The 57,671-nt window shown below is 63.6% G+C and carries 45 protein-coding genes and 1 riboswitch (2 of these 46 only partly in view); of the genes, 29 read left to right on the top strand and 16 right to left on the bottom strand.

Annotation, left to right across the window (positions count from 1 at the left end; translation table 11 throughout):
* Positions 1–1,805, top strand: partial view of an asparagine synthase (glutamine-hydrolyzing) gene (gene asnB, locus JI743_RS05235; protein WP_201926595.1) — the 3' portion only. The gene continues 139 nt to the left of window position 1, outside the view; the window shows 1,805 of its 1,944 coding nt (coding positions 140–1,944); its start codon lies beyond the left edge, outside the window; it ends in the stop codon at positions 1,803–1,805.
* 34 nt (positions 1,806–1,839) lie between these two features.
* Here asnB and JI743_RS05230 read toward each other — a convergent pair whose 3' ends face one another.
* The 4 genes from JI743_RS05230 to JI743_RS05215 form a co-directional block, all read right to left on the bottom strand.
* Complete coding sequence (locus tag JI743_RS05230) at positions 1,840–2,982, bottom strand: glycosyltransferase family 4 protein (protein ID WP_201926593.1); 1,143 nt, start codon at positions 2,980–2,982, stop codon at positions 1,840–1,842.
* A gap of 9 nt (positions 2,983–2,991) precedes the next feature.
* A complete protein-coding gene (locus JI743_RS05225) occupies positions 2,992–4,236 on the bottom strand; it encodes a sugar transferase (protein ID WP_201926591.1) in 1,245 nt (414 codons plus the stop codon).
* A 108-nt stretch (positions 4,237–4,344) separates the two neighbouring features.
* The gene (locus JI743_RS05220) at positions 4,345–6,300 is read right to left on the bottom strand and encodes a polysaccharide biosynthesis protein (protein WP_201926589.1); all 1,956 of its coding nucleotides are present in this window, start codon (positions 6,298–6,300) and stop codon (positions 4,345–4,347) included.
* Between the two features lie 174 nt (positions 6,301–6,474).
* Positions 6,475–7,980 carry a hypothetical protein gene (locus JI743_RS05215; protein ID WP_236659692.1) on the bottom strand — a complete coding sequence of 502 codons (1,506 nt, stop codon included), beginning with the start codon at positions 7,978–7,980 and terminating at the stop codon, positions 6,475–6,477.
* A gap of 796 nt (positions 7,981–8,776) precedes the next feature.
* Here JI743_RS05215 and JI743_RS05210 point away from each other — a divergent pair.
* Positions 8,777–9,634, top strand: a complete 858-nt coding sequence (locus JI743_RS05210) for a class I SAM-dependent methyltransferase (protein WP_201926585.1) — start codon at positions 8,777–8,779, stop codon at positions 9,632–9,634.
* 278 nt (positions 9,635–9,912) lie between these two features.
* Here JI743_RS05210 and JI743_RS05205 read toward each other — a convergent pair whose 3' ends face one another.
* The 5 genes from JI743_RS05205 to JI743_RS05185 form a co-directional block, all read right to left on the bottom strand.
* Entirely contained in the window at positions 9,913–10,692 is a 780-nt protein-coding gene (locus JI743_RS05205; protein WP_201926583.1) for an ABC transporter ATP-binding protein, read from the bottom strand.
* On the bottom strand, positions 10,685–11,674 hold the full coding sequence (locus tag JI743_RS05200; protein ID WP_201926581.1) for a FecCD family ABC transporter permease: 990 nt from the start codon (positions 11,672–11,674) through the stop codon (positions 10,685–10,687). Before JI743_RS05200 ends, JI743_RS05205 begins: the two co-directional genes overlap by 8 nt.
* Positions 11,671–12,489, bottom strand: a complete 819-nt coding sequence (locus tag JI743_RS05195; RefSeq protein ID WP_201926579.1) for an ABC transporter substrate-binding protein — start codon at positions 12,487–12,489, stop codon at positions 11,671–11,673. Before JI743_RS05195 ends, JI743_RS05200 begins: the two co-directional genes overlap by 4 nt.
* A gap of 5 nt (positions 12,490–12,494) precedes the next feature.
* Positions 12,495–14,459, bottom strand: a complete 1,965-nt coding sequence (locus JI743_RS05190) for a TonB-dependent receptor plug domain-containing protein (protein ID WP_201926577.1) — start codon at positions 14,457–14,459, stop codon at positions 12,495–12,497.
* A 77-nt stretch (positions 14,460–14,536) separates the two neighbouring features.
* Positions 14,537–14,724: riboswitch (cobalamin riboswitch) on the bottom strand.
* Positions 14,725–14,762: 38 nt separating this feature from the next.
* Positions 14,763–15,470: a winged helix-turn-helix transcriptional regulator gene (locus tag JI743_RS05185; protein WP_201926575.1), complete on the bottom strand. Its 708-nt coding sequence runs from the start codon at positions 15,468–15,470 to the stop codon at positions 14,763–14,765.
* Between the two features lie 152 nt (positions 15,471–15,622).
* Between JI743_RS05185 and JI743_RS05180 the strand changes: the two genes are divergently transcribed.
* The 7 genes from JI743_RS05180 (at position 15,623) to JI743_RS05150 (ending at position 27,820) form a co-directional block, all read left to right on the top strand.
* Complete coding sequence (locus tag JI743_RS05180) at positions 15,623–16,759, top strand: acyl-CoA dehydrogenase family protein (RefSeq protein ID WP_201926573.1); 1,137 nt, start codon at positions 15,623–15,625, stop codon at positions 16,757–16,759.
* Between the two features lie 116 nt (positions 16,760–16,875).
* Positions 16,876–18,339 (top strand): protein adenylyltransferase SelO, encoded by a 1,464-nt coding sequence (locus JI743_RS05175; protein WP_201926571.1) that lies wholly within the window; start codon positions 16,876–16,878, stop codon positions 18,337–18,339.
* A gap of 73 nt (positions 18,340–18,412) precedes the next feature.
* A complete protein-coding gene (locus JI743_RS05170; RefSeq protein ID WP_201926569.1) occupies positions 18,413–19,627 on the top strand; it encodes a nucleotide sugar dehydrogenase in 1,215 nt (404 codons plus the stop codon).
* A gap of 169 nt (positions 19,628–19,796) precedes the next feature.
* Positions 19,797–22,073, top strand: a complete 2,277-nt coding sequence (locus JI743_RS05165) for an autotransporter assembly complex protein TamA (protein ID WP_227339882.1) — start codon at positions 19,797–19,799, stop codon at positions 22,071–22,073.
* Positions 22,073–26,290, top strand: a complete 4,218-nt coding sequence (locus tag JI743_RS05160) for a translocation/assembly module TamB domain-containing protein (protein WP_201926566.1) — start codon at positions 22,073–22,075, stop codon at positions 26,288–26,290. Before JI743_RS05165 ends, JI743_RS05160 begins: the two co-directional genes overlap by 1 nt.
* Positions 26,290–26,505: a hypothetical protein gene (locus tag JI743_RS05155; RefSeq protein ID WP_201926565.1), complete on the top strand. Its 216-nt coding sequence runs from the start codon at positions 26,290–26,292 to the stop codon at positions 26,503–26,505. The genes JI743_RS05160 and JI743_RS05155 overlap by 1 nt, the downstream gene beginning before the upstream one ends.
* Positions 26,506–26,596: 91 nt before the next feature.
* Positions 26,597–27,820, top strand: coding sequence for an NAD(P)/FAD-dependent oxidoreductase (locus JI743_RS05150; RefSeq protein WP_201926563.1), 1,224 nt, complete (start codon positions 26,597–26,599; stop codon positions 27,818–27,820).
* Here JI743_RS05150 and JI743_RS05145 read toward each other — a convergent pair.
* A complete protein-coding gene (locus JI743_RS05145; protein WP_201926561.1) occupies positions 27,817–28,455 on the bottom strand; it encodes a DUF4126 domain-containing protein in 639 nt (212 codons plus the stop codon). The two genes, JI743_RS05150 and JI743_RS05145, sit on opposite strands and share 4 nt — an antisense overlap.
* 114 nt (positions 28,456–28,569) lie before the next feature.
* Here JI743_RS05145 and JI743_RS05140 point away from each other — a divergent pair, with 114 nt between their 5' ends.
* On the top strand, positions 28,570–29,355 hold the full coding sequence (locus JI743_RS05140; RefSeq protein ID WP_201926559.1) for an NUDIX hydrolase: 786 nt from the start codon (positions 28,570–28,572) through the stop codon (positions 29,353–29,355).
* A 178-nt stretch (positions 29,356–29,533) separates the two neighbouring features.
* Positions 29,534–29,770 carry a hypothetical protein gene (locus tag JI743_RS05135; RefSeq protein ID WP_201926557.1) on the top strand — a complete coding sequence of 79 codons (237 nt, stop codon included), beginning with the start codon at positions 29,534–29,536 and terminating at the stop codon, positions 29,768–29,770.
* A 133-nt stretch (positions 29,771–29,903) separates the two neighbouring features.
* Here JI743_RS05135 and JI743_RS05130 read toward each other — a convergent pair whose 3' ends face one another.
* Entirely contained in the window at positions 29,904–30,776 is an 873-nt protein-coding gene (locus tag JI743_RS05130; protein WP_201926555.1) for a carbon-nitrogen hydrolase family protein, read from the bottom strand.
* Between the two features lie 166 nt (positions 30,777–30,942).
* Between JI743_RS05130 and JI743_RS05125 the strand changes: the two genes are divergently transcribed.
* Entirely contained in the window at positions 30,943–33,795 is a 2,853-nt protein-coding gene (locus tag JI743_RS05125; protein ID WP_227339879.1) for a M16 family metallopeptidase, read from the top strand.
* 39 nt (positions 33,796–33,834) lie between these two features.
* Here JI743_RS05125 and JI743_RS05120 read toward each other — a convergent pair whose 3' ends face one another.
* Both JI743_RS05120 and JI743_RS05115 read right to left on the bottom strand, forming a co-directional pair.
* The gene (locus JI743_RS05120; RefSeq protein ID WP_201926551.1) at positions 33,835–35,625 is read right to left on the bottom strand and encodes a cation:proton antiporter domain-containing protein; all 1,791 of its coding nucleotides are present in this window, start codon (positions 35,623–35,625) and stop codon (positions 33,835–33,837) included.
* A 101-nt stretch (positions 35,626–35,726) separates the two neighbouring features.
* Positions 35,727–36,941, bottom strand: a complete 1,215-nt coding sequence (locus JI743_RS05115) for an NADP-dependent isocitrate dehydrogenase (protein ID WP_201926549.1) — start codon at positions 36,939–36,941, stop codon at positions 35,727–35,729.
* Positions 36,942–37,061: 120 nt separating this feature from the next.
* Here JI743_RS05115 and JI743_RS05110 point away from each other — a divergent pair, with 120 nt between their 5' ends.
* Both JI743_RS05110 and JI743_RS05105 read left to right on the top strand, forming a co-directional pair.
* Entirely contained in the window at positions 37,062–37,796 is a 735-nt protein-coding gene (locus JI743_RS05110; RefSeq protein WP_201926546.1) for a phosphatidylserine decarboxylase, read from the top strand.
* Between the two features lie 3 nt (positions 37,797–37,799).
* Positions 37,800–38,573 carry a CDP-alcohol phosphatidyltransferase family protein gene (locus JI743_RS05105; protein WP_201926544.1) on the top strand — a complete coding sequence of 258 codons (774 nt, stop codon included), beginning with the start codon at positions 37,800–37,802 and terminating at the stop codon, positions 38,571–38,573.
* On the opposite strand, the gene JI743_RS05100 is transcribed toward JI743_RS05105, so the two are convergent.
* Positions 38,557–38,817 carry a hypothetical protein gene (locus JI743_RS05100; protein ID WP_201927355.1) on the bottom strand — a complete coding sequence of 87 codons (261 nt, stop codon included), beginning with the start codon at positions 38,815–38,817 and terminating at the stop codon, positions 38,557–38,559. The two genes, JI743_RS05105 and JI743_RS05100, sit on opposite strands and share 17 nt — an antisense overlap.
* Before the next feature lie 320 nt (positions 38,818–39,137).
* On the opposite strand from JI743_RS05100, the gene rpsB reads away from it, so the two are divergent.
* The 12 genes from rpsB to rpmE all read left to right on the top strand — a co-directional run bounded on the left by rpsB (position 39,138) and on the right by rpmE (position 50,932).
* A complete protein-coding gene (rpsB, locus tag JI743_RS05095; protein ID WP_201926542.1) occupies positions 39,138–39,983 on the top strand; it encodes a 30S ribosomal protein S2 in 846 nt (281 codons plus the stop codon).
* Positions 39,984–40,116: 133 nt separating this feature from the next.
* A complete protein-coding gene (gene tsf, locus JI743_RS05090; protein ID WP_201926540.1) occupies positions 40,117–41,043 on the top strand; it encodes a translation elongation factor Ts in 927 nt (308 codons plus the stop codon).
* Between the two features lie 235 nt (positions 41,044–41,278).
* The gene (pyrH, locus tag JI743_RS05085; protein ID WP_201926538.1) at positions 41,279–42,010 is read left to right on the top strand and encodes a UMP kinase; all 732 of its coding nucleotides are present in this window, start codon (positions 41,279–41,281) and stop codon (positions 42,008–42,010) included.
* A 14-nt stretch (positions 42,011–42,024) separates the two neighbouring features.
* On the top strand, positions 42,025–42,579 hold the full coding sequence (gene frr, locus JI743_RS05080; RefSeq protein ID WP_201926537.1) for a ribosome recycling factor: 555 nt from the start codon (positions 42,025–42,027) through the stop codon (positions 42,577–42,579).
* Between the two features lie 114 nt (positions 42,580–42,693).
* The gene (uppS, locus tag JI743_RS05075; RefSeq protein WP_261312206.1) at positions 42,694–43,386 is read left to right on the top strand and encodes a polyprenyl diphosphate synthase; all 693 of its coding nucleotides are present in this window, start codon (positions 42,694–42,696) and stop codon (positions 43,384–43,386) included.
* On the top strand, positions 43,386–44,063 hold the full coding sequence (locus JI743_RS05070) for a phosphatidate cytidylyltransferase (protein WP_201926533.1): 678 nt from the start codon (positions 43,386–43,388) through the stop codon (positions 44,061–44,063). The genes uppS and JI743_RS05070 overlap by 1 nt, the downstream gene beginning before the upstream one ends.
* Before the next feature lies 1 nt (position 44,064).
* On the top strand, positions 44,065–45,228 hold the full coding sequence (locus tag JI743_RS05065) for a 1-deoxy-D-xylulose-5-phosphate reductoisomerase (RefSeq protein ID WP_201926532.1): 1,164 nt from the start codon (positions 44,065–44,067) through the stop codon (positions 45,226–45,228).
* The gene (gene rseP / locus JI743_RS05060) at positions 45,221–46,354 is read left to right on the top strand and encodes an RIP metalloprotease RseP (RefSeq protein ID WP_201926531.1); all 1,134 of its coding nucleotides are present in this window, start codon (positions 45,221–45,223) and stop codon (positions 46,352–46,354) included. The genes JI743_RS05065 and rseP overlap by 8 nt, the downstream gene beginning before the upstream one ends.
* Positions 46,355–46,425: 71 nt before the next feature.
* Positions 46,426–49,101 (top strand): outer membrane protein assembly factor BamA, encoded by a 2,676-nt coding sequence (bamA, locus tag JI743_RS05055; protein ID WP_201926529.1) that lies wholly within the window; start codon positions 46,426–46,428, stop codon positions 49,099–49,101.
* Entirely contained in the window at positions 49,101–49,784 is a 684-nt protein-coding gene (locus tag JI743_RS05050) for an OmpH family outer membrane protein (RefSeq protein WP_201926527.1), read from the top strand. The genes bamA and JI743_RS05050 overlap by 1 nt, the downstream gene beginning before the upstream one ends.
* Before the next feature lie 36 nt (positions 49,785–49,820).
* Positions 49,821–50,270 (top strand): 3-hydroxyacyl-ACP dehydratase FabZ, encoded by a 450-nt coding sequence (gene fabZ / locus JI743_RS05045; RefSeq protein WP_227339878.1) that lies wholly within the window; start codon positions 49,821–49,823, stop codon positions 50,268–50,270.
* A 434-nt stretch (positions 50,271–50,704) separates the two neighbouring features.
* Positions 50,705–50,932, top strand: a complete 228-nt coding sequence (gene rpmE / locus JI743_RS05040; protein WP_095383345.1) for a 50S ribosomal protein L31 — start codon at positions 50,705–50,707, stop codon at positions 50,930–50,932.
* Between the two features lie 12 nt (positions 50,933–50,944).
* Here rpmE and JI743_RS05035 read toward each other — a convergent pair whose 3' ends face one another.
* A complete protein-coding gene (locus JI743_RS05035; RefSeq protein WP_201926523.1) occupies positions 50,945–52,417 on the bottom strand; it encodes a glycerol kinase in 1,473 nt (490 codons plus the stop codon).
* Between the two features lie 355 nt (positions 52,418–52,772).
* Here JI743_RS05035 and JI743_RS05030 point away from each other — a divergent pair, with 355 nt between their 5' ends.
* The 3 genes from JI743_RS05030 to JI743_RS05020 all read left to right on the top strand — a co-directional run bounded on the left by JI743_RS05030 (position 52,773) and on the right by JI743_RS05020 (position 57,021).
* Positions 52,773–54,149 (top strand): DEAD/DEAH box helicase, encoded by a 1,377-nt coding sequence (locus JI743_RS05030; RefSeq protein WP_201926521.1) that lies wholly within the window; start codon positions 52,773–52,775, stop codon positions 54,147–54,149.
* Between the two features lie 117 nt (positions 54,150–54,266).
* Complete coding sequence (locus tag JI743_RS05025) at positions 54,267–55,895, top strand: MFS transporter (protein ID WP_201926519.1); 1,629 nt, start codon at positions 54,267–54,269, stop codon at positions 55,893–55,895.
* A 76-nt stretch (positions 55,896–55,971) separates the two neighbouring features.
* A complete protein-coding gene (locus tag JI743_RS05020; RefSeq protein WP_236659691.1) occupies positions 55,972–57,021 on the top strand; it encodes an alpha/beta fold hydrolase in 1,050 nt (349 codons plus the stop codon).
* Here the strand turns inward: JI743_RS05020 and JI743_RS05015 are convergent.
* Positions 56,972–57,671, bottom strand: the 3' portion of a protein-coding gene (locus JI743_RS05015) for an alpha/beta fold hydrolase (protein WP_201926515.1). Its footprint extends 56 nt past the window's final position; only the last 700 of its 756 coding nucleotides appear in the window; the start codon falls outside the window, past its right edge; it ends in the stop codon at positions 56,972–56,974. The two genes, JI743_RS05020 and JI743_RS05015, sit on opposite strands and share 50 nt — an antisense overlap.

The raw sequence follows: 57,671 nt of genomic DNA, 5'->3' as shown, positions 1-57,671 counted from the left end.
TGGCGCATCGCAGGCTGGCGATTATGGACCTGTCCCCTGCCGGACATCAGCCGATGGCAAGCCACGACGGCCGATTTGTCCTGAGCTACAACGGCGAAATCTATAATCACCTCGATCTGCGGCGCGAACTCGAAGCGAACGGCCAAATCGGATGGCGGGGCCATTCGGATACCGAAACGCTGCTTCAGGGCTTTTCGGCTTGGGGCGTGCCGGGGACGCTCGATCGCGTGAACGGCATGTTCGCACTGGCACTCTGGGACAAGGGGGAGCGAAAGCTGTTCTTGGCACGCGACCGGATGGGCGAAAAGCCGCTTTATTACGGCCTGCAGGGCAATACATTGCTCTTCGGGTCGGAACTCAAGGCGCTTCGCCAGCATCCGGCGTGGCGTGCAGGCGTGAACCGCGACGCGCTGGCGTTGTTTCTGCGCCACAATTATGTCCCCGGACCCGGCTCGATCTTCGAAGGCATTCAGAAGCTACCACCTGCGCATTATCTTGAGATCGGCGTCAACGATGTGGCACTTCCTGCATCTGTCGCCTACTGGGACATCGCAGCGAAAGCGAAAGCGGGGCGCGACACCCCCTTTTCGGGATCGGCCCAGGAATCGGTCGACGCTCTCGAGACACTGCTGCTCGATGCGGTCGGGATTCGGATGGCGGCCGACGTTCCGCTCGGGGCTTTCTTGTCCGGCGGCTATGATTCCAGCACAATCGTCGCGCTGATGCAGCATCGATCGGCGCGCCCGGTCAAAACCTTCTCGATCGGCTTTTCCGAAGCCGAATATGACGAGGCGCATCATGCAAAGCGGGTCGCGACGCACCTCGGTACCGACCACACCGAACTCTATGTCACACCGCAGGATGCGCTCGATCAGATCCCGATCCTGCCGCATCACTGGGACGAACCCTTCGCTGATTCCTCGCAAATTCCGACGCTATTGGTCAGCCGCCTTGCTCGATCGGAAGTGACCGTCAGCCTGTCGGGCGACGGCGGCGACGAACTGTTCTGCGGATACACCCGTTACGCCCAAGGCTATGATATCTGGCGTCGTCTCGGCAGGATGCCGCGCGGTGCCCGCACGCTGGCCGCGGCTATGCTTCGCATGACGCCCGCGAACCTTATCGACGGGGCGATGAAGTTTGCACCCGAACGGCTTCGTAAGATGGCGGTTGGCGATCGGATGCTCAAGCTTGCCGATGTGCTGAACGTCGAGCGTGCTGACGATTTCTACCGCTCGCTGGTGTCACATGCCAAGAACCCGTCAGCGCTCGTGCCTGGCGCGCACGAGCCGGTGACGATCTTGACCGAGTCCGATCCGGACTGGCCCACGGACGGCGATTTCCGGGATCGGATGATGTATCTCGATATGCGCAGCTACCTGCCCGACGATATATTGGTGAAGGTTGATCGGGCCAGCATGGCCGTCAGTCTGGAATCGCGCGTGCCGTTGCTCGACCACCGCGTCGTCGAATTCGCGCTCGCGCTTCCGCTGTCGTACAAGCTCCGCGGCGACGAGGCGAAATGGCCGCTGCGTCAACTTCTTTATCGGTACGTACCGCGCGAGATGATGGAGCGACCCAAGATGGGTTTCGGCGTGCCGATCGAGCATTGGCTCCGCGGGCCGCTTCGGTCGTGGGCGGATGATCTGCTCGCACCCGACCGTTTGCGGCGCGACGGCTATTTCGATGCCGAAGCCGTCGCCCGGCTGTGGTCCGACACACGCAGCGGTCGTCGGCGACTGCACTATCACGTTTGGGACGTGCTGATGTTCCAGGCTTGGCTTGACGCTCAAGCAACGAGGTGAGGCGGGGGCGGCGAGGCGTTCTCGGCCGCCGCTATCAGGGTCGGTGGCCGCGCATTTCGCTGTGTCGATAAATCTCAAGATGCCGTGCAGTGACTTCGCGAACATCGAAATGGGTTTCGGCGTGCCGCCGTGCCGCTTTGCCCATGGCAATACAGAGATTGCGATCGAGGATCAGTTTGTCGATCGCGTCGGCCAGCGCCGCACCATTCTTCGCCGGACATAAAATCCCGGTGACCCCGTCGACGATTGCGTCACGGCAACCGGGAACATCGCTTGTAACCGACGCGCGGCCGGCCGCGGAGGCGTCGATGATCGTCTTTGGAAATCCCTCACGGTAGGACGGCAGGGCGACAATATGGAGCGCCGCGAGCGCTGTCGAGATATCGTGCGTATGCGGCTGCCATTCGATGGCGCCATCGGCGACCCAGGATTCGATTTCTTTTGACGTTACGGACGAGGGATTGGTCGGATCGGGATCGCCGATCAGCAGGAAGCGAGCATCGCGGCCACGTTCGCGAAGCTGTCGTGCGGCGTCGACGAACTCATAGACTCCCTTGTCGCGGAGCAGGCGGGCGGGGAGGCCGACGGCGGTCGTCGCGCCGACCGGGTGTGGCCGCATCACGATCGCGCCCAAGTCGACGCCTGAGCCGCCGATCATGTAAACGGTGGCCCTGTCGAGGCGGGCGAATTCGACCATCTTTGCGTCATCGCGATTCTGGAAGATGAAACTGGCATTCCGGCGATTGAGGCCGATGCTCATAAAGCGGTTGATGAGGCGTCGCAGCACGGCTTTCGATCCGCGCGCGGCACCGGTGTAGACATACCCGAGCCCCGAGACCGCGCCGACGATCGGGACGCGTAATAATTTCGACGCGAATCCGGCATGTAATATACATTTGAGCGCTATGGCGTGAATTATCGTGGGAGCTGCTGCACGGGCAATCCTGACGGCGCCGAGAAAGGTCCGAACCTCGCCTATGATGGACGTGCCGCCGCGGTCGATTTTCCATTCGACCCATCGCGCGCCGCTCGCCTGGATCGTATCGGTGGCCGGCGAAGTCGGACAGGCGACCACGACGTCATAGCCGCCGGCGATTGCGCCCTCGACCAGGTTGAGCCGGTGCGACACGAAAAAGGGCGCATCGCCGACAAAGAAGAGAATCCTTTTGTTCGGCATGATGATCAATCAGACTTGGTCGGACGCGGTTATGCGATCACCGCCACCGCGTCCGAGCGCAGTTGCCACGATGATGCGAAGATCGAGCAGCAACGATCGCAACTTCTTGTACCGATAGTCGCTGCGCGCGAGCGCGATTGGCCTACTCATGTCGATCTCGCGGATCTGCGCATAGCCGGTTATCCCCGGCTTTAGTGCGTAAACCCCAAGCGCTTCGCGCGCCTGCATAAGTTCGGTCTGCGAGTACAGGCAGGGACGGGGCCCCACAAGGGTCATATTCCCGCGCAGCAAATTTATCGCCTGGGGTAGTTCATCCAACTTGGTCCGGCGGAGAAACGCGCCAATCCTGGTTACGGCGCTGGAGCTGACCTCGTGCGTTCCGGCGGCCACAGTATCGCGCTTCATTGTCCGGAACTTATAGAGGGTGAACGGAATCTGCGCGGCGCCGACACGTTGCTGCGCGAAGATTGCTGGCCCCGGACTGTCGAGCCGGATCGCGATCCAGATCACAGCAAAAACTGGTAAGAATAGCAGTAGGATGCCCAAGCCGACACCAAGGTCCATTGAGCGTGAAATGGCGCGGTAGGCGCGCGAGCGTGATAGGTCGTCGGTCAATATTCCAGGTGGAGGAAGGGAATGGGGTTCGCCAAGCGCATAGTCGACGAGGCTTTGCGCCGAAGTCGCGGGCTTCAGCATTTTTAACAGAGCAAATATCATACCACCAACCGCAGGGCCGAAGCGGGAGAGAAAGGCGAGCCTTTCGCCGAAGTATCCGCGGTCATGAAAATAACCGATGTGAACATTGTCGAGACGGTCGCCGATAATATCGTGAATAGCGCGCTTTCCTATAGCCTTACTGACCGCATAGGGCGATTCTTCAAAGTCGCCGAGCGCGAGGATAGAGGAAATATTGAGGAAACGACGCCCGTTCATGCGCGAGAATTCGCGTGCGATCTGCGATGCGAAATCCACATTCACCGCCGAGAAATCGGCCAGCGTCCCGGGTGCGTCATTGTTGCGCACGGCCAGATGAATCAGCGTATCGCAGCCGGGCAGGCGCTTAAGATCGCCATAGTCCGCGACTGCCACGGAACCTATTTGGTTGGCGAACAGGCGGCGCAGCGTGTCCGAGTTGCGTCCGACCGCGAGCAACGTGCGCCCGTTCCGCGCTAACAGGGGAACCAGATGCCGGCCTACTTTCCCGGAAGCGCCGGTGACGATGAAATCATAGGGACGCGAAGTGTCGACGATCATCACACGGGTTCAAACGGTTCCAAATGAAGGGGAGGCGGCGGCTCTGGAGCGGCCCGTCGGATCCAACCAGCCGCGCCGGTCTCTGTCAACGGCTATCGCCGCGGCGAATCATTCGGCGATTTCGACAAGATCGCCGCGACCTCCGAGCCATTGCCCGCTGGCGGCATATTCGGGCACCAGGCTGCTGATGATCTGCATTGCGGTGGCGGCATCGCCGGACTCGCAAATGACTGCGTTAAGCCGCTTCATCATGCGATCCAGCTCGACCCAGGGTATCAATCCCTCGCGCGCGCGCATGATTCGCGGGTGGTGCGTCGGTTCCGGATTATTTCCGATGAGTAGCTCTTCATAAAGTTTCTCGCCCGGTCGCAGGCCGGTCTCGATAATCTCGATATCGCCCTCCGGAAGGTCAGGCTCGCGTACGCTGAGGCCTGAAAGCCGGATCATGGCACGAGCCAGGTCGATGATCCGCACCGGCTCGCCCATGTCGAGAACGAAAACCTCGCCGCCCTTGGCCATTGCGCTTGCCTGGATGACGAGCTGTGCAGCTTCGGGTATCGTCATGAAGTAACGTGTTATCTCCCGATGCGTAAGCGTCAGGGGGCCGCCGGCCGCGATCTGCGCCTTGAACAACGGCACAACCGAACCACTCGACCCCAAGACATTGCCGAACCGCACCATGCTGAAAATCGTTTTCACTCCCGGCTCGGTCGCGCGCGCCTGCAGAATCATTTCGCAAACCCGCTTCGAGGCGCCCATGATGTTCGTCGGCCGCACCGCCTTGTCGGTGCTAATCAACGTGAAGTTGGTGACGCCAACCTCTTCGGCTGCCTTGACGCTATGGAGCGTCCCCATGATATTGTTGCGGAGGCCCGATAGCGGATTGGCTTCAACTAACGGCACATGCTTGTAAGCTGCCGCATGAAGCACGGTCTCGGGGCGATGGCGCTTATATATGCGTCGCATCGATGACCGGTCGGATACGTTAGCGAGTTCGAGTTGGATCGGAATTGCAAGGCCAAGCGCCTTCATCATGGCGTCGAGTTCGCGCTCAATCGCATAAAGACTATACTCGCTTTGTTCGAGCAGGACGAGCAGCGCGGGGCGGCAGCGAATTATCTGTCGGCATAGTTCACTTCCGATCGATCCGCCCGCCCCCGAAACAAGGACTCGTTTTCCAACGATCGTCCTTCCCATCAGCAATTCATTTGCGGCTACCGGTTCACGTCCGAGCAACTCTTCGATCTGAATCTCGCGCAAATCGTTGACGGTTATACTTCCGTCGATGACATTGGTCAGACTGGGCAGCGATCGGACGTAGACATCCTCTTTCTGCAGCTCCTCGATAATCTCCCGGCGGCGTGCGCGCGAAGCGCTCGGGATCGCCAGCAGCACCTCATCCGCGGCGGTTTCGTGCAACACTTGATGCAGGCGGAACGAGCCGAACACTTGGACGCCGTCGAGCCGCTGTCCGTCGAGTCTCGGGTCGTCATCGATGAAGCCGACGAGGTGCACTTGCGGTTCATGACGCAAGGACAGCGCAAGCTGCTGGCCGGCGCGTCCGGCGCCATAGACCAGCATACGCCGCGCGTTGACGCCGACGACGTTCAGAAGGTCGAGTAGTGCGAAGCGAATGCCGACGCGGCTCGCTGCTAGCAGCAGCAGAAAGATCATCGGATGCAGTACGCTCAGCGTTCGCGGCACACCGGGAAGACGAAATACGACGCACACCACCAGCAGCGGAAGAATCAGCAACCCGCACGCGACCGCAAGGTCCGTGACCGTGCGCGAGCCGGAATATCGTATGAGCGACCGATAAACGCCGGACCTCCACGCGATGGGATACCAGAATATCAATGAGCAAGCAGCAAACGTCATGATCGGGCGTGAGAAAAGCTCCCAAACGCCCAAGCGTAGCGAGAAGGCAAACCATACGGCAACCAAGCATAGCGCGCCGTCGATCGCCACCGCGGCGAACTGGCGTTGAATGCGCGGCCGTTCGCCGATGAAAGCGAGACCCCCCTTCCGCAGGTTGCGCCAATGATTTTGGTCGAGAATTTTCATAGATTGCCGCTATTCCTCGCAGATGGCCATTGTGGGGTGCAACTTGCGAGACATGCTCCTGCAGTGGTTGCGCACCAATGAAGCGGGCGCGACAAAAAACAAGATTGTCATAGAAGCAATACCGTTGCCATTCAACCAGCGTTGCGTCCAGTTGTGTTAGCTATCCCACGGAAATCAGGGAGCTTGTGCTGATGGACTCTCTCGCGCTCGCCGGACAGCGCGCGAATTCCCAGTGGATGCTCGAGGTGGACCTGAAAAATCGAACAGACGATCGCTAAGGCTATTTACGATCTTGTTGTCGACAACGGTCGCGTCTTGTCCGACTGAGAACGCCTTCGATGCGACCGGTTGCTCGAATTCTACGAGATTTCCACGCAGCTCGGGGGCGATCGCATCCCATGCGCCGACGATGTGGGTTGTCGGCCGGCTGATGCGAACATAGAATTTATTCTCCTTTATCTGCGGCGCTTTCCCGCCGAAATAGGCCGCGCGTTCATAAACACCGAGTAACATCATATGTTCGAACACCGCGTGGTCGCCCAGAAAGACAAAGGCGTCGGGGCGCACTGACGACCGCAGATCGACCACGCTGTGGCTCACCTGGACCCGCGGCGCATGGGCGCCGCAGATGAACGATGCGCTCCCGTCCGACCTTATCCCGCTGATCGCGATCCCCGCAGCGGCGGCGCCATGTACATAAATGCAGGGGTGATGATCCGATGCGCCGTTGTCAATCAACTCGAACTTCGGATCGGCAATACTGGTCGGGCCCGCCAGATAACCGATGTCGATAGCGCCGCGTTTGGGAGGAGCGCTGGCTCGGCTTGAATAGGGCTCGTTTGTCCAGTTGCGAACTGTCGGCCTCAATATAGCGATCTCGTCGCCAAAGGATTCGATCGCAGCTTTCTTGTTTGCATCAAAAATACAGTCAACTACCTCGATGTTGCGAACGCCGTTCACTCGCGTAATCGCCAATCCGGCGCCTTGGTTGCCGTCGAACAATATATTCTGAAGCCGGATGTTGCGAATGCGATTCGCGGGTCTTGACGGAACATCATCGGGTTCGAGGATGATACCTGCGCAAGGGCCGTTTCCGGTATCCCAAAGTCCATGAGTTAGCCCATAGCGACCGCCTTCGATCGATGCGTCTACACCCTCGATGATCGACAGGCCCTGTCGAAAGTTGTTGAGCGCGGTGCAATCTTTGAGCTTCCAGCGTGAAGGAAAGTCCAATGTAGAAACAGCGCCGCCGGGCCCCGTGCCATTTCCGTCGGTGCCAGCATACACGAGAAATCCGTCGCACGTGCCATTCACCACATGAACATTGCGAAAGAGCCACCGATGGCATTTGTCGACGACAATTACGTGCGCCGGATCTTCTGCCGGAATGCGGCTTTCGCGGTTGCCGTCGCAATGTAGATCGGAGATCTCGAAGTCGTTGCACTGGACGATGTAGAGTGCCGATCCGCCCCAGCCGGTGGGAGCGCCATCAGCCACCCTGATCCGGTGACCATTGCCGCGCAGCCTAAAGTTCGATTTTCCGCTCAGGACCAGTTGCGAGGGTATGACATAATCTGCGTCCAGTTCGCCATCTGTCCCGCCGCCGAGCGCATCGAGAAATCGCTGCAAACGCTGCAGGTGCGTATCGCCAGCCTGGCGAAAATTTTCGGGCCTTATCATCGTCCGGGTTTCCCATTCGATACCGGAGCCCAAAACGGACGGGCGCGACCGCAAAGATCGACCCGCCGCTGAGTCTCCGCCAAAACTATAGCCTCGCCGCGCACTACTTGCGAGACTTGCGCGAGAGGCGCGCATCCAAACAAGTTGATAGTGTCGCCCGTGTCGGTTGAATAATTATCCCAATCGGCTCGTGCATGAAGGGGTGCATGGCGGCTCCAAATCATACTATTGCATGGGATTGCCGGAACCCGTGATGCCGCTTAGTCGCCGGGTGATTCTCGCGAAGCTTGCCACGATCCCGCCGCGCCGGGATCGACGTTGCGGCTATGCATTCTGACTACAGACGCAATTCGTCCTGCCTGTCGAACCATAATCAATAGTGGCACACGCCGGACGAGGCTCTATGGAACGAGAAGCTGGCAAGACGAGATTCAGACTGCGGGGCGGGATAAGCGGTATTCTGCGGGTGGCGCAGATCGTGAAGTCCTTCAGTAAATGCCAAGTCGATCCTTGTCGGCTTCTGGTAGGACAATCTGTCATCGACATTGCCCAAGCGGCGGCGATGCCCTAAGTCCGCGACGTTTTATTTCTTGCCACCAAAGGTTTCGCGTTCCCGTTATGCGATGTTGCACCAATTGGCGGCGAGGTAGGACGCCACGGACAGTTCTGCAGATACAGTGAGGATATTAGTGGAAAATTTCGGACATGACGCGCTTTCGGAATCTGATTGCGTGGGACGTTCGTCGCGGGGCCAAGGAGGCGGTCTGGCGACGGCTAAACAGGAAATGACGCGCTGATGCTCAGAACTCCCACGGCGGGCAATATCGACCCCAAGACCGTACAAGGCTTTGGTGAGGAATGGGCGGCCTTCGACCAGACTGCGCTCGATGAAGCGGATTGGCGCCAACTTTTTGACGGCTATTTTTCGCTTTTTCCATGGGATGCTCTGCCCGCAGGTGCGTCCGGGTTCGACTTGGGATGTGGATCAGGTCGGTGGGCACGCGGCGTAGCCCCGCGCGTCGACATTCTCCATTGTATCGACCCTTCCGAAAAAGCGTTGCAGGTTGCAAGGCGCGTGCTCGGCAATGTGTCGAATGTCCGGTTTCACCATGCCGGGGTCGACGAGATCCCCCTTCCCGATGCCAGCCAAGACTTTGGTTATTCTCTTGGCGTGCTTCACCATATTCCGGACACGCAGAAAGCGATGCGGGCATGTGTCGCCAAGCTGAAACCTGGTGCGCCGTTCCTCGTGTATCTCTATTACGGTTTTGACGACCGGCCCGCGTGGTTCCGCTTCATATGGAAACTGAGTGATTATGTCCGGAGGGCCATCAGCCCGATGCCATTCCCTCTCCGCAAGACCATAACAACAGCGATCGCTGCCGCCATTTACTGGCCCTTGGCGCGGATGGCGATGCTCGGCGCACGCATCGGGCTGAAAGTGGACGGTCTGCCGCTTAGCTTCTATCGCGATCAGAGTTTTTACACAATGCGCACCGACGCGCTCGATCGATTCGGCACTCGTCTGGAACAGCGGTTCACGCGACCACAGATCGAAGCCATGATGACGGCATGCGGGCTGGAAGACATTCGGTTTCGCGACGGAACTCCCTATTGGGTCGCATGCGGCACAAAGGTACGCGACGGGAATTGATCTTTATGGGGGACGTGTTGCAAAGCACGCCCGTCATATTGGCCTGATGCCAGGACGGATCTGCTACGAGGAAGAGCTTTTGCCCTGTCGGTCGCGCCATGGCGCGCGCGGAATTTCGTCAGCACGACGCAGCGCCGTCAGCCAGACTTCGGCTTTGCCCGTATTAAGCTGGGCCAGCCCGGGCTACTATTGCGACAGCATCGCAGTTGGATGTCGTGGTATAGTCTGCCAGGCAAGCGCTTAACTTGAGACGCGCACCATAACCGGAAGCCCACTGGTCACGACTCGTTCGGGTCACGAACGAAAAAGAGGGCCTCCGAACCATCCGTCGCAAAACTCGGCGTGCGTCCAAAAAGCGTGGGTATGTGGTGCGCGAGACTCTCGCAATCGGCGCGCTCGTGCGCGACGAGGCGACCGCCTTGCAGCCACAGCACGCTGTGGGAAAACTGCGCAACTAGCGTCAGGTCGTGCAGAACCACGAGCACAGTGCACCCATGCGCCGATTTTTCGGCGAGACATTCCATCGCGCGATACTGGTTGGCGGGATCGAGTGCCGCTGCGGGTTCGTCGGCGAGCAGCACAGGCGTATCGGCTGCCAGCACCCGCGCGAGGCAGGCGAGCGCCTGCTCGCCGCCCGAAAGGTCGGCGACGCCGCGGTCGGCGAGCGCGGCGCAGCAGGCGGCTTCCATGGCTCGCTCGACGGCGGCACGGTCGGTCGCGCCCAGCTTGCCGGGCTCGGCTCCATAAGCGAATCGTCCGAGCGCGACCATGTCGCGGACCTTGATGTTCCACGCAAGATCATGGTGCTGCGGAAGATAGGCGATGCGCCGGGCGCGCTCGGTCGGGCTGAGGTGTGCGAGCGGCGTCGCCCCCAGAGCCAGCGTGCCTGCGAACGGCGCGACGCCCGCGAGCGCCCGTATCAGCGTCGATTTGCCCGCGCCATTGGGGCCGACAATTGCCGTGATACGCCCGGGTTCTATCGTCGCCGTCACGTCGTCGAGCAGCGTCTTGGCGCCAGCGCGCACCGTCAGATTCTTGATGTGGAGCGCGTCAGACATGGGCGCCCCGGCCGCGCCGCAACGCGATCATGGTGAAGACGGGAGCGCCGGCGAGCGCCGCGACGACACCAAGCCGCAGCTCGGTATCGGTGGGGAGGAGGCGCACGAGCAAGTCGGCGAGCACGAGGAGGAGGGCGCCGAGCGTTGCCGAAGGGAGCAGGGTGCGGCCCGGATCATGCCCTGCCCATGGCCGGACAAGGTGCGGCGCAACGATGCCGACAAACCCCACCGCTCCGGCAAGTGCGACTGCGGCTCCGGTTGCGATTCCGGTGCCTGCGATAACGGCGATGCGCGTGCGCCGCGCGTCGAGACCGTGCGCGATGGCGGCGGTCTCGCCGATCGCCAGCAGCGACAGATGCGCGCGCTGGCCGAGCAGGATCACGCAGCCGGCGAGAACCAGCGGCGCCGTGAAGACGAGGTCGCCGAGCGAGCGATTGGCGACCGACCCCAGCGTCCAGTTGATGAGATCCGAAAGCGAGAAGGGGTTTGGCGCGAAATTGAGGATAAGCGCCATCAGCGCGCCCGAGAGACTCGACAGGCCGACGCCGACGAGGATCAGCGTGGCCATCCCTTGCGTTCGCATTGCCGCGACGGCGAGGAGGCTCGTCGCAAGGAGCGCGCCGACGATGGCCCCGATCGGGAGCACCCAGGGGAGCGCAGCGGCAATGCCGAAATAGAGCGTCAGCGTCGCGCCCAGCGTGGCCGCCGCCGACACGCCCAATATCCCCGGCTCGGCGAGCGGATTACGGGTCAGCGCCTGCAGCGCCGCACCGCAGAGGCCCAGCGCTCCGCCGACAATTGCGGCCGCCAGCACGCGTGGCAGGCGGATGTCGAGAAGGATTATTGCTGCCGCCCGATCGCTCCCGCCGATCGCATCGACGACAAGGCGCGGCGCGGCGCCATCGGGGCCGAACATCACGGCTCCCAGTGCGGCAACGACAAGAAGCAGGGCAAGCGCCGGGTTCAGTCGCGCTGCGGTCATCGCTGTTCCCTTTCGGTCGTCGCGAGCGCGTGTACGGCGTGCCCGGCGAGCCAGTTTCCGCACGATATCCATGCCCCCGGCACCTCGACGTCTGCTGCACCGCGTGTCGCCCGCTCGACGACGGGGTGACGCGAAGCGGTCCAATGATCCTGACGGTAGCGCGGGCTGTCGAAAAAGGCGCGCATCACGACATCGGGCGGGCGGCGGACGAGCGCCTCGAGCGGGAGCGTGCCCCAGCCGGGCTGCTTGCGATAGGTCGTGTATCCTGCGGCAGCGACGATTTCGGCGACCATCGAACCGGGACCGGTGGTAACGTCGCCGGGGGTCACATAGAGCACAGACGGCGCGCTTGCCGGCGCCGGACGCTGCGCGGCGGCAAGATGTTGTTCAAGGTCGCTGGCGAGCCGCCGGGCTTGGCGGGCGGCTCCAAGTTCGGTGCCGACGCGCAGCAGGTCGGCGCGCGTTTCGGCAAAATTGTTCGGGAAGCCAAGCTGGACGACGTGAATGCCCATCGCTTCGAGCTGGCGGTCGAGCCGCGCAGCGCCGCCATAGGAGCGCACGACCACCGCGGGACGGAGGCGCGCAATGTCCTCGAGCTGTGGCCGAATTCGGGCGATGCCCTTGGCGCGCGGGGCCGAGAAGCTTGTGTCGCTGTCGGCCTCGAACGAAACGGCGCGGATCTTTCCGCGGGGAAGCAGCCCGAGCACCATCTGGTCGGCGCAATAGTCGATGCTCGCGACGCCGCGGCGCTCGGGCAGCGGCGCGCGCGGCTGGCAACCCGCGAGGAGCGCCAGCATCGCGAGGGCCGCTGCCATGCGCATCAGAAGCTCCAGCGCACCCCGGCATAGGCCGAGCGGCCCGCGGTGCCATAGGTCGCGACCGTCTGATATTCCTCGTCGAACAGATTTTCGACGCGGCCGAACAGTTCGATAGCGCCAGTGAGCGGATAGCTCGCGCGCAGGTCGACGAGCCAATAGGGTGCGAGCCGGACGGTGTTGGCGCGATTGTCGAAGCTCGCCGACGCATAGCGTGCCGCGACCGACAGGTCGGCGCCGGCGAGGTCGCCCCCGGGCGTCCACGCAAGCTCGGCGTTGGCGAGATGCTTCGGCCGCCGCGCGAGGCGATTGCCTTCATAAAGGCCGGCGGACGTGCGGTCGGTAACGACGACGAGGCTGTAATTGCCGCGCAGCTCGATCGTGTCGCTCAGCTTCGCACCCGCGTCGACCTCGACACCCTGACCGCGCGCGCGGTTGATATTGTCATAGGTACCGAAGGGGCGGGTGCCGGTGGCGCAGATCGGGGGAAGGGGATTGGGTCCCGGCGGGCACGACACGAAATCGATAAGGTCGCGGCTGTCGCGGCGGTACCAGGCGATATCGGCGTACCAGCGCTGCGCGTTGCCGATCCGCACGCCGATTTCATAGGAGCGCGCGGTTTCAGGGCGCAGGTCGGGGTTGCCATAGGCACCCGCCGAATCGGAGAGCTGGAACAAGGTCGGTGCCTTGAATCCCTCGCGATAGCTCGCGCGCAGCGTGACGATCTCGCCGAGCCGCTGGCCGATGTCGAAGGCGACGCTTGTCGCGCCGCCGAAGTCGCGGTGATCGTCGCGGCGCACACCGCCGGTCAACGTCAGCGTATCGGTCGGCTTCGCCGTCGCCATCGCCCAGACGCCCGTCGTCGCGGTCTTGCGACGGTCGGGCGCAAAGCCGTCATCGGTCAGGCTGCGGCTCCACTCGCGCTCGGCGCCGGCGATCAGGCGAATTTCCGGGGTCACGGTCCAGTCGGCGCTATAGCTCAGCCTTTCGCTGCGTCCGCGCGCGCTGAAGCCGGGCGCCGTGCCGAACGCCGGGTTGTAATTGTCGCGGTTGACGTCGGCGATCCCGAATTGAAGCTGGTGCGTGAAACCCGTCGATCCGGTCCCGCGTCCGCCGGGCCGATGCTCGATCGACGCGGCGGCATAATGTTCGCGCGTCTTCTGAAATTCGTCGGTGTCGCCGAAGCTGTAGGTCGGCGGCGCGAAACCATCGAGGTCGATCCGGCTGTCGGCGTAGAGGCCAAAGGCGCGGAAAGTCAGCGTGTCGCCGATGTCGGTGCGGTTGCTGATGTTCGCGCTATATTGGCGATAGCCGTCGCGCTCGGTCCCGCCCGCCGCGTTGCTGAAGCCGTCGGTACGGACATAGCCGCCGCCGATCCCGAACTGCGAAGCGCCAAGCACCGCGGTGCGAAGCTGGCCGTTGACGCGCACCGTGTCGCGCGCGCCATATTCGGCGCCGATCCGCCCGCTCGTGACCGCGCCTGCCGCAGGCGTGGCAGCGGTGGTAGTGACCGCGACAACGCCGCCGATTGCCTGGCTGCCCCACGGCAGACTGTTCGCGCCGCGCAGCACTTCGATCCGGTCGATCGTCCCGAGCATCAGATTGCCGAAGTCGAACCCGCCGCCCGGCGACGAGGGGTCGCCGACGCGCACCCCGTCGATAACGACCAGCGTCTGGTCGGTCTCGGCGCCGCGGATACGCAGATTTGTGACGCCGCCGAGTGCGCCATATTGGTTGAGCGTTACGCCGGGAAGACGCGCGACAAGGTCGGCGGCGGCGCCGTTCTGCGCGCGCGCAATATCCTCGGCATCGATGATCGACAGCGATGCGTTGGCGTCTTCGCGCGCGAGCGGGACGCCGATGACGGTGATCGCGATGCGGTCGTCCTCGTTCGCCTCGGCGGCGAGCGCCGGCGCGGTGGCCGCGAAGGCGATCAGCGAAATGGCGGTACGATAGGCAAAAGTCTTCATAAGAGGTTCTCCAACGTCACGGCTTTGCCGTCACGCGAGGAACCTCGCCTGCTCCCGGTACACCCCGCCCGCGCGCAGATAACGGCGACGCTCGGGCAGGTCTCCTGGCTTGCCGGGTCATCAAAGGGATGCGGCCTTCCCGGAACATCGTTCCAGTGGCACGATCGCACCCTTCTCTCCGACGACAGTTGCGGGGGCAGCGCCGGATTGGAACCGGACTTCCCTTTTCACCCCGTTTCCGGGGAACCTGAGGTCACGGACGCGGCGGCTAGCAAAGCCTTGCGCGGTTCGCAATCGACAATTTTACGCCGCAGCCTCGACGACACGACTGGTTCGCGCGAAAGGACTGAGCCCCAGCCAGGTTTCAATACTCGCCGTCAGCCGGTCGTCGCCGGTAAGCAGCAACCTTCGGTCCTCGATGGCCGCGGCCACAGTGTCATAGCCCATCCAGATCGCCGTCATCGTGCGCAGGTCGCACGATGCATAAAGGTCGACGTCGAATCCGGGATCGACCGAGCACAGCTGCGTTTCGCTGCCGGGTTCGACGACGAGCCACCATGATCGGCGCTCGGCGGGAAGTTCGGGATAGCGGAACTGGATGATCGAACGTCGTGCTGGCATCGGGTCGAGCACGAGCCCGCGGCGCATGTCCCACATGAGCAAATGCGCGTCGAGTTTTTCGAGCGAAAGGTCGCCGTCGATCCAGCGCTTTCCCCAGACGCCGAAGGCCTCGACAACGGGTGCGAGTTCCTGTCCCGCACGGGTGAGGACATAGTCGAAGACGCCCGAGTCGCCGGGAACCGGCGTGCGGCGGAGGATGCCGGCCGCCTCCAGATCCTTCAGTCGCTGTGAGAGCAGCGCCGGCGACATGCGCGGGACGCCGCGGCGCAAGTCATTGAAACGCGTCGACCCGGCTGCGAGTTCGCGCACGAGAACAATCGTCCAGCGCGTACACAAAATCTCGGCCGCCATCGCGACCGGACAAAATTGCCCATAGCTCGCCTTTGCCATGATAGGCTCCCTTCCGCAGCATTATAGCCCATGCCGTTTGGCGGGCGCGAGTTCAGTTTCTGAATCGGCGGCGATTCAGTTCCTGAACTATTCGCGGTCGCCACGAACCGACACAACCATCGCCAGCAGGGAAGCAACCTATGGAGATGAATATGCTTGTAGAAGCGAAGGCAATGACCGCCGATTACTGGCACGAAATTGCGGACCGCATTGCTGCGACGATCGGAGCGACGGCCGAAAGCCACGATTGCGAGGGGCGCTTTGTCGCCGACAATTATGGGCTGCTCCGCGAGGCTGGACTGATCGGGGCCGCGGTGCCCGTGGACCTGGGCGGGAACGGAATGGATTACCGCACACTTTGCGGCGTCGTGCGGCGGCTCGGCAAGGGATGCGGCTCGACCGCGCTTGCCTTTTCGATGCACTGCCACCAGGTCGCGGTCGCGGCATGGCGCTGGCAGCATATGCAGGCGCCGACCGACGGTCTTTTGAAGCGGATCGCGTCGGAGAATCTGGTGCTCGTGTCGAGCGGCGGGTCCGACTGGCTGCAGGGCAGCGGGACGGCAACGAAAGTCGATGGCGGCTTCCGGATCAACGCGCGCAAGATATTCTCGAGCGGTTGTCAGGCGGGTGATCTGCTGATGACGAGTGCGGTCTATGACGATCCCGATGCGGGACCGACCGTTCTCCACTTCGCGCTGCCGCTCGATGCCGACGGTGTAACCATCCTCGATACGTGGAACACGATGGGGATGCGTGGCACCGGTTCGCACGATGTCGAGCTGAAGGACGTTTTCCTTGCCGATGCAGCCGTTTCCGGCCGGCGGCCGCAGGGGCAGTGGCATATGTTGTTCCACATTATCAGCATGATCGCCTTTCCGCTGATCTATTCCGCCTATCTCGGCGTCGCGGAGGCGGCGCGCGACGCCGCGCTTGAGGCGGCACGGCGCAAGGCCTCGACAGGCGGGATGATCGCGCTTGTCGGCGAAATGCAGAATAGTTTCTGGATCGCGGAAACCGCACTCGACGCGATGATTGCGGAGGCGGAGGCGGGCGGACCCGGACCTGCGAAGACGAGCAGCGTCATGACCGGTCGCACCGTGACCGGTCGCGCCGCAATTCGCACCGCCGAACTGGCGATGGAAGTGGCCGGCGGCGCCGCCTTTTATAAGGGGTCGACGATCGAGCGCGCCTTCCGCGACGTTCAAGGCGCGCGCTATCATCCGCTTCAGGAGCCAGCACAGCGCGAGTTGAGCGGTCGTCTCGCCCTGCAGCTCGATATTGACGGCTGACGAATGGGCGCGGGTGCGGGGCGCCTTCCGTCCCACCCGCGCCCTCTCATTATCCAAGAGCACGACTTGCAATCGCGGCGCGGCCGGTCAATCTGGGGCGGGCAAGGAGCGACGCGGTGGATTTCGCCTTCGACAATAGTTTTCACAATCGGATGGACGGCTTTTACACGCCGGCGGAGGCGGTCAAGCCGTCGGCACCGGCGATGCTCGCCTTCAATCATCCGCTCGCTGCAGCGCTGGGTCTGGATTTTGAAGATGTCGGCGAGGCCGATCTGGCAGCGCTGTTTTCGGGCGCGAGCCTCCCCGCGGGCAGCGATCCGATCGCGCTCGCCTATGCGGGGCACCAGTTCGGCCATTTTTCGCCGCAGCTCGGCGACGGGCGCGCGCTTTTGCTCGGCGAAATCGTCGCGCCCGACGGTGCGCGTTTCGACATCCAGCTCAAAGGATCCGGACCGACCAGCTTTTCGCGCAATGGTGATGGCAAGGCCGCGGTCGGTCCCGTCCTGCGCGAATATCTGGTGTCCGAGGCGATGGCGGCGCTTGGCGTTCCGACAACGCGCTCGCTTGCGGCGGTGGCGACGGGCGACCGGGTGCAGCGCGAGCGCGGGCATCCGGGCGCCGTCCTCACGCGCGTCGCGAGCAGCCATATCCGCGTCGGAACTTTTCAGTTCTTCGCTGCGCATTTCGGCGCGGAGCATGTCGCGCGGCTGTCCGATTACAGTATCGCTCGGCATTTTCCGGACCTTGCCGATCAGGCGAACCCGCATCTTGCGTTGCTCGACCGCGTCATCGGTCTGCAATGCGATCTCGTCGCGCGCTGGCTCGGCATCGGCTTTGTCCATGGCGTCATGAACACCGACAATGTCGCGATCAGCGGCGAGACGATCGATTACGGCCCCTGTGCGTTTGTCGATCGTTTCGCGATGAGCACCGTTTTCAGCTCGATCGATACGCAAGGCCGATATGCTTATGGCAACCAGCCGCGGATAATGCACTGGAACATGGCGCGCTTTGCCGAAGCGCTGCTTCCCGCGATCCATGCCATCGACCCTGCCGCGGTGGAAGCGGCCAAGGCGCTTGCCGACGCCATTCCCGCTCGCTTCGCCGCGGCGCTCTCGGCAGTGATGCGGCGCAAGTTGGCGCTCGAACAATCGGAGGACGGCGACCAGCAATTGTTCGATTCGCTGTTCGATGCGCTTGAGGGCAATCGCATTGACTTCACGCTCTTTTTCCGCGGGCTCGCCATGATGCTGCGCGGTGACGGAAACCTGCTCGAAAGCCTGATGCCCTATCCCGACGCCATGGCATCGTGGATCGCTGACTGGTGGGAGCGGCTTGCGCGCGAAACCGACGAGCCGCTTGCGCGGGCCGACGCCATGGACGCGGTGAATCCGCTCTATATTCCGCGCAACCATCGTGTCGAAGCCGCGCTCGAAAGTGCCGAGGCGGGCGATATGGCGCCTTGGTTGGCATTGCTCGATGTCGTCCGCAATCCCTTTGTCGCGCGTGACGAATGGAGCGAATTTGCCGGTCCCGGTCCCGACGACGCCGAACCCTATGTGACCTATTGCGGCACCTGACACGCGCGGCGCGTGTTGAGCGCAGCGCGCGCGCTTGCTACTGAGCCGCTCCCGTCAGACAAAGGATATCGACTTGTCCGCATCCCCCGCATCGCAATCCGGCGTCTCGGCCTCCGCTCCCAAGATCGCCGTCGTCGGGACGGGCTATGTCGGCATATCGAACGCCGTGCTGCTCGCCCAGCGGAACCGTGTCGTTGCCCTCGACATCGACGCGCGCAAGGTCGAACAGATCAATGCACGCCAGTCGCCCATCGCCGACCCCGAGATCGAGGATTATCTCGCCAACAAGCCGCTCGACCTCGTTGCTACACTCGACGAGCAAGCGGCCTATGGCGGTGCCGACTTTGTCGTCGTTGCGACGCCGACCGACTATGATCCCGACACCAATTATTTCAACACGAGCACGGTCGAGGCAGTGATTGCAGACGCGCTCGTGATGGCGCCTGACGCGCTGATCGTCGTCAAATCGACGGTCCCTGTCGGCTTCACCGAAAGGATGCGCGCCGAACATGATACCGACACGGTGATCTTTTCGCCCGAGTTCCTGCGCGAAGGGCGCGCTCTCTTTGACAATCTCCACCCGTCGCGAATCATCGTCGGTAACACGCATCCGCGCGCGCGCGAATTCGGCCAATTGCTTCTCGAAGCGTCGCTGAAGCCCGAGGCAGCCATCCTCCAAACCGGCAATACCGAGGCAGAAGCGATCAAATTGTTCGCCAACACCTATCTTGCGATGCGCGTCGCTTTCTTCAACGAACTCGACACCTATGCCGCGACTCACGGGCTGGACTCGCGGCAGGTGATCGAAGGCGTGTGCCTCGATCCGCGCATCGGGCAATTCTATAACAACCCATCCTTCGGCTATGGCGGCTATTGCCTGCCCAAGGACACGAAGCAGATGCTCGCCAATTATCAGGACGTGCCGCAAAATCTGATCGCGGCGATCGTGTCGTCGAATACGACGCGCAAGGATTTCGTCGCGGCCGAGGTCATCAAGCGCAACCCGCGCGTCGTTGGCATCCATCGCCTTGCGATGAAGGCAGGATCGGACAATTTCCGTGCCAGCAGTATTTTGGGCGTGATGAAGCGGATCAAGGCGAAGGGGATCGAGGTGATCGTTCATGAGCCGCTCCTTGAGGAGGAACTGCTGTTCAACTCGCGCGTCGTTCGCGACCTTGACGCCTTCAAGACCGAAGCCGATGTCATCATCGCCAATCGCGTTACCGACGACCTCGCCGATGTCGCCGACAAGGTTTATAGCCGCGACCTCTTTGGCGCTGACAGCTAGGGCTGGGCGCCAGGCAAGGCGCGGAACTCCCCCGAATCCTGCACGTTGACCGGTAAAGGGAGATTCCGGTTGCGCCGCTGCACCCCGCAAGCCACAAATGCGCCTTGACCGAGGGCAGATGCGACCATTTGAAAAGCCTTGCGATTTGGGGAGAGCGGGTGCGCCGCTGTTGCGGTCGCTCGTTGGGCTGTCGGCGTTTGCGTTCGCCATAGGACATGGCTCGCTGGTCGTCGCCCAACCGCCCGAACCGTCCCCCGCCAACGCCCCCGCCGCGCCGAAACCGTCAACCGCTCCCGATGACATTGCTGCGCCCACGCCGCCTCCAGCGGGTGCGCAATTTCCCGAGGTTCCGCCGATCATCGATGACGACGAGTTCGAGCGGGCGATCCCCGATATCGCCGCCGAGGACGATCCCGAACTCGATCGTCCGCTGGAAACGATCGCCGAATTCGAGCGTCGGCTGACCGCCGTAGCCGCGTCGGGTGACGCCGACGCTGCGGAGGACGACGACGCTGCCGACGGGGCGCCGGTGGTCGATGGTGTTGCTATTCCCGCGCTCGCCGACGGCGACGTCGTCGAGGCGATCGGTGACGCGCCGATCAGCGATGTCGAGCTGGCCGCACCGCTTCCGCCGCTCGAAAGCTTTGACGTCGAACCGGTGGAATATGCCGAGGCCGAAGAGGAAGCCCGCGACCGCAGCGTCACCTATATTGTGCAGGTCAACGGGTTGGACGCTGCCGATGCCGCAAGCGACGTCGATCTTGCGGACCTGTTCAGCGACCTGTCGGCGCTTTACGATGGCGACGGCAAGGCGGACAATGCGGCAATGGTGCGCGCGCGGCTCCGCGCCGATGCCGACCTTATGCAGCGAATCCTTGCGTCCGAGGGCTTTTATGACGCGGCGATCGGTACGCGGATCGACCGGACCGCACGCGAACGCAACGCGCCGCTCACTGTGATCCTCGATATAACGCCGGGACAGCGATACACGCTCGGGTCTGTTTCAATCGATGCGGAACCGACCGTTCCCCCGGCGTTGATTGCCGATAATTTCCCGCTGACCATCGGCGAGCCGATCGTCGCGCAGCGCATCCAGGGCGCCGAGGCGGCAATCGCGCTCAAACTGCCCGAGGAAGGCTATCCCTTCGCCAAGGTTGGCCAGCGCGACATCCTCCTCGACGGCGCGACGGGCGAGGGCGATTATACCCTGCCGGTCGAGATCGGGCCCCGGTCGCGTTTCGGCGCTATCGAGACGACGGGCGATCTCGCCTTTGACGCCGAGCATGTCGAAGTCCTCGCGCGCTTCGAACGCGGCCACCTTTACGACAGCCGGATGGTTGATGATTTGCGCCAGGCCCTCGTCGCGACGGGGCTGTTTGCGACGGTAGCGGTCGAGCCGCAGCGCACCGGCGAAAGCGCGGGCGACGATACCGAATATGTGACAACGCTCGTCACCCAGCAGGCGGGGCCGCCGCGTACCATTGCCGCGAGCGCGGGCTATGGCACGGGGGAAGGGCTGCGGCTCGAAGGGAGCTGGACGCATCGCAATCTGTTCCCGCCCGAAGGAGCACTGATCGGACGTGCCATTGTCGGCACGCAGGAGCAGGGGATCGGCGCGACGCTACGCCGTTCGAATGCGGGGCGGCGCGACCGCACGTTCGAACTGGTCGCCGAGGCGACGCGCAGCAACTATGACGCGTTCGAGGCAATCACGGGCCGCGTCGCCGCGCGCATCAGCTATGATTCGACGCCAATCTGGCAAAAGAAGTTCACCTATGCCTTCGGTGTCGAACTGATCGCAACGAGCGAAGACGATTATGAGTTCACGCGCGGTTTGCGCGACCGCGATTTCTATACCATTGCCGGGATCAGCGGACAGGTCGGGATTGACCGCACCGACAGTCTGCTCGATCCGACGAAGGGCTTTCGCATCACGACGCTGCTCCAGCCCGAAGGGTCGTTTGCGGGCGGCTTCTCGCCCTATATGCGTGCGCGTGTCGACGTGAGCGGCTATTATCCGGTCACCGACAGCGTCGTGCTTGCGGGGCGCGTTCGCGTCGGCTCGATCATCGGCGCCGCGCGCGAACTATTGGCGCCGTCGCGGCGCTTCTACGCCGGTGGCGGCGGTTCGGTTCGCGGTTTCGGTTATCAGCAACTCGGCCCAAAAGACCCCAACAATGATCCCATCGGCGGGCGGAGCGTGAACGAAGCAGCGGTCGAGGCGCGCTATCGCTTCGGCAATTTCGGCGTCGTCGGCTTCGTCGACGCGGGGCAGGTCTATCGCGGATCGACGCCCGATTTTTCGAACCTGCGCTTCGGCGCCGGGATTGGCGGGCGTTTCTACACCAATTTCGGGCCGATGCGGCTTGACATCGCGACGCCGATCGACCGCCAGCCGGGAGAATCGCGCGTCAGTGTCTATGTGTCGATCGGGCAGGCTTTCTGATGGCGGAAGAGGCGCCTCCGGTCGCCGACGGTGCGGCAACACCGCGCCGGACCTCGCGCATCGCGCGCGGCGCTGCGGTTGCCATCCTCGGCCTTCTCGCGCTGGTCGCACTCTTTCTCGTCGGGCTCAATAGCGACGCCGGACGGCGTTTCGTCGTCACCCAGATCGAGAAATATGAGTTTGAGAACGGGATGACGATCGGCATCGGCCGGCTCGACGGATCGCTTTACGGCGCGATGGTCGTGCGCGATTTCACCCTGTCGGACCCCGAGGGCGTATTCTTGGCGTCGCCCGAACTGCGGATTGACTGGCGACCATTCGCCTATCTTTCGAACCATATCGACATTCGCTCGGCGACCGCCGAGGAAATTCGCTTGCAGCGCTTGCCGCAGTTCAAGCCGGTTCCCGACACGGGCGAGCCGCTGCTTCCCGATATCGACATCGACGTTGGCCGCCTGCGCGTCGATCGCTTCGTCTTCGAGCCTGCCGTCGCCGGCGAGCGGCAGGTAGCGCAAATCGATGGCAAGATCGCAATTGCCGACCGGCGTGCGCAGGTCAGCGCCAATGCCGTGACCGTTGGCGCCGGTGCGCGAGGCGACCGGGTCAAACTGCTGCTCGATGCGGTCCCCGAAGCCAACCGGCTGGCGATGACGTTGGACCTCAGCGCGCCGCAGGACGGCGTTATCGCGGCGATGGCGGGACTGGACGAACCGCTCACAGCGCAGCTCGACGGGCGCGGCGATTGGGCGAAGTGGGACGGGTCGCTCACCGCCAGCCTTGGATCCGCGCCGCTTGCACGCATCGGTCTGACGGCGCGCGACGGCAGATTCGCGGCCAAGGGAACAGCGCAGCCCTCGCGCCTCTTCTCCGGCTCGCTAGCCGCGCTGCTCGGCGCCGAAACACGGGTCGATCTGGTCGCAAAGCTCGACGAGCGAAAAGCCGACCTCGATGGCGCCGTCGCGTCGGAAGCGATGCGGCTCGGCGTCAGCGGAGGGGTCGATCTGGGAACGAACCGTTATGACGGTTTGCAACTCGCTCTCAATGTCGTCCGTCCCGGGGCCATCGCGCCCGCGGTGCGCGGAAACGGCGTGCGCGCGACGGCGCGCCTCGACGGCGCATTTGCACACCCCACGGTCGACTATCGGGCCAATGCGGCGGCGCTCGCCTTTAACGATATTGTCGTTGAAAGGCTCAGCCTGTCGGGAAAGGCGCGCATCGACGCCGATCAGATTGTCATTCCCGTCGTCGGGCGCGCCGCGCGCATCCGCGGGCTCGACAGCGTTGCGGGCGGGACGCTCACCGCGGTGCGGCTCGACGGCGATCTTGCCTTTGCCGAAGGGCGGTTGCTCAGCGACAATCTGCGGCTGCGATCGTCGCGGATCGATGCCAAGGCGATCGTGATCGCCGACTTCAACCGCGGTTTCTACACTGGTGCGATCGACGGGCGGGTCAACGACTATCGAATCGAAAGCGTCGGCATTTTCGACATCGATACCGACGCCGATCTCCTGACGGCGGCGCATGGCGGGTTCGAAATTGCGGGGCGCGTTCGCGCGCGTTCGACGCGGCTGTTCAATTCGGGTGTCCGCGATTTGCTCGGCGGCAACGGCACTGTCTCGGCGGATGTACGTTACGGCACCGACGGGCTCGTGCGCTTCGCGAACCTGCGCCTCACATCGCCGTTGCTGCGGATCACGAGCGGGCGCGGCAGCTATGCGCCCGACGGTCGCGTCCAACTGAGCGCGCGTGCCATGTCGAGCGACTATGGTCCGCTTGGCGTCGAGCTCGCGGGAACAATTAGCGATCCGCGCGCGACGCTCACCGCAGAGCGGCCGGGGCTTGGTATCGGGCTCGCCAATCTCGAGGCGCGGGTGAACGGTGCGCCCAACGGCTATCGTCTCGCTGCCACCGGCGAAACCGACTATGGCCCGCTGTCGGCGGACGTCGTCCTGCTGACCGCGTCGGGACCGCTGACAATCGAGGTCGAACGCGGCGACCTGTCGGGCATCGGTTTTTCGGGCCGGCTCGTCCGCAGCGATGCGGGACCCTTCGTTGGACAGCTCGATGCGAGGGGGCAGGGACTCGGCGGGCTCGTGCGACTGAGCGCAGCGGGACCGCATCAGGCCGCGGCGATCAACTTGCGTGCGAACAATCTGTCCTTGCAGGGACCGGCGCAACTCACCGTCGGCGGCGCGATCGTCGATGCCGATGTGACGCTTTATGACAGCCCGCATATCGTTGCCGATATACAGTTTGCGCAGACGCGCATCCGCGACTTCGATATTGCCGTCGGACGTGTGAAGATCGATTATCGCGACGGCACCGGCAAGGCGCAGGCGCTTGTCGAGGGGACGAACGGCGTGCCTTTCCGCGTTGCGGCGAACGCCGATCTCGCGCCCGGGCTCTGGCGCGCGTCGGTTCAGGGGCGCGCCACCGGCATCAATTTCCGCACGACGTCGCCCGCGCGGATCGTCCCCGGCGACGACGGTTATGAATTGCTGCCGACGACGGTGAATCTGGGACGCGGAAGCAACGCGCGCATTGCGGGGCGTTTCGGCGATGGCATTATGCTGCAGAGCCGTCTCGACCGCGTCAATATGGCGAGCCTCAACGCCGTCTATCCCGATATGGGGCTGGGCGGACGCGCGAGCGGCAGCCTCGATTTCGAGCAGGCTGGCGCCGATGCTTTCCCGCGCGCCGACGCACGGCTGACTATCGACAATTTTACGCGCACCACCGCCGCATCGGTCAGCGAACCGGTCGACATCAATCTCGCGGGCAAACTGCTTTCCGACGGCGGCGAAGCGCGCGCGGTCGTGCGCAAGCGCGGCAGCGTGATCGGGCGGATGCAGGCATCGCTACGTCCGTTGGGGCCGGGGGCAGGAAGCTGGACGGAACGGCTACGCGCTGCGCCGCTCGGCGGCGGTATCCGCTACAATGGTCCGGCCGATACGCTCTACAGCTTCGTCGGCCCTGCTGGCCAGCATGTGGGCGGGCCGATCGGCGTCGCTGCCGACTTCGGTTGCCGCCTCGACGATCCCTGCCTGCAAGGCGTTGTGCGCGGCAAGACGCTGACTTATGAGAATCAAGCCTATGGCACGCGCCTGACCAATTTGGCCGTCAATGGCCGGTTCACGGGGAACCGGCTCGAGATCGATGAACTCACTGCCACCGCCGGTGACGGCAGCCTTTCGGCGAGCGGTTTCATCAGCCTTGCGGCGTCGGACGGCTATCCGATGAATCTTACAGCGACGCTCGACAATGCGCGGCTTGCGCGAAGCGACAATATCGGCGCGCGCGCGACAGGCACGCTGACGCTCGAAAAGCGGGCCGGGCAGACGGCGCTGCTGTCGGGCGATCTGCAGCTTCCCGAATCGCGCTATCGCATCGTGCGCGAAGGCGCAGCGCAGGTGCCCGCGCTAACCGGCGTTCGCCGCAAGCCCCCTGCTGGTCGCCCGCGCGTCAGCGGCGACGGCATCGCGGCGGTCGGTGGCAGCCTCTTTGACCTGATCCGACTCAACATCCGGCTGCGCGCAGGCGACGAAATCTATGTCTCGGGCATGGGGCTGGAGTCCGAATGGCAGGGCGATGTTACCTTGACGGGGACGACGCAGGCGCCGCGCGTGACGGGCGACATCGAACTGGTGCGCGGGACGCTGGGTTTTGCAGGACGTTCGTTTACGCTCGACGAAGGGCGGATCAGCTTCCCGACGGGCGATGCCTATGACCCTGCGCTGCGGCTCGTCGCGTCGGACACGTTCGACAATGTGACGGTGAACGTCAACGTGTCGGGCCGTGCGCAAAATCCGCAGATCAGCTTTTCCAGCATACCGGGACTGCCACAGGACGAGATTGTGTCGCGCATCCTGTTCGGCGGATCGATCACCGAATTGTCGCCGCTTCAGGCGGTGCAGCTCGCCGCTTCGCTCAACGCCCTGCGCGGCAGCGGTGGGCTCAGCCCGCTCGGTGCGCTCCAGTCGGCGACCGGGATCGACCGGCTGCGCGTGCTCGGCGCCGACGATACTGAAGGGCGCGGCACTGCGATCGCCGCGGGGCAATATATTTCCAAGGATATTTACCTGGAGATCATCACCGACGGGCGCGGCTATACCGCCACCCAGCTCGAAATCAGCCTGACGCGTGCATTGTCGCTGCTCAGCCAGGCGGGGGGGGCGGGCCAGTCGAACCTCAGTATCCGCTACCGGAAGGATTATTGATGCGGGCGCTCCTGTGCATCGCGGCATTGCTCCTTGGGGCGTGCAAGGAGGAGCCCGACTTCGACGCGCGCTATGATGCCGCAAGCAAGGAAATCGAAGCGCGCGCCAAGGCCCTCGACGCCGCGGCTGGGGCGGCCGATGAGGTTCCGCCGGGAGCCAGCGAGTCGGGCACGATCGCAGAGAGCCCGCCTGACCCCGCATTGTCAGGGCGATAGCCAGTCCTGCCGGCTGCGCGATCCGGAGCGGCGCTTGCCCGCCGCCTCCCCCTGTGCAAGGGGCATCGGGCCGAATTTGGGAGGCCGACAGATGCATTTCGACGTGGTGATTGTGGGCGGTGGCCATGGCGGGGCGCAGGTGGCCATATCGCTGCGCACGCAGAAGTTCGAAGGCAGCATCGCTATCGTCGGCGACGAAACCGACCTTCCCTATGATCGTCCGCCTTTGTCGAAGGAATATTTCGCCGGCGAAAAGGAATTCGAGCGCATCCTACTGCGTCCCCCCAAATATTGGGACGAGCGCGCGATAACGATGCTGCTCGGCAAGCGCGTCGTTTCGGTCGATCCGGTGGCGCATAGCGTGGCGACCGACGCGGGCGAGACGATCAGCTATGGCAAGCTGGTATGGGCGACGGGTGGAAGGCCGCGGATGCTGCCGATCCCCGGCGGCGACCTCCCGGGCGTGCAGGGCGTGCGCACGCGCGCCGATGCCGACGCGATGAAGGCAGCCTCCGAAAGCGCGGACCAGATCGTCGTGATCGGCGGCGGCTATATCGGGCTCGAGGCAGCGGCGGTGCTACGCAAGGCGGGCAAGAAGGTGGTGCTGTTGGAAGCGCTCGACCGTGTGCTCGCGCGTGTCGCGGGCGAGGAACTTTCGCGCTTTTACGAAAAGGAGCATCGCGATCACGGCGTCGACCTTAGGCTCGGCGTCAATGTCGAGGCGATTGAGGGCGAAAGTCACGTTGCAGGCGTGCGCCTTGCGGGCGGCGAGGTGATCCCCGCCGATCTCGTCATCGTCGGCATCGGCATCATCCCGGCGGTCGAGCCGCTCGTCGCGGCGGGCGCCGAAGGCGGCAATGGCGTCCTCGTCGATCGCTATTGCAAGACGAGCCTTCCCGACATCTATGCGATCGGCGACTGCGCGGCGCATGAGAATGATTTTGCCGAAGGGTTGGTCATCCGTCTGGAATCGGTTCAGAATGCCAATGATCAGGCGAATGTCGTCGCCAAGGGAATTTGCGGCGTTGAGGCGCCCTATCATGCGATTCCGTGGTTCTGGTCGAACCAATATGATCTGAAGCTTCAGACCGCGGGCCTCTCGACCGGGCATGACCAGGCTATCCTCCGCGGTGATCCCGCGTCGCGCAGCTTCTCGATCGTCTATCTCAAGGCCGGAAAGGTCGTCGCGCTCGACTGTGTCAATGCGACCAAGGATTATGTTCAGGGCCGGATGATTGTCACTGCGGGTCTCAAAGCCACCGCCGAACAGCTTGCCGACACCGACACGCCGCTGAAGGCTCTGCTGCCGAGCTAGGCAGGGGGCGGAAGGTCCGGCGCCGGGGACGGGTCGGCGGCGAGCATCTTCTTCATTCCTGCCTTAATATTGCGGAGCAGTCGACGTAGCGCGATGATCACGATCACCGCGGCGATCGCCATCAGGAGCGCGATCGCGATCGCCAGCGGCGGAAAGGCGATGGCAAGCGCCAGAAGACCGCCGGTCGCGATGTCTTCGCCGGTTGAAACCACTGCATTGCTATAAGGTTCGGGGCTGACGTTGATGACGGCGCGCGTCGTCGCTTTCGCGCCGTGACTGAGCAGGGCGCCGCCGCCGCCGAGCAGAAATGCAACGACCTGCCACGCCGGATCGGACGCGTCGACCAGTGCCAGCGCGAGCAGGGCTCCGCCAAGCGGACGTATAATCGAGTGGCTACCGTCCCACGCGGAATCGACCCAAGCAATCTTGTCGGCCAGAAATTCCGCGACCGTTCCTGCAGCGGCGACGCCAAGAACCCAAGGATTGGCAAAAACCTGCAGCGCTTGGAGATGTTCGGGGAGCGGAAGCCATCCGAAGTGCATTGCAATTCCTGTCGCGAGGACGGTCAAATAGAGACGCCATCCGGCAAGCAGGCTGAGGCTGCCCGCGACACCCAAAATCTCGACTATTCCCATGGCCTTGCTCCCGGCCGCTTCCGCCGGTTCATCCTGCACTGCACCGTTCCGTCAGGCAATGGCATAGTCATACGCCGGGTGACACGGGGACGCCCCGCAGGTATCGCCCTCGGCATGAGGTCCGATATTTCGCCCGCGTCCTTGCCAGATGGCGCGATACCCGCCGCTACGCTTGTCATCATGCGCCCCGCCGCGAATGGTGGTCCAGATGAGATTCTGATGGTCAAACGCGCGACGACGATGGCCTTCGCGGCCGGCGCGGTCGTATTTCCCGGCGGACGCGTCGATCCCGACGACTTGGTCGTAGCCCAGCTCTGCGGCTTTGAGGGCGAACCCGCCGAAGGCGCGGCGCGCGTCGCGGCGCTGCGTGAGACGCTTGAGGAAACGGGGCTTGCCGTGGGGTGGCCCGCGCTTGACGATGCCGAAATTGCCTCTGTCCGCGAAGATCTCCTCGCGGGCGTGCTGCTGTCGGATATTCTGGCGCAGCGCGGCGATAGACTGTCGCTTGATGCAATGGTTCCCTTTGCGCGCTGGTGCCCCAATTTCAAGGAAGCACGCACGTTCGACACGCGTTTCTTTGCTATTGTATCGCCATCGCACCGCCATGAATTGACTGTCGAGGCTGCTGAGCACAGCCACATATTCTGGGCGAGCGCATGCGAGACGCTCGAAATGGCTGATCGTGGCGCGGTTTCGGTGATTTTTCCAACCCGTCGCAACCTCGAACGCTTGGCGCTCGCAGGCGATTTTTCAGAATTTGCAGCGCATGCGTGCGATTTTCCGGTCGAGTTGATAACACCATGGATTGAAGATCGCGATGGAACGACGCATCTTTGTATCCCGGACCATTTGGGATACCCGGTAACGTGCGAGCCTTTCGAGCGCGTGCGTCGCGGATAGAATTTGTCGCTAAAATGAAACTTTTTCCTAATTTAGTGATTTCCTAACAATTGGATCCATAATGCAGATCATCGTTGCAATTATTTGTAGCGAAGCTTAGAGCGGTGAAGCCGGATTGAGCGGAGAGCTTGCTCTCAATTCGATTCGAGAAGATCAAATCCAGTGGACGGAGAATATGATGAACCTGCTTAAGAAAGTTGCGATCTCCCTCGCAGCGACTTCGATGATCGCGGCTCCGGTCGTGGCTTCGGCTGCTCCCGCAGTCGACGGCGCTCGTGCGTTCTCGACCGTCGACGGTCAGAGCGAGCTGGAAGGCGGCACGAGCTGGATCATCGCGCTCGTGGCACTCGTCGCCATTGTTGGCGGCATCATCATCGCGTCGGACAACAACGACGATACCCCGACCAGCCCGTAATTACCGGCTGATCAGAACGAAATTTTCAAAGGGCTCCGGGTTTCTCCCCGGGGCCCTTTGTGCATTACGGGCTACTGACTTTTGGCGCCGTGCTGACGAAGCAGGCGGGGGCTGCGGTTCGGCTTTCGCCCCGCTAGTCGAATTTTGCCGAGCGGGCGTGACGTGAGCGGTCGAGCGGGATGGCACCGCGCGCCCGAGCGACGGCGCCCGGCGCGATGGGCGCTATGGCAAGACGGTAGGCGTCTTCGCTGTCGCCCGCCTCTGCCAGCACCGCGCCCCACGGATCGACGATCAGGCTGTGGCCGAAGGTCGCCCTGCCGTCGGCGTGCGTGCCTTGTTGTGCTGCAGCAATCACATGCGATCCGGTTTCAATTGCGCGGGCGCGAAGCAGGACATGCCAATGCGCTTCACCCGTCGGGACGGTGAAGGCTGCGGGAACAGCGATGACGTCGGCTCCACGTTCGACCAGCGCCCGGAAAAGTTCAGGAAAGCGCAGGTCGAAACAGATGGTGAGGCCCAGTTGGCCGATCGGAGTTTCGACGACCACGATCTCGCCTCCACCTTCATAGGCTGCGGATTCGGTCCAGCGCTCGCCCGTCGGCAGATCGACATCGAACATGTGAATCTTGTCGTATCGCGCCCTTATGCTGCCGTCGCCTGCGATGACGTGGCTGCGATTGACGCGCCGCGCGCCGTTGTCGGCGAGAAGGGGCATCGAGCCGTTGTGAAGCCAGATCCCGTGACGCCGCGCCATGTCCTGCAAAGCCGCAGGCCATGGGGAATCGGTTTCGCGGGCCATATATGCCGCCGACCGCGCGCGGTCACGGTCGAGCAACAGGGACATTTCGGGAAGAAACGCCATCGCCGCCCCCGCTGCCGCAGCGTCACCGAGCGCGCGGTCGATGACGGAAAGATTTTCAGCAGGATCGAACCCGCTCCTCATCTGGACGGCCGCGGCAAGCGGTGGCGCGGTGGGCGATCCGGGATCGGGCGTCGGCTCGGTCATGGATTATCGCTAGGCCGAGTGCGCGCGTGCGACAAGCCGTGTCAGTTCAGTGGCCAGCAAGCTTTGAACAGGATAATATGCGCCGATGCCCAACGCCCCGACGCATGCGCCGCATGCCCCTCACCGAATTCTTGTTTCCGCTTTTGCAGCTAGCGCATTGTTGCTGGTGCCCGCGGCATTCGCGGCGCCCGCCGACAGTGAAATGGCGACGGCCGCACAAAGCGCCAAGAATCAGAGCTGGCTCTATGCGGGCAGCGACATTCCGCGCGATGCCGCATGGCAGTTCGGCGAGCTGCCGAACGGCGTGCGCTATGCGGTGCGCAACAATGGCGTGCCTCCCGGGCAGGTTTCGATCCGCGTGCGTATGGACGTCGGATCGCTCTTCGAAACCGACAAGGAGCGCGGCTTTGCACACTTGCTCGAACATCTGAGCTTCCGCGGGTCCGAACATATTCCCGACGGCGAGGCGAAGCGGATCTGGCAACGCTTTGGCGTCACATTCGGTAGCGATTCGAATGCGCAGACGACGCCGACGCAGACCGTGTACCAACTCGACCTGCCGAGTGCGACGGGCGCCAATCTCGACGAGAGCATGAAGCTGCTCGCGGGAATGATCCGCGAGCCGCGCATTTCCGACGCTGCTGTGGCCGCCGAGCGCGGCGTCGTCCTGTCCGAACTGCGCGAATCGGACGGTCCGCAGCGGCGTATCGCCGACGCGACCAATGCCCATTTGTTCGCAGGCCAGTTGCTCGGCGACCGCGCCCCAATCGGTACGCCCGCCTCGCTCGAGGTCGCGCGCGCGTCCGCTGTCGCCGCCTTCCACAAGCGTTGGTATCGTCCCGACCGCACGGTCGTCGTCATCGTGGGGGACGGCGATCCCGCCGAATTCGCGCGGTTGATTGCGAAATATTACGGCGACTGGCGCGGCGACGGCCCGGCGCCGCGCCAGCCGGATTTCGGAAAACCCGACCCCAAGGCTGCCGTGGTCAAGGAAATTGTCGAAGCCAATCAGCCCGCCGCGCTGACGCTGGCGATGATCCGGCCGTGGATAAAGCGCGTCGATACGGTCGAGAATACCCGTCGTCTCTACCTTGAGTTCATCGCGCTGGCGCTGGTCAACCGGCGCCTCGAAAACCGTGCCCGCACCGGCGGCAGCTATCTCGTCGCGACGGTCGAACAGGAATATATCAGCCGCAGCGCAGATATTACGCTGACGCAGATCGTGCCGCTCGGCGACTGGAAGGATGCGCTCGCCGACGTGCGGGGCGTCATCGCAGACGCTGTTACGACCGCGCCCTCGCAGGCCGATATCGATCGCGAAGCGAACGAGATCGAGGCCTTTTTGATGAAAGAGCTGGAGAATGCGCGCAACGAACCCGGTGCGCGCCTTGCCGACGATCTGGTACGGGCGGTCGACATCAACGAGGTGGTGTCGACCCCGCAAGGTCAGGTCGATATGTTCCGCGCGATCCGCGCCTCGGCAACCCCCGAAGTCATGCTGGCGACAAGCAAGGCGGTTTTCCGGGGCGACGCGACGCGGGTCGTCCTGACCAGTCCGAAGGCGACCGAGGGTGGAGAAAAGGCGCTGCTTGCGGCGCTTGCAGCGCCCGCGACCATACGCGATGACCGGCTGACGAGCGTGGCTGCCGATTTCACCCAGCTTCCCTCGCTTGGAACGCCAGGCACTCTTGTTGCCAGCGCGCCGCTTCCGGGGCTTCGTGCCGAACGGATCGAATTTTCGAACGGGGTGACGGCGCTCGTTTCGAACAACCGCGTTGAGCCGGGCAAGGTGCGCGTCAATGTGCGCTTCGGCACCGGGAATCGAAGCGTCGCGGCCGATGCGCCGAACCTTTTGTGGACGGGCGATTATGCGCTGGTCGCGAGCGGGGTGGGTCCCTGGGGCCAGAATGAGCTCGACCAACTGACCAATGGTCGCCAGATACAGCTTGGCTTTTCGATCGACGACGACGCGTTCGAGCTGACAGCCGAAAGCAAACCCGCTGATCTTCGCGACCAGCTGAAACTGATGGCCGGAAAGCTCGCCCATCCGCGTTGGGACAAGGCGCCCGTGGAGCGGCTTCGCGTCGGCTTTCTGACCGGCTATGACCTCAACGACGCGACGCCCAATGCGGTCCTCGATCGACATTTGCGCGGGTGGCTCTCGGGCAATGATGCGCGCTGGTCGCCGCCCGACCGGGCAGCGATCGAGGCGCTGACGCCAGAGGCGTTCCGCGAGTTCTGGGAGCCGCGGCTGGCAAGCGGGCCGATCGAGGTCCAGCTGTTCGGTGATCTGCAGGGCGTCGATTACACGACGCTGCTGGCCGAGACATTTGGTGCGCTTTCGCCGCGTGCCCCGATCGTTCCGTCGAGCGGGCAGCGTGTCCAGTTCGCCGCGCATACGGTGGCGCCCGAAATTTCCTTCCATCGCGGCGAAAAGGGGCAAGCGGCGGCGATGACCGCATGGCCGACGGGCGGTGGGCTGGCATCGCCGCGCGATGCACGCGGTCTCGACATTCTCGCCGCCATTTTCAACGACCGCCTCTTCGACCGATTGCGCGCCGAGCAGGGGGCAAGCTACGGCCCGGTCGTCGACAGCTATTGGCCGACCGGTTTCGAGGGCAGCGGCGGCTATCTGCTCGTCGGAAGCTTGCTGGCTCCGCGCGATATTGACCGTTTTTACGCCATCGCTCGCGATATCGCCGCCGATCTGGTCGCGAATCCGATCGGCGCCGATGAACTGGCGCGCAACGCCGGGCCGCTGCGCGAGCAGGTTGCGCGCGCCTCGACGGGCAACGTCTATTGGATGTTCCTGCTCGAAGGCGCGACGCGCGATCCGCGCGTTGCCGCCAATGCGCTGACGATTCAGGACGATATCAGCGCCGTGACGGCGGCCGACATCCAGCGGCTGGCACGCGCCTATCTGAAACCCGACCGCCAATGGTCGATGGCAATCCTGCCGCAGGGCATGTCACTTGCCGATGCGTCGGCGCTAGGCAAGGCAGCGGTCGGGGGTCGGTAGGCGCAGGGACAGCAGCGCCCGGCGGCCGACGCCAGGCGTTTAGTCTTCGGTTGCCCGCTGCGCACCCGTCGGCGGCGTCCGCAGCCGGTTGATGCGCGGCTCGCGCTCCAGATGCCCTTTGGTCATGATGTCGTGCCGCATTTTGGCGCGCACATCGTGGATCGACGCAATTACCGGTCCCATCGCGACGCCGAGGTCGATCAGCACAGCCTCGGCGAGTTGCAGCGAGCTTTCCAGCGTTTCGGGCACGGCGTCGGTCGCGCCCGCTTCGTAAAGCGCCGCTGCATGGTCCGAATCGCGCGCGCGGCTGACGATCGGCAGGTCGGGATATTTCTTGCGGAGCTGGCGCGTCATGCGCAGCTGTTGCACGGGGTCGTCCATCGTCAGTACGATGGCATTGGCATGTTCGAGCCCCTGCTTGTCGAGCGCGCCCGGCCGTGCGACGTCCGAAAAGCGCACATTGAACCCGTCGCGACGCGCCAGAGCGACCGTGTCGATGTCGGCATCGACCGCGACATAGGCGCGATCATGTTCGCGCAGCAGCTCGGCGACCGTGCGACCGACACGGCCGAAACCGACGATCACCGTGCGCGCCGTGGGGATGGCCTCGTCCTCGCGCTCGGCGCCTGCCATTTCGATCCGGCGCGCGACGTCGTGGCCGACGCGTGCAAGCAGGGGGGTAATCGTCAGGCCGATCGCAGTGACAAGCTGCCAGAATTCGGCAGTCGAGCGGCTGATGAGCTGTGCCTGCAATGCAGCGGTCAGGACGATCAAGGTGGTTTCCGACGGGCTTGCCATCAGCAGGCCGACCTCGGCCGCGGTGCCTTGTCGCGCACCCGAAAAACGCAGCAGCAGCGCCGTGACGATTGCCTTGACCGCGACCACGCCGACCACCGCCGCAATCAGCATCGGCCATTGCTTCACGATGGTTTCAAGGTTCAGCCCCATTCCGACGCTGATCAGGAACACCCCGAGCGCGAGCCCTTTGAACGGTGCGGTGATCGCCTCGACCTCGCCATGATATTCGGTTTCGGCGATCATCAAACCGGCAAGCAGTGCGCCGACGATCGGCGACAGGCCGACGCCCGCTGTGGCGAGCGCAGCGATGATGACAACAAGCAGGCTCGCCGCGAGGAAGAGTTCGGGGTCCTTCGCGCGAGCGGCCTGCGCGAAGATGCGCGGCAACAGGAACCAGCCGCCGATCGCCAGTGCCGCGACGACCGCGACGCCCTGCCACAAAGTTGTCAGCAGCAATTGCGTGTTGTCGCCCGCCGGATTGGGGGCGAAGGCGCCGAGGATGAAGATGATCGGGACGATTGCCAGATCCTCGAACAACAGCATCGAAAAGGATGCGCGCCCCACCGCTGACTTGGTTCCTGCAATCGGCATTACCAGCGCGGTGGATGAAAGCGCGAGCGCGATGCCGAGCCCGTAGGCCGCCGGCGGCGACATATCGCCGAAGAAGAGCAGCGCGCTGCCCAATATGGCCCCGCCGAGCGTCAGTTCGGTCGCGCCGACCCCGAAGACGAGCCGGCGGAGTTGCCACAGGCGGCGGAACGACAGTTCGAGCCCGATCGAGAAAAGGAGCAAGATGATGCCGAATTCGGCAAAAAGCGCGATGTCCTCGGTCGATCCGATCGTGACATGATCAAGCCACGGATAGTCGTGCGCGAGCGCGCCCAACCCCGACGGCCCGACGAGCAAGCCGACCAGAATGAAACCGATGACGGGCGATATGCGAAAGCGCGCAAATGCGGGGATCACGATGCCTGCGGCACCGAGTACGACCAGGGCGTTGCCGATCGCCGACGTATCACTTTCCGAGACCATAGGGGCCGACCTTATGCGGGCCGGCCCCGATTGGCTAGGTTGTGTTATGGAACCGACGATTTAACGTCGTCCCCGCGTTTGCGGGGGCGGCGTTCATATGATCAGGCGCCCATTTTCTTTTCGAGATTTTCGACGATTGCCTCGAAGAAGCCCTCGGTCGTCAGCCAATTCTGGTCGGGGCCGATGAGCAGGGCGAGGTCCTTGGTCATCTTGCCGCTCTCGACGGTTGCGACGCAGACCTTTTCGAGGTCGTCGGCGAACTTCACCAAGGCCGCATTGTCGTCGAGCTTCCCGCGATGCTTGAGCCCGCCGGTCCAGGCAAAGATCGACGCGATCGGATTGGTCGAGGTCGCCTTGCCCTGCTGGTGCATGCGATAGTGACGGGTCACGGTACCGTGCGCGGCTTCGGATTCGACGGTGTTGCCGTCGGGCGTCATCAACACGCTGGTCATCAGGCCGAGCGAGCCGAATCCCTGCGCGACGGTGTCGGACTGGACGTCGCCATCATAATTCTTGCATGCCCATACGAACTTGCCCGACCATTTGAGCGCCGATGCGACCATGTCGTCGATCAGGCGATGCTCATAGGTGATCCCGAGCTCGTCGAACTTCGCCTTGAATTCGCTCTGGAAGATTTCCTCGAACAGATCCTTGAAACGCCCGTCATAGGCTTTCATGATCGTGTTCTTGGTCGACAGATACACCGGCCATTGGCGCGCGATGCCATAGTTCAGGCTGGCGCGCGCAAAGTCGCGGATCGAATCGTCGAGATTGTACATCGCCATCGCGACACCCGACGAAGGGAACTGGAACACTTCCTCGTCGATTGTCTGGCCGTCCTCGCCCTCGAACACCAGGCGCAGCTTGCCGGGGCCGGGGACACGGAAATCGGTGGCGCGATACTGGTCGCCGAAGGCATGGCGCCCGACGACGATCGGGTCGGTCCAGCCGGGGACAAGACGGGGGACGTTCTTCATCACGATCGGTTCGCGGAAGACGACGCCGCCCAGGATGTTGCGGATCGTGCCGTTCGGCGACTTCCACATCTTTTTAAGACCGAATTCTTCGACGCGCGCCTCGTCGGGGGTGATCGTCGCGCATTTGACGCCGACGCCATATTTCTTGATCGCGTTTGCGGCGTCGACGGTGATCTTATCGTCGGTGCGGTCGCGCTCCTCGATACCGAGGTCGTAATAATGGAGGTCGATGTCGAGATAGGGCAGGATGAGCCGTTCGCGGATCCATTGCCAGATGATCCGGGTCATTTCGTCGCCGTCGAGTTCGACGACCGGGTTGGCTACCTTGATCTTGCCCATGCTGCTGCCTTTTCTTGGGGAGTCGGAATGCAGGGCGCCTTAGGCAATGCCGCACGAATGTTCAACTGCCGCGGTGCGTATCCCATTGTCTATGCCCGGCGCGCGCCCTAGAAGGCCGCCATGTCCAATAGTATATCATCCAATCGTCCGGGCGGCGGCATCAAATGGCGCTGGCCGGCAATCCATCCCGAGGGACGCAAATTCCTGCTGATCGCCGGGATCGTTACCCTTTGTTTCTGGCTTTTGGGTTGGGGGATTGCCGGGTGGCTGATGCTTGGCATCACCGCGTGGGTCGGCGCCTTCTTTCGCGACCCGGTGCGGATTACGCCGACAGGCGCGGATCTTGTCATCGCCCCCGCCGATGGCCTTGTCACACAGATTGCCGAAGTCGCCCCGCCGGTTGAAATCGCCGGTCCCGATGGGCTGAACGAAGCAACGATGATGCGCGTGTCGATTTTCATGAGCGTGTTCGACGTTCACATCAATCGCACGCCAATGGCGGGGACGCTGAAAAAGCTGGTCTATATTCCCGGCAAATTTGTGAACGCGGACCTCGACAAGGCGAGCGAGGAGAATGAGCGTCAGCACTTCGTCGTCGAACGCGCCGACGGGGTACGGATCGGCTTTACCCAGATCGCAGGCCTCGTCGCGCGGCGGATATTGCCCTTCGTCAGCATGGGCGCGACGCTTGCGACCGGGCAGCGGGTCGGACTGATCCGCTTTGGCAGCCGCGTCGATGTTTATCTTCCCGCAGGCACGACGCCTCAGGTTCTCCTTGGGCAACGAACGCTCGCGGGCGAAACGATCGTGGCGCGGATCGGGACGTCGGAGACTATCGACGGCATAGGACAATAACGCGTGACCGACGCCGATCATCCGCCGGCGGATGCCGCGGGGCGCCGCATCGGGGGGATCAGCCTGCGTGCCTTTCCGCCCAATGCGATCACGGTGCTCGCGCTCTGCTTCGGACTTACGGGGGTCCGCTTTGCGATCGGCGGACAGTTCGAAATTGCCGTGGCGGCCGTTATTTTTGCCGGGGTGCTCGACGGGATGGACGGCCGCATCGCTCGCCTGCTGCGCGCGCAGAGCAAGTTCGGCGCCGAACTCGACTCCTTATCCGACGTGATTGCGTTCGGCGTGGCGCCGGCGATGATCCTTTTCCTCTGGTCGCTGACCGACGCGCCGAAGTTCGGCTGGACCGCGGCGCTTGCGCTTGCCGTTTGCTGCGCGCTGCGCCTTGCGCGCTTCAACTCGCGTATGGATTCCGATTTCCAGCCGCACAAGTCGGCGGGCTTCATGACCGGCATTCCGGCACCTGCAGGGGCAGGACTTGCGTTCGTGCCAATCTATTTGTGGCTCGTCACCGGCAATGGCTGGTTTCGCGAATGGTTCGTCGTCATGCCGTGGGCCCTCGGCGTCGCGATGCTGATGATCTCGGCGCTGCCGACCTACAGCTGGTCGTCGTTCCGGTTACGTCGGTCGTGGCGTTTGTTCGCACTTGCGGGAATCGGCCTCCTCGGCGCGGCGCTCATTACTGCGCCCTGGTGGACGCTGCTTGCGGTCAGCGCGATCTATCTGGTGCTGCTGCCTTTCGGCATTGCGAGCTACGCGCGCGTCAGGCGGCGTGGCTGACGATCTTCACGCTGCGCGAGGGAGCGCGGCTACGGTGAGTTCCCAAGCGCCGCACCGGTGCGGCGCGCAATTTGATAGCTTTTCCATCGGAAACCGGTCCCGGCGCAGCGGGTGAGGTGAAGGCGCCTTCGCCGAGAAGTGCGGAGAGTATCGCGTCCGCATTGCTGCGGAGCATCGCAAGAATGACCGTGACGCCAAGACCGGCGGCAATGGCGAAAAGGAGAGCGGCAGCGACCTGAACCATCATCTTGTCCTTTCGGCTTCGTGGCGAAGCGCTTTTGCGAAACTACGGCTTTGCAGCGGTTTTTGTTGCATGTTCGTGGTTTGTTCTCAACGGTTTTGCGACGAACCGAGTCGGATTGTCGCCGGATCGAGCGGCAATGCGTGTGCCTGGGCGGGCGATCTGGCGCCGTAAATCGCGCGCCGGGGCCTTGCTTTTCCTGATCGAAGCCGCTAACGGGCCGCCCATTCCACATGGAAGGCGCACATACCGGTGCCGGGTCCATCCCCCGACGGATGCCTCGGTTCTTGCCTTTCAGAGGACTAACCGGAAGGAGAAAGACTATGGCGGCTCCTGTCGTCACGATGCAGAATCTTATTGAGGCCGGCGCGCACTTCGGCCACCAGACCCACCGTTGGAACCCGCGCATGAAGCCGTACATCTTCGGCGCGCGCAACGGCATCCACATCCTCGACCTGTCGCAGACCGTGCCGCTCTTCGCACGCGCGCTCGACTTCATTTCGTCGACCTCGGCCGCGGGCGGCAAGGTGCTGTTCGTCGGCACCAAGCGTCAGGCGCAGGGACCGATCGCCGATGCGGCACGCGCGTCGGGCCAGCATTTCGTCAACCACCGCTGGCTGGGCGGCATGCTCACCAACTGGAAGACGATCTCGAACTCGATCAAGCGCCTCAAGACGCTCGAAGAGCAGCTTTCGGGCGACACCTCGGGCCTCACCAAGAAGGAAGTGCTCAACAAGACGCGCGAGCGCGACAAGCTCGAAATGTCGCTCGGCGGCATCCGCGACATGGGCGGCATCCCCGACGTGATGTTCGTGATCGACGCGAACAAGGAAGAGCTGGCGATCAAGGAAGCCAATGTCCTTGGCATCCCCGTCGTCGCGATCCTCGATTCGAACGTCTCGCCCGACGGCATCGCTTTCCCGGTTCCGGCGAACGATGACGCGGCGCGCGCAATCCGCCTCTATTGCGATGCGGTTGCCCAAGCGGCGACCCGCGGCGGCCAGCAGGCCCGCGCCGATCGCGGCGAAGACCTTGGCGCTGCCGTCGAGCCTGTCGCCGAGCCCGCGCTGACCGAGGAAGCCCCGGCGGCCGACGCTGCTCCGGCGACCGAGGACGAACAGGTTCCCGCCGAAGCGGCAGCCGAGACCGAACGCCAGAGCGACGCCTGAGCGCCGCTCGCGTGTGACGGGACGGCGCGGCGAGTCCGCGCCGTCCCGGTCATAGTATTGACTTATCACGCCGCCATGCGCGCGGCGGACAGCAGGCCGATGACGGCCTGCCCCTTTTTGAAAGGAATATCCGATGGCTGAGATTTCGGCTGCACTCGTCAAGGAACTGCGCGACCGCACGGGCGCCGGCATGATGGACTGCAAAAAGGCGCTCGCCGAAAACAACGGCGACATCGAAGCGTCGATCGACTGGCTGCGTACCAAGGGCCTTGCCGCCGCCGCCAAGAAGGCCGGCCGCGTCGCCGCCGAAGGACTTGTCGGCGTTGCGACCGACGGCACGCGCGGTGCGATGGTCGAAGTCAACAGCGAAACCGACTTCGTCGCCAAGAACGAACAGTTCCAGGACTTCGTCCGCGACGTGACGCAGGTTGCGCTCGCCGGCAACATCACCGACATCGAAGCGCTGGGCGCCGCGACCTATCCGACCGGCGGCACCGTCGCCGAAAAGCTGACGAGCAATATCGCGACGATCGGCGAAAACCAGTCGCTGCGCCGCGCCGCGATCGTCTCGGTCGGCTCGGGCGTCGTCACCGGCTATGTCCACAATGCCGCCGCGCCCGGCATGGGCAAGATCGGCGTCCTCGTCGCGCTCGAATCGACGGCGGGCGCCGACGTGCTCGAACCGCTCGGCAAGCAGCTTGCGATGCATGTCGCAGCCGCCAACCCGCTTGCGCTCAACGGCGACGAGCTCGACGCCGACCTGGTGGCGCGCGAACGCGCGATCGCCGAAGAAAAGGCCGCCCAGTCGGGCAAGCCTGCCGACATCGTCGCCAAGATGGTCGACGGTTCGATCGCCAAGTTCCGCAAGGAAAATGCGCTGCTGTCGCAGCTGTTCGTGATCGACGGCAAGACCCCGGTTGCAGAGGTCGTCGCGGCTGCGGGCAAGGATGTCGGTGCGGCGATCACGCTCAAGGGCTTCGTCCGCTTCCAGCTCGGTGAAGGCATCGAGAAGGAAGAGAGCGATTTCGCCGCCGAAGTCGCGGCTGCCGCCGGCGTCTGATCCGCAGAATTGGACTGCTGGCCCGCAGGGCGCCGTTTTCCTCTCCTTCGTCATGCCGGACTAGATCCGGCATCCACTCCGGCCTTCGAGGGCAGATGGACCCCGGATCAAGTCCGGGGTGACGAAAGCGGGGAGGGCGATCGCGGGGTGTGGCAGTCCGCTTGGCAATGGCGCGTGCCCGCTCTAGGGTGCGCGCCATTCGCATATAGAGAATTGGCAAGAGGTTCCCCCGCACATGGCATTGCCCGGCATGAAACGCATTTTGCTCAAATTGTCGGGCGAGGCGCTGATGGGCGCGACGCCGTTCGGGATCGATCCCGAAACAGTGGCGAACATGGCCGCCGAGGTGAAGGCGGCGAAGGATCGCGGGCTCGAAATCTGCCTCGTCATCGGCGGCGGCAATATCTTTCGCGGCATGGCGGGGGCGGCCAAGGGCATGGACCGCGCGCAGGCCGATTATATGGGCATGCTCGCGACGGTGATGAACGCGCTCGCAATGCAGAATGCGCTGGAGCAACTGGGGGTGGAGACGCGGGTCCAGTCGGCGATCGAGATGGACAAGGTGTGCGAACCGGTGATCCGCCGCCGCGCCGAGCGCCATATGGAAAAGGGCCGCGTGGTCATCTTTGCCGCGGGCGTCGGCGCGCCTTATTTCACGACCGATAGTGGCGCTGCGCTGCGTGCTGCCGAAATGAAGTGTGACGCGCTATTGAAGGGCACCAGCGTCGACGGCGTTTACAACGCCGACCCGAAGAAAGATCCGAACGCGGTGCGTTACGATACATTGAGCTATGATCGCGTGCTCGCCGATAATCTGAAAGTGATGGACGCGAGCGCTGTGGCACTGTGCCGCGACAACAATATTCCCATTGTCGTGTTCAATATTCGCGAACTCGGCAATCTGGCGCGCGTATTGGCGGGCGAGGGTGTCGCCACCGTCGTCAGCGACGCTGCCCGAAGCGATTGAGAGAGGAACGATAGATGGCAAAATATGACAAGGCCGACCTCGAGCGCCGCATGCACGGCGCGGTCGAATCGCTGAAGCACGATCTGGCGGGCCTGCGGACGGGCCGCGCCAATGCTGCGCTGCTCGACCCGGTGACGGTGGAAGTCTATGGCGCGCAGATGCCGCTCAACCAGGTCGCGTCGATCAGTGTCCCCGAACCGCGCATGATCACGGTTCAGGTGTGGGACAAGGCGAATGTCGGACCGGTCGACAAGGCGATCCGTTCGGCGGGCCTCGGTCTCAACCCGATCGTCGATGGGCAGATGATGCGCCTCCCGATCCCCGAAATGACGCAGGAGCGCCGCAAGGAGCTGTCGAAACTCGCCGGCCAATATGCTGAAAAAGCGCGTGTGGCCGTTCGCAACGTCCGCCGCGACGGGATGGACGGGCTGAAGCAGGACGAGAATAAGAAGGAAATCAGCGAGGACGAGCGCAAGCGTCATGAGACTGAAGTCCAGAAGCTGACCGATTCGACGATTGCCGAAATCGACGCGGCGGCGAGCGCCAAGGAAAAGGAAATCTTGGGTTAGTGCGTTTCCGGGCTCACCTCTCAGCCGTTCAGGCTGAGCTTGTCGAAGCCCCGTCCTTTTCTGGCAAGGGAAAGAACGGCCCTTCGACTGGCTCGCGGCGAACGGAATCGGGTTCTGTCGGTGTCTGATACTCAAAACCGCGCGCGTCACGTCGCGATCATCATGGACGGCAATGGCCGCTGGGCGAAGAAACGCCACCTGCCGCGCGTCGCCGGGCACCGCGCAGGGGTCGAGGCGGTGCGGACGATCGTTCGCGCCGCGGGCGATCTGGGGCTGGAGGCGATGACGCTCTATGCCTTTTCGTCGGAAAACTGGAAGCGCCCCGAAGATGAAGTCAGCGACCTGATGGGGTTGATGAAGCGCTTCATTCTGTCCGACCTCGACGAATTTGCTGCGAACGACGTCAAGCTGAAAGTCATCGGCAACTGGCGCGCGCTTGCTCCCGATGTTGTCGCGCTCATCGAAAATGCGCTCGACCGCACGTCGGGCAACAAGCGCACGACGCTCGCCGTTGCGCTCAATTATGGAGCGCAGGACGAACTCGTTCGCGCGGCGCAGGCGGCCGCGGCGGCGGGTGCGATCACGGCGGACGCGATCGAGGCGCATCTCGACACCGCCGACATGCCGCCGCTCGACCTGCTTATCCGCACCTCGGGCGAGGTGCGGCTTTCGAACTTCCTGCTGTGGCAGGCGGCCTATGCCGAGCTTTACTTTACCGACCGGCTGTGGCCCGACTTCACACCGGACGATTTGAAGGCGGCGCTCGATCAGTTTGAACGGCGCGAACGCCGCTATGGGGGTTTGTGATGGCGACTGCGGTGAAGTCGGATCTTTGGACGCGGGTCGGATCGGCGATCATTTTGTTCGCCATCGCCGGTGCTGCGCTGTGGTTCGGCGGGCTGGCGTTCGGGCTGCTGCTGCTCGTCGGCGGCGCGCTCGTCATTGTCGAGTGGCTCGCGCTCGTGCGCGCGATGGGACAGGGGGGCGGTGCAAAGGCCGCGCTCACGATCCTTGGCCCGCTGTTCATTGTCGGCGCGGTCGCGGGACTCTGGTTCATCCGCGAAAAGCTTGGCATGACGGCCGCGCTCTGGGTCTTCGGCATGGTCTGGGCGACCGACATCGGCGCTTATTTCGCAGGGCGTGCCTTTGGCGGCGCGCGGCTGGCGCCGACGATCAGCCCGTCGAAGACCTGGTCGGGACTCATCGGCGGCATGGTCGCTGCCCTGATCGCGAGCGCGAGCATCGGCGACCGGGCGGGCATCGTCGGCGTCCCGTTGTGGATCGGCCTGTTCGTCGGCCTGCTCGCGCAGATGGGCGATCTTGGCCAAAGCTGGATGAAGCGTCGTGCCGGCGTCAAGGATTCGGGCAAGCTCATCCCCGGCCACGGCGGCATTTTCGACCGCGTCGACGGACTGCTGCCCGTCGCGTTGCTGCTTGGCGCGCTGGCGATGGCGGGCGCGCTGACGGTTCGGGCCGCAGGCTGACATGACGCGCCGCCTCGCCCTTTTCGGTGCCACGGGGTCGGTCGGGCAATCGACGCTCGATCTTGTGCGCCGCGACAGCGAGGCTTGGCGCATTTCGGTGCTCACCGCCAATTGCGATGTCGCCGAGCTTGCGCGGCTGGCGCGCGAGTTTCGACCCGAGCTGGCGGTGGTCGCCGACGAGAGCTGCCATGGTGCCCTCCGCGACGCGTTGGCGGGCACCGGCGTCGAAGTGGCCGCCGGGGCCGACGCACTCGTCGCGGCAGCGCAGCGACCTGCCGATCTCGTCATGGCGGCGATCGTCGGAACTGCCGGTCTTGCACCGACGATGGCGGCGCTCGCGTCAGGGCATGATGTCGCGCTTGCGAACAAGGAGGCGCTCGTTTCGGCCGGGGAACTGATGACCGCGGCGGCGCGTGCCTCGGGAGCGACGATCCTGCCGGTCGATTCCGAACATAATGCCATCTTCCAGTGCCTCGCGGGCGGGCGCCTGTCCGAAGTACGCCGCATCATCCTGACCGCGAGCGGCGGCCCGTTCCGCACGATGAGCGCCGCCGACATGGCGACCGTCACGCCGGCGCAGGCGGTCGCGCATCCGAACTGGTCGATGGGCGCGAAAATCAGCGTCGATTCGGCAACGATGATGAACAAGGGCCTCGAACTTATCGAGGCGCATCATCTTTTTCCGGTCGGGCTCGATCGCATCGAGATCCTGGTTCACCCGCAATCGGTGGTCCACAGCCTCGTCGAGTTCGTCGACTGTTCGACGCTCGCGCAATTGGGTTCGCCCGACATGCGTATCCCCATCGCCTCGGCGCTTGCCTGGCCGCAGCGGATGGCGACACCGTGCGCGCCGCTCGACCTTGCAAGCATCGCGCGGCTCGATTTCGAGGCGCCCGACGAGGACCGCTTTCCCGCAACCGCGCTGTGCCGCGCGACCATTACCGAGGGCGGCGCGCGCCCGGCGCAGCTCAACGCGGCGAACGAGGTTGCGGTCGCGGCCTTCCTTGCCGGGCGGATAAGCTTTCCCGCCATCGTCGATACGGTGTGCAGCGTGATGGAGGCCGAAGCGCCGCCGCCTCCCGCGTCGCTTCAGGACATATTCAGCGTCGATGCGGCATCACGTGCGGCCGCGCAGACATTTGTGGACAGTTTCGAACATGCTTGAATCTCCCGGTATCGGGTTCACCATCCTTGCGTTTCTGCTCGTGCTCGGGCCGCTCGTCTTCGTGCATGAATATGGCCACTACATCGTCGGACGCTGGTGCGGGGTGAAAGCCGAAACCTTCTCGATCGGCTTCGGGCGGCGCATCCTCGGCTGGACCGACAAGCGCGGCACCGAATGGAAAATCGGCTGGTTGCCGCTCGGCGGCTATGTCCAGTTCGCGGGCGACCGCGACGCGGTAAGCCAGCCCGACGCCGAATGGCAATCGCTCCCCGACGCCGAACGTTCGCACACCTTTCCGGCGCAGCCGGTGTGGAAACGCGCGCTGATCGTCGCTGCCGGGCCGGTGACCAATTTCCTGTTTGCGATCCTGATTCTCGCCGGTTTCGCCGCCTTTGTCGGAACGCCGACCACCCCCCCTGTTGCCAGCATGGTGATGCCGGGTTCCGCCGCCGCCGCGTCGGGCATGCAGCCGGGCGACCGGATCGTCGCGATCGACGGCCGCACCATCAAGGTATTCGACGACATCTTGATGTCGGTCATCCACCGGCCCGGCGAGGCGATGGACGTGCGCATCCAGCGCAACGGAAGCGAACAGACGGTGCGTCTGACCCCGCGCCTCGTGAAGGAGAAGGACCGCTTCGGCAATCCGATCGAGCGCGGCGTGATCGGCATTGCGGCAACCGCGCCGATATATGAACGCGCGCCGCTTGCTGAGGCGCCGGCAATCGCGATCCGCCAGACGACCCAAATCGTCCGCCAGACCGTTGAGGTGCTCGGGCAATTGCTCGGCGGCGACCGGTCGATCAAGGATCTGAGCGGCCCCATCAAGATCGCGAAGACTTCGGGCGAGGCCGCCTCATTGGGGGTTGGCGTTCTTATCTACTTTGTCGCGCTGGTCTCCATCAATCTGGGGTTCATCAACCTGTTGCCATTGCCGATGCTTGATGGAGGACATCTGCTTTTCTACGGCTATGAGGCGATCCGTCGCCGTCCGGCGCCCGCGGTGGCGCAGGAATGGGCGTTTCGCTTTGGCTTTGTCGCCATCGTGACGTTGATGCTGGTCGTGACTTTCAACGATTTGGGCTCAATTGGCGTGTGGGACGGGATCGCGCGCTTGATTGGATAGCCGGACTGGGGCAGGGAGTGCGCCGAACCCGCGATGTCGCGGGTTCGTCGCTATTTAGAAGATTTTGCGGGATGAACAGCGTGGCTTCACAAAATAACACGGCACGGACGCGGCTTTCGGCGCTTTTTCTGGCCGGAACGATGCTGACATGGCCCGCGGTGGTGATGGCGCAAGAGGTCGCTCCGCCGGCCGTCCCGGCGCCCGCCGAGACCAGCCAGCCTGCCGCATCGACGATCCGGTCGATTACCGTCACGGGCAACCAGCGGCTCGAGGCGCAGACTATCCTGTCCTATCTCCGCCTGCGCGTCGGCCAGTCCTATGACCGCGCGACGCTCGACCAGGCGCTCAAGGATCTGGCGGCGACCGAATTGTTCAAGGATTTCCAGATCAGCGATGACAATGGCGCGCTGACGATCCAGGTTGCCGAAAACCCCGTGATCAACCGCGTGATCCTCGAAGGCAACAAGCGGCTCAAGGAAGACAAGATCCGTCCCGAGATCAAACTGTCGCCGCGCCAGATCTTCACCCGTTCGAAGGTCCGTGCCGACGTCGCGCGCATCATCGAGCTCTACAAGCGGCAGGGCCGCTTCGCCGCGACTGTCGAACCCAAGATGGTCCAGCTCGACCAGAACCGCGTCGATGTCGTCTTCGAAATCAACGAAGGGCCGAAGTCGAAGGTCCGCCAGATCAACATCATCGGCAACGAGAAGTTCAGCGACGGCGATCTCAAGGACGAGATGGCAACCAAGGAAACGGGGTTGCTGACGATCCTGTCGTCGAACACCAGCTACGACCCCGACCGTCTTGCCTATGACCAGCAGAAGCTGCGTCTTTTCTATTTGCAGAACGGTTATGCGGATTTCCGCGTCATTTCGGCGGTCGCAGAGCTGACGAGCAACAAGCAGGACTTCATCATCACCTATGTCGTCGAGGAGGGCGAGCGCTACAAGTTCGGCGACGTGGACGTGAAGAGCGAAATCCGTGACTTCCGCCCGGAAGCGCTGAAGACGCTGCTGCCCATGAAAGAGGGCGACTGGTACAACGCCAAGCTTGTTGAGGATACGGTCGAAAGCCTCAGCGAAACGGCGGGCCTGTTCGGCTATGCCTTTGCCGACATCAATCCGCAGTTCCGTCGCGACCCCGAAAATCGCACGATGGCGATCACGTTCGACGTTGCGGAATCGCCGCGTACTTATGTCGAACGGATCGACGTCAACGGCAACACGCTGACCCACGACAAGGTCGTGCGCCGCGAGTTCCGCCTGAACGAAGGTGACGCCTTCAACAGCTTTGCGGTCAAGCGCACCGAGAACCGCATCAACAGCCTTGGCTTTTTCCAGGAGAATCTGGAGATCGAGCGCAAGGAGGGCAGCGCGCCCGACCGCATCATTCTCGAAACCAATGTCGAGGAAAAGCCGACGGGCGAATTGTCGCTGTCGGCTGGCTTTTCGTCGATCGAGAATTTCCTGCTCCAGGGTTCGATCCGCCAGCGCAACTTCCGTGGCCTCGGCCAGCAGCTGCAGGCGTCGGTCAACTATTCGAGCTATTCGAAATCGGTCGAGCTCGGCTTTACCGAACCCTATCTGCTCGACCGCAACATCTCGATCGGCGGCAGCGTCTATCGCCGCGATTTGAACTCGTTCAACTTCATCGGGAACGATCGCCGCACGACCTTTGAACAGGTTACGACGGGTTTCCAGATCAACTCGGGCGTGCCGCTCACCGAATATATGTCGCTGTTTGTACGGTACAGCCTGAATTACGACGATGTGACGCTCGACCGCGGCGTTTATTTCTTCGGCGACAATTGCGACCCGCTCGTCGCGGGGCGTTATCTTTGCGACGCGATCGGAAAGCGCACGACCTCGCTGGTCGGATTCACGCTCGCCTATGACGACCGCGACAATCGTTTGCGTCCGACACGCGGCCAGTCGGCGTCGATCAGTCAGGATTTCGCGGGCCTTGGTGGCAGCGTCAAATATGTCCGCACCCGCGCCGCGGCGAGCAAGCACTTCAACCTCGGCAGCCGGTTCATCCTCAATATCTCGGCCGAAGGCGGTTATATCTATCCGCTCGGCGGGCGCCCGACGCCGACGAGCGACAAGGTTCGATTGACCGACCGCTTCTTCCTTGGCGAACCGCAAATGCGCGGCTTCGACATTCGCGGCATTGGCCCGCGCGTCATCCGTTACGGCAATGTCGACCTTACCGACCCGATGAACCCGGTCCTCGACACCAGCCTCAGCAATCGCAACGGCCTGATCGACGACGCGCTCGGCGGCCGTGCATATTACCAGGGACGGCTCGAGGTCGACATTCCGCTCGGCACGGGAGCAAAGGAACTGGGGTTGCGGCCCTCGGTCTTCCTCGATGTGGGTTCGGTCTTTGGCGTCAAGCGCCCGACGCTCACCACCCTGACCGATTTCCGCGATCCGAGCGACGGCATCACCAAGAATCTGTGCCGCAATGCCCAGACCGGAACGCAGCAATTCGCGACGCGACCCGTCGACAACAATGGCCAGCCGCTCGGGGCTCAGTACACGTCCTGTCCGACCGGCTTCTCTTCACTCGCCCCGTTCGAAGAACGCTTCTTCGGCGATACGTGGATGCCGCGTGTCTCTATCGGCGCCGGGGTCAACTGGAACTCGCCTTTCGGTCCCTTCCGGATCGACTTCGCTTACGCCCTTCGCAAAGAAGAGGGCGATGATACCAAACGCTTCTCATTCAATGTAGGAACCCAATTCTGATGAAGAAAATTTTTGCCGCTTCGGCGCTGGCGATTGCCGGCCTGTCCGTTTCACCCATGTTCGCAGCGCCCGCCGTAGCGCAGGCTCGCGCGGTCGCCGTCGCCGATGTCCGCGCCGCTGCCGGGCGGTCCAATGCTTTCACCGTCGCCACGCAGCAGATCGAAACGACCTACAAGGCGACGATCGATCAGCAGCAGACGCGCGGACAGACGCTTCAGGCCGAACTCAACGTCCTCGTCGCCAAATATAATGAAGAGGTGAAGAAGACGCCTGCCAACCAGGCTGCAATCCAGGCGGCGGGCAAGGCCGTCCAGGACAAGCGCCAGGCCGCCTCGGCCGAACTGGGCCAGATCGGCGCGCCCGTCGACCTCGCGATCGCCTATGTCGAAGACCAGATCAGCCTGCGCATGAACGAAGCGATCAAGGCCGCGATGACGGCGAAGAAGGTCGACCTTCTCGTCAATCCGGAAGCGGTGATCGCGCGCGAGAATAACGTCGACATCACCGATGCCGTCGTGACCGAACTCAACCGCATCCTGCCCAACGTGTCGATCACGCCGCCGGCCGGATACCAGCCGGGCCAGCTGGTGCAGCAGCGCAACCAGCAGCTGATGGACCAGGCGCGCGCAGCGCAGGGCGCCGCGGCGCCCGCGCCCACCGGCAGCCAGCCGACGACGCGCTAATCGATCATGACGGCCGGGGAAAATAGCGAGAGCAGGATGGGGCCGGCGGACATCCGCCGCATCCTGTCGCTGCTGCCGCATCGTTATCCGATGCTGCTCGTCGACCGGGTGGAATCGATGGTGAAGGACACCTCGATCCACGCGGTCAAGGCAGTGACGATGAACGAGCCCTTTTTCCAAGGGCATTTCCCCGGCCGACCGATCATGCCCGGCGTCCTCATCGTCGAGGCGCTGGCGCAGGCGGGCGGCGTTCTGGCGATCGAATCGCTCGGCCTCGCGGGCAGCGGAAAGCTCGTCTATTTCATGGGTATCGACGGCGTGAAGTTCCGCAAGCCGGTCGAACCCGGCCATTTGCTCGACCTGCACGTCACCATCCTTCAGACAAAGCGGAACATCTGCAAGTTCGAAGGAAAAGCGATGCTGGGCGACCAACTCGCCACCGAGTGCCAGTTCACCGCAATGATCGCCGATCCGCCGAGCGACTAGGGTCAGGACCCATTAATTATGCGTTCGAGGTTTGAAGCGATTTTGTTCAGTGCGAGGAGGCAAGGCGACGGAATATGTCGATATTTCGAGGCTTGCCGACGAAGCAATGGACAAAATCGGTCAAATCCCGGAGGGACGCCGAAATGGCTTCGATCTCGGGCCCGCGCGGCTTTGCGGGTAGCGATGCTACCCGCTGCACCCGCCCGGACCCGATATCTTCGCCATTTCGACGCCTCGAACGCGTAATTAATGGGTCCTGACCCTAGGGCGGAGACCTCCCCTTTATACGTCATCCCGGCCTTCGCCGGGACGACGATCAACGGGGTACAGGTGTTGCATTTTCCCCAATTGCCCAGTAAGGGCGCCGCTTCGCGTCCCCGGACGCACCGACTCACGCGGCTGGTCGGAAACCAGCGGCACAGGAGCCAAGAGACATGAAAAAAGACATCCACCCCGACTATCACATGATCACGGTCAAGATGACCGATGGCACCGAATATCAGACGCGCTCGACCTGGGGCAGCGAAGGCGACGTGATGACGCTCGAAATCGACCCCACCGCGCACCCGGCATGGACCGGCGGTCAGGGCCGTATGCTCGATGCTGGCGGCCAGGTCGCAAAGTTCAACAAGCGTTTCGGCGGCCTTACGCTCAAGCGTTGATCCGCTTCGGCGTCAGCCGAGGACCTTTGCAAGCGCGCTTTGCCATCCGGCGAGGCGCGCTTTGCGCTTTTCGGGGGCGAGCGCCGGCGTGAAGCGTGTCGTGCGCCCGCGCATCGCCTTTGTCGCGCTGGCGAGATCGGGGTAGAGGCCGGCACCGGTTGCCGCGAGCATGGCGGCGCCGAGCGCCGTGCTCTCGACGAACTCGGGGCGCTCGACGGTCAGGTCGAGCATGTCGGCAAGATCCTGCGCCATCCAGTCGTTCGCTGCCATGCCGCCATCAATCCGGAGTTCGGACCAATCGACTCCGTCGGCGGCAAAGGCGGTTTTCAGATCGTGGGCCTGATAGGCCTGCGCCTCGAGCGCCGCGCGCGCGATGTGCGCCTTGTTGCTTGCGAAGCTGAGGCCCGACAGGGCGGCGAGTGCGTCGGGACGCCAATGCGGCGCGCCGAGCCCCGCGAGCGCCGGTACCAGATAGACGCCGCCATTGTCGTCGACCGAACGCGCCAACCCCTCGCTCTCGCCCGCGTTTGCCAAAAGCCCCAGCCCGTCGCGAAGCCATTTGATCAGACTTCCCGCGACGAATACCGATCCTTCGAGCGCATAGGAGCGGACCTCTCCCTCCTGCGCGAGGATCGTCGCGAGCAGGCGGTTGTCCGATCGCGGCCGCGTGGTTCCGCTCGCCGACAGGATGAAGGCACCCGTGCCGAAGGTCGCCTTGGTCTGGCCGGAAGCGAGGCATGCCTGGCCGATGGTCGCCGCCTGCTGATCGCCCGCCATGCCGCATATCGGGATCGCGCCGCCGAGCAGGTCGGGCATAGTCGTGCCTACGGTCGTCGTGCAGCCGGTAATTTCGGGAAGCAGCGACATCGGGACGCCGAGGAGGTCGCACAGTCCCGCGTCCCATCCGCTCGCGCCATTGATGTCCATCAACAAGGTGCGCGACGCATTGGTCGCGTCGGACACATGGACGCCGCCCGTCAGCCGGTGGACGAGATAGGATTCGACCGTCCCGACCGCTAGCCGGTCGCCAGCCTCGGCAAGCTGCGGCCAGTTGCGGAGCGCCCAGCCGATCTTGCTCCCCGAAAAATAGGGGTCGAGGAGCAGGCCGCTCGCCGCCTGAACCGCGGGTTCGTGACCCTCCGCCTTGAGCCGCGCGCAATCGGCGGCCGTGCGCCGGTCCTGCCAGACGATCGCGGGGGCGAGCGGCTCGCCGGTTGCGCGGTCCCAGAAGACGACGGTCTCGCGCTGGTTGGTGATCCCGATCGCCGCGATTGCCCCCGCGCCACCCGCCTTGTCGATCATCGCGCGCGTGCAGGCGAGCGTCGCGGTCCAGATTTCGGCGGCGTCATGTTCGACAAGCCCCGGAGCAGGATAATGCTGGCGGAACTCGCGCTGCGCGCTGCCGAGCGGGGTGCCGTCGACGGAAAACAGCATCGCGCGCGTCGATGTCGTGCCTTCGTCGATGACGATGATCTTTTCGGTCAAAGCCTCCCCCTTTTCGTTCGTGCCGAGCTTGTCGAGGCGACGTTATCCTCTTTGCTGTTTCATGAAGAAAGAACCGCCCTTCGACAAGCTCGGGACGAAAGGGAGGAGGCCTCGCGCAACGATCTTGCAATTTCACGCAATATCGCCCATATGATGGTGCAGCGCAGCATGGCGGGCCGACCCGCCGTAACCACCGGCAGCGTGATTTTCCCGTCCGAGACAGGCGCGGGACGAGCCGGAATAGCGCATTGTCCCAAGAGGCACCCTTTCACGCGGGTCGTTTCGAACCCGCGGCCGTGCGCCGTCCGTTCGACACGAACGGATGCGCCTGCGCGTCGCCCTATGTGAGTATTTTATGACGACTTTTAACGACTTTGGCCTGCACGCAGACATTAATCGCGCGCTTGCCGCCAAGGATTATTCGACGCCGACGCCGATCCAGGTGCAGGCGATCCCGCCGTTGATGAAGGGCCGCGACCTGTGCGGTATCGCGCAGACCGGGACGGGCAAGACCGCCGGTTTTTCGCTGCCCTCGATCCATCATCTTTTGACCTATCCGCATCGGCCGACCCCGCGTGGCTGCCGGATGCTGGTGCTCGCGCCGACCCGCGAACTCGCGGCGCAGATTGCGCAGAGTTGTCGCGACTATGGTCGCTTCACGAAGCTGTCGGTTTCCACCGTGTTCGGGGGCGTCCCGATCAACAAGCAGATCCGCGACTTGTCGCAAGGCGTCGACATCCTCGTCGCGACGCCGGGGCGCCTGCTTGACCTCATCGACCAGCGCGCTTTGCGACTCGACGATGTGGAAATCTTCGTTCTCGACGAAGCTGACCAGATGATGGACATGGGCTTCATCCATTCGCTGCGGCGTGTCGCCAAACTGCTGCCGTCGCGCCGTCAGAATCTGTTCTTTTCCGCGACGATGCCAAAGGAGATCGCGGGTCTGGCCGACCAGTTCCTCAACGATCCCGTTACGGTGTCGGTGGCGCCGCAGGCGACGACCGCCGAGAAGGTCCGCCAGCAGATTACCTTCGTCGAGCAGAAGGAAAAGCAAGCGCTTCTCCACCATGTGCTCAAGACCGAAGACATCGACCGGGCGCTGATCTTCACCCGCACCAAGCACGGCGCCGACCGCGTCGTCCGCCACCTGAAGGGCGCAGGGATCGAAGCCTTCGCCATCCACGGCAACAAGAGCCAGGCGCAGCGCACGACCGCGCTGCAGGCGTTCCGCTCGGGGCAGGTCAAGCTGCTCGTCGCGACCGACATTGCGGCGCGCGGAATCGACGTGTCGGGGGTCAGCCATGTGATCAACTTCGAGATCCCGAACGTTCCCGAACAATATGTCCACCGCATCGGCCGTACCGCGCGCGCGGGGGCGGAAGGCATCGCAATCAGCTTTGTCGCGCCCGACGAGAAGCCATATATTCGCGACATCGAGCGCGTGACGCGCACACGCGCAGAACCGGTCAAGCTGCCCGAGGGCTTTAACGAAATGGTCCGCAACCTGCCCAAGCCGGCGACGCCTCCGCGCGACACCGGCGGCCGCGGCCGCGACCCGCAGCGCCAGCGTGAAGAGGCCGTGCGCAAGCGCGACGGCGGCCAACCGCGCGGCGAGCGCGGTCCACGCCGTGAGGGTGCAGCAGGTGAGGGCCAGCCGCAGCGCAAGCGCCGCTTCCGTCCGCGCCGCGGCGGCGTCGGCGCGCACAAGGGCGCGGTGACGCGCGTCGGTTAAGACCCGGCACTTCGCTCTTTTCCGTTTGCACTGAGCTTGTCGAAGCACCGTTCTTTCCTCTAGCGTGGCAAAAGGAAGAACGGCCCTTCAACGGGTTCAGGGCGAACGGGGAAAAGGATGAGCGAACAGGCCGGGGCAGCAGTACCCATCGACACCCGGCAGGATGCGCGCAAGGTCATCGTCGCCTCGTCGCTCGGCACCATTTTCGAATGGTATGATTTCTACCTCTATGGCCTGCTTGCGACGGTCATTTCGGCGCAGTTCTTTTCTGCGGTCAACGAAACGACGGGGTTTATCTTTGCGCTGGCGGCCTTTGCGGCGGGCTTTGCGGTGCGTCCTTTCGGGGCGCTCGTCTTCGGGCGCATCGGGGACCTGGTCGGGCGCAAATATACCTTCCTTGTGACGATGGGGCTGATGGGGTTGTCGACCTTCCTCGTCGGCGTTCTGCCCAATTATGCGGCGATCGGTGTTGCCGCGCCGATCCTGCTCGTCGTGCTTCGGCTTGTGCAAGGGCTGGCGCTCGGCGGCGAATATGGGGGCGCCGCCACTTACGTTGCCGAACATGCGCCGGAGGGGAAGCGCGGCCTGTTCACCAGTTTTATCCAGACTACGGCGACGCTGGGGCTGTTCGCCGCGCTGCTCGTCGTGATCGCGACCCGGACCCTGCTGGGCGAAGAGGCGTTCGCCGAATGGGGTTGGCGCCTGCCGTTCCTGATTTCGGTGATCCTGCTGGGCGTATCGCTGTGGATCCGGATGCAGCTCGAAGAAAGCCCGGTGTTCAAACAGATGAAGGCCGAGGGCACGACGTCGAAGGCTCCGCTGACCGAAGCGTTCGGGCGCTGGTCGAACCTCAAATGGGTGCTCGTCGCGCTGCTCGGTGCGGTCGCGGGGCAGGCGGTCGTCTGGTACACCGGGCAATTCTATGCGCTCTTCTTCCTCGAAAAGACGCTGAAGGTCGATGGCGCGACCGCGAATATATTGATCGCGATTGCATTGGTGCTGGGCACGCCTTTCTTCATCTTTTTCGGCTGGCTCAGCGACCGGATCGGGCGCAAGCCGATCATCCTCGCGGGCTGCGCGCTCGCCGCGCTCACCTATTTTCCGGCCTTCCAGCTGCTCACCACCGCTGCCAATCCGGCGCTCGCCGAGGCGCAGGCACGCGCGCCTGTCATCGTGTTTGCCCACGCAGAGACCTGTTCATTTCAGTTCGACCCCATCGGTCGCGCCTCTTTCGACCGCACGGGCTGCGACATCGCCAAATCCGCCCTCGCCAAAGCGGGGATTCCGTACGCCAACGAAGATGGTGCCGATGACGGCCGCGCGTTCGTGCATGTCGGCGAAGAGGTGATTTCCGTCGCAGACAGGCAAGGCTTTGGCGCCGCACTCTCCGAATCGCTGGCCGCCGCCGGCTACCCTGCCAAGGCGGATACGGACGCAATCGACAAGCCGCTCGTCGTCGGCATCCTCTTCTACCTCGTGCTGCTCGTGACGATGGTTTACGGCCCGATCGCCGCGCTGCTCGTCGAAATGTTCCCGAGCCGCATCCGCTATTCGGCGATGTCGCTGCCCTATCATATCGGCAACGGCTGGTTCGGCGGCTTCCTGCCGACCACCGCCTTTGCGATGGTCGCCGCGACGGGGAATATCTATTACGGTCTCTGGTATCCGGTCGTCATTGCACTGCTGACGTTTGTCGTCGGCCTGCTGTTCCTGCCCGAAACCTTCCGGCGCAAGATCCACGAATGATCGCGGCGCATTGACGGGCGGTATCGCGGCGCTAGGGTCCTGACCCTGGGTTCGCCCTTGCTCTGAGGGGGGCGTGATGGCCGGTTTCGATGACGATGATGACGAGGATTTTGCGCCGCCGCTGCGGCGACCCTTTTGGCGGCGCAAACGCGTGCTTGTGCCGCTCGCCATTCTGGCCGCGCTCGTTGCCGGCTTCGTTCTCCTTCTGACCCCCGACACCGATCGCGACGCAATGATCGCCAAATATGGCGGACCCGACGCGGCCTTTGCGGCGGGCCCGGCGGGGCAGCGCATCCATTACCGCGATCAGGGCAAGCGCGACGGTCCCGTCATTATTTTGCTCCACGGATCGAATGCGAGCCTCCACACCTGGGGGCCGATGGTCGCGCGGCTCGGTGCCGATTACCGCGTCGTCACGCTCGACCTGCCGGGGCACGGCCTGACGGGCGCGACCCCCGACCGTGATTATGGCGCTGCCGGGATGATGGCGGCCGTCGATGTCGTTGCCGCCAAGCTGAACCTCGATCGCTTCATCCTCGGCGGCAATTCGATGGGCGGATGGGTGGCGTGGCGTTATGCGCTGGCGCGCCCCGAGAATGTCGAGGCGTTGCTGTTGCTCGACGCCAGCGGCATGCCGCTTCGCAAGGGCGAGAAGCCGCCCGAATCGAACATCGGATTCCGCATCCTCGAATATCCACTCGGGCGCTGGCTGGCGACGCGGATCACGCCGCGCGCCTTGGTCGAACAATCGCTGCGCGGATCGGTTTCGGAAGAGGCCTTCATCGACGAGGCGATGATCGACCGTTACTGGGAATTGCTGCGCTTTCCCGGCAATCGCGAGGCGACGGTCATTCGCGCGCGCACCGATCGTGAGGCGCATATGGCCGCCAAAGCAGGGGACATTGCCGTCCCGACGCTCATACTGTTCGGGAGCGAGGACCGGCTGATCAATTCCACCGCCGCGCAAAGCTTTGCCGAGCGTATCGCGGGGTCCGAGGTTGTGCTGCTCGAAGGCATCGGCCATCTGCCGATGGAAGAGGCACCCGACCGGACCGCTGCGGCGATTGCCGATTTCCTTACGCGGCGGCTCGCCGTTCCGCCGCAGGCTGATCGAGAAATTCGCTGATCCGGGATGCCGTTCGCGCGGCATGGGCAAAGGGGAAGAGGTGTGAGCCCGGAACCGTTTCGATCTGGGCTTCGTCGACCAGGTCGGCGATCATCTGACCGTGGCTTGCCGGTACAATGCCATCGTCGCGCGCCATCAGGACCAGAACCGGCAGGCCGCGTAGCAACGGCAGCATCGGAACGCTCGTCCAGCCGGCGAGCGCCATCCCCTGATAGGCGAGACCCAGTGGCGTCGCCGTCGGCAAGCGCAGGCCGTTGGCCAAAATGTCGCCGTCGAGCATTGCCGCCCAGCCGATCCCCGGTGCCCCAAGCGAGGGCGTTGTTGCCATCAGCACGAGCCGGCGAATGCGCGAACGATATTGCACTGCGATCTGCTGCGCCAGCGCGCCGCCCCAGCTGAACCCTGCAAGGTCGATCGGGTCGTGGCCGAAGCGGTCGGCGATCGTCATCACAGTGGCCGCCATGGCCGAGGCCGTATAGGGCAGAAAGGCATCGGGCGAGCCGCCTACGCCCGGCATGTCGAGCGTCCAGACCTCGCGCCCCGAAATCTGCGCGAGCAGTGGCGCGGCGGTCGCAATGTCGGCGCCAACGCCGTTGAGATAGAGAAGGGGCGTTCCCGGCAAATCGGTCCGCCAGCGCGCGACGCGAAGC

It is taken from the genome of Sphingopyxis jiangsuensis, assembly GCF_016734905.1.
Lineage (GTDB): Bacteria > Pseudomonadota > Alphaproteobacteria > Sphingomonadales > Sphingomonadaceae > Sphingopyxis > Sphingopyxis jiangsuensis.
This window is presented reverse-complemented; position numbering and strand designations above follow the sequence as displayed.

Excerpts from the sequence above, each read along its gene's own strand:
- JI743_RS05135 (WP_201926557.1), top strand. The coding sequence starts at position 29,534 with ATGAACCTGCTTAAGAAAGTTGCGATCTCCCTCGCAGCGACTTCGATG.
- JI743_RS05160 (WP_201926566.1), top strand. The coding sequence starts at position 22,073 with ATGGCGGAAGAGGCGCCTCCGGTCGCCGACGGTGCGGCAACACCGCGC.
- JI743_RS05230 (WP_201926593.1), bottom strand. The coding sequence starts at position 2,982 with ATGCCGAACAAAAGGATTCTCTTCTTTGTCGGCGATGCGCCCTTTTTC.
- rpsB (WP_201926542.1), top strand. The coding sequence starts at position 39,138 with ATGGCGGCTCCTGTCGTCACGATGCAGAATCTTATTGAGGCCGGCGCG.
- rseP (WP_201926531.1), top strand. The coding sequence starts at position 45,221 with ATGCTTGAATCTCCCGGTATCGGGTTCACCATCCTTGCGTTTCTGCTC.
- JI743_RS05225 (WP_201926591.1), bottom strand. The coding sequence starts at position 4,236 with ATGATCGTCGACACTTCGCGTCCCTATGATTTCATCGTCACCGGCGCT.
- JI743_RS05215 (WP_236659692.1), bottom strand. The coding sequence starts at position 7,980 with ATGATAAGGCCCGAAAATTTTCGCCAGGCTGGCGATACGCACCTGCAG.
- JI743_RS05110 (WP_201926546.1), top strand. The coding sequence starts at position 37,062 with ATGTCCAATAGTATATCATCCAATCGTCCGGGCGGCGGCATCAAATGG.
- frr (WP_201926537.1), top strand. The coding sequence starts at position 42,025 with ATGGCAAAATATGACAAGGCCGACCTCGAGCGCCGCATGCACGGCGCG.
- rpmE (WP_095383345.1), top strand. The coding sequence starts at position 50,705 with ATGAAAAAAGACATCCACCCCGACTATCACATGATCACGGTCAAGATG.
- tsf (WP_201926540.1), top strand. The coding sequence starts at position 40,117 with ATGGCTGAGATTTCGGCTGCACTCGTCAAGGAACTGCGCGACCGCACG.
- JI743_RS05220 (WP_201926589.1), bottom strand. The coding sequence starts at position 6,300 with ATGAAAATTCTCGACCAAAATCATTGGCGCAACCTGCGGAAGGGGGGT.
- JI743_RS05195 (WP_201926579.1), bottom strand. The coding sequence starts at position 12,489 with ATGGCAGCGGCCCTCGCGATGCTGGCGCTCCTCGCGGGTTGCCAGCCG.
- JI743_RS05205 (WP_201926583.1), bottom strand. The coding sequence starts at position 10,692 with ATGTCTGACGCGCTCCACATCAAGAATCTGACGGTGCGCGCTGGCGCC.
- JI743_RS05070 (WP_201926533.1), top strand. The coding sequence starts at position 43,386 with ATGGCGACTGCGGTGAAGTCGGATCTTTGGACGCGGGTCGGATCGGCG.
- JI743_RS05210 (WP_201926585.1), top strand. The coding sequence starts at position 8,777 with ATGCTCAGAACTCCCACGGCGGGCAATATCGACCCCAAGACCGTACAA.
- JI743_RS05100 (WP_201927355.1), bottom strand. The coding sequence starts at position 38,817 with ATGGTTCAGGTCGCTGCCGCTCTCCTTTTCGCCATTGCCGCCGGTCTT.
- JI743_RS05030 (WP_201926521.1), top strand. The coding sequence starts at position 52,773 with ATGACGACTTTTAACGACTTTGGCCTGCACGCAGACATTAATCGCGCG.
- JI743_RS05065 (WP_201926532.1), top strand. The coding sequence starts at position 44,065 with ATGACGCGCCGCCTCGCCCTTTTCGGTGCCACGGGGTCGGTCGGGCAA.
- JI743_RS05145 (WP_201926561.1), bottom strand. The coding sequence starts at position 28,455 with ATGGGAATAGTCGAGATTTTGGGTGTCGCGGGCAGCCTCAGCCTGCTT.
- JI743_RS05200 (WP_201926581.1), bottom strand. The coding sequence starts at position 11,674 with ATGACCGCAGCGCGACTGAACCCGGCGCTTGCCCTGCTTCTTGTCGTT.
- JI743_RS05150 (WP_201926563.1), top strand. The coding sequence starts at position 26,597 with ATGCATTTCGACGTGGTGATTGTGGGCGGTGGCCATGGCGGGGCGCAG.
- JI743_RS05130 (WP_201926555.1), bottom strand. The coding sequence starts at position 30,776 with ATGACCGAGCCGACGCCCGATCCCGGATCGCCCACCGCGCCACCGCTT.
- JI743_RS05180 (WP_201926573.1), top strand. The coding sequence starts at position 15,623 with ATGCTTGTAGAAGCGAAGGCAATGACCGCCGATTACTGGCACGAAATT.
- JI743_RS05185 (WP_201926575.1), bottom strand. The coding sequence starts at position 15,470 with ATGGCAAAGGCGAGCTATGGGCAATTTTGTCCGGTCGCGATGGCGGCC.
- bamA (WP_201926529.1), top strand. The coding sequence starts at position 46,426 with ATGAACAGCGTGGCTTCACAAAATAACACGGCACGGACGCGGCTTTCG.
- JI743_RS05050 (WP_201926527.1), top strand. The coding sequence starts at position 49,101 with ATGAAGAAAATTTTTGCCGCTTCGGCGCTGGCGATTGCCGGCCTGTCC.
- JI743_RS05120 (WP_201926551.1), bottom strand. The coding sequence starts at position 35,625 with ATGGTCTCGGAAAGTGATACGTCGGCGATCGGCAACGCCCTGGTCGTA.
- pyrH (WP_201926538.1), top strand. The coding sequence starts at position 41,279 with ATGGCATTGCCCGGCATGAAACGCATTTTGCTCAAATTGTCGGGCGAG.
- JI743_RS05140 (WP_201926559.1), top strand. The coding sequence starts at position 28,570 with ATGAGGTCCGATATTTCGCCCGCGTCCTTGCCAGATGGCGCGATACCC.
- JI743_RS05190 (WP_201926577.1), bottom strand. The coding sequence starts at position 14,459 with ATGAAGACTTTTGCCTATCGTACCGCCATTTCGCTGATCGCCTTCGCG.
- fabZ (WP_227339878.1), top strand. The coding sequence starts at position 49,821 with ATGGGGCCGGCGGACATCCGCCGCATCCTGTCGCTGCTGCCGCATCGT.
- JI743_RS05115 (WP_201926549.1), bottom strand. The coding sequence starts at position 36,941 with ATGGGCAAGATCAAGGTAGCCAACCCGGTCGTCGAACTCGACGGCGAC.
- JI743_RS05025 (WP_201926519.1), top strand. The coding sequence starts at position 54,267 with ATGAGCGAACAGGCCGGGGCAGCAGTACCCATCGACACCCGGCAGGAT.
- JI743_RS05155 (WP_201926565.1), top strand. The coding sequence starts at position 26,290 with ATGCGGGCGCTCCTGTGCATCGCGGCATTGCTCCTTGGGGCGTGCAAG.
- JI743_RS05020 (WP_236659691.1), top strand. The coding sequence starts at position 55,972 with ATGGCCGGTTTCGATGACGATGATGACGAGGATTTTGCGCCGCCGCTG.